A 55867-nucleotide genomic window follows, 5' to 3' on the forward strand; every position below is an offset into this window, starting at 1 on the left:
GCCGACATCCTTTGCAAGCGGTTCTCGGCATGCTGGCTCTTCTGTTTTCAATGATGCGGAAAATTCGATGAGCCAGCTGAAACCTGCTGACCTGCAAGACCCGAAAATCGATTCGTTGCTGGGTGATCTGGGCGAACTGATTCGTCAGGCACGGCACAACATCGCTGCCCTGAACTGCAATCCACGCGAGTTCATTCGCGACCCCGTCATTCTCGAGTTTCTCGGCCTGCCATCGCCTGGCAAGGTCAACGAAACCGGACTTGAGCAAGCGCTCATCGATCACCTGCAGAGCTTCCTGCTGGAACTGGGCAAGGGTTTCTCTTTTGTGGCTCGACAACAACGCATCAGCGCCGGTGGCTCGGATCTGTACATCGATCTGGTGTTTTACAACTACCTGCTCAAATGCTTCGTGATCATTGATCTCAAACGCGGCCAGCTCAGTGCGCGTGATGTCGGACAGATGGACATGTACGTGCGCATGTACGACGAACTCAAACGCAGTGAAGGCGACAAACCCACTGTCGGGATCATTCTGTGTTCACAGGACAACGAGGCCGTCGCGCGCTACTCAATACTCAAAGGCAGTGAGCAACTGTTTGCCAGCAGCTATAAAACGGTGCTGCCAAGTGTGGAAGAACTGCGAGCGGAGCTGCAAAGAGAGCAAGCATTGATCGAGGAACGCTTGCTCACCGAGTCCACTGAATAAACGCTGCGGATTGTCCGCTGGATGCGCTGAGACTATTGTGGGCAGCAACCCGCGAAGGTCAAGCGCCATGAGTTTTCAGGACACGCCTCCATTGCCAGCTGTGCAGCGCAAGCTGCGATTGGCTGCCGAGTTACAAAGTGAACCCTTCAAGGAAACAGCCGCCGACGGTTCTGTCCTTGGCGGTTTCACCTGGCGTCATGCCCTGCCCGACCTTCAGCGCCCGGTGGTGATCATCAACGCCGCCACGTCAGTGCGCTGTCGCCATTACTCGCGTTTCGCGGCCTATCTGTTCGCCAATGGTTTCGACGTAATCATCTTCGACTACCGTGGTATCGGCGAATCTAGACCCGACTCAATGAAAGGCCTTGAGGCCTCGTGGACAGATTGGGGCTCGCAGGATTTCGAAGCGATGCTCAAACGCGCACAACGGGAGTTTCCCGGTCAGCCGATCGATGTGGTCGGCCACAGTTTTGGTGGCTGCGCCGCTGGCCTCGGTGAGTCGGGTCAGGTTATCCGACGGCTGGTCACCGTCGGTGCGCAGTTCGCCTACTGGCGCGATTACGCGCCCGAACAGCGCTGGCGAATGTTCGGTAAATGGCATGTGTTGATGCCACTGCTGACGCTGGTCTGCGGTTACTTCCCGGGCAAACGTCTTGGCTGGCTGGAAGATACGCCGGCCGGTGTAGTGCGCGACTGGAGCACGCCTGCCGCCCATTATGAACGGCGTCCCAGTGGCCGCAGGATGTTGGCAAAAAATGCAAAATTGCCCTTCGCCAATGTCCGTGCGCAGACCTTGGCCATCAGCATCAGCGACGATCCCTACGGCACGATTCCAGCCATCGAACGCCTGCTCGACTACTTCAGCAACGCTGGAAAAACCCACCTGCGCATCGAGCCTCAGGACATCGGAGAACAACAAGTCGGACATTTCGCCTTTTTTCGCAGCGCATACCAAGCCACACTATGGCCCATCGCTCTGACCTGGCTGCAAACCGGCGCACTGGCCCCTGATACCCCCGGGCGGCTAGTCCCGCGCAGCTGAGCCCCTCTCAACGCACGACGGAACACATCATGGCCTCCGCCAACAAGCAGCAAAAACGCGCCACCCGGGCCAAAGCCAAGGCCAAGCAGAACCGCACCAAACGCGCCGAAGCGCCGGTCGAACTGGACCCGAACGACGACCGCATCGACTTCGAATCGGTGGACCTGACCGAACTGTTCAAGAAAATGATCGACGCCGAGAAGATCAGCCAACAGGCGCTGTGCAGTGCATTCCTCGAAGACCCGCTGCTGGAACTGGTCTACGAGCAGGAAGGCGAAGAAGGCGCGATGGATTTCATCCTCGCCGCACTGATCGAGTACCGCCAGTGGTCGCAGGAAACCGACGAGGCCGGCGCGCTGGCATGGATCGAATCCCCGGCCTTCCAGGCCGACTATGTGGCGGCGTCCGACGCGATCGCCGCGCAAACCCAACAGAAGAACTGAGTTCCCATGGCATCCCTGAACAAGCAACAGAAACGCGCCAAACGCGCCAAGGCCAAAGCCAAGCAAATCCGTATGGTCGGCCGCAAGCCGCTGGAACAGGACGAAGACCTCGACCACCTCGCCGAGCCAATCCCGGAATACACCCTGGCGATGTTCAGCAAAATGCGCGACGCCGAAGCCGTCAGCCGCAACGAAATGCTGCTGACCCTGCTGCGCGAACTGGCGTTCGTCATCGTTGACCATCCAGAGCTGCTGGACATGGAAAACGCCGACAACGAAGGCATGGCCGCCACCCACCTGGCCGCCGACATGTTGATCGACTACCGCATGTGGGCCGAAGGCGTAACGATCGAAGAGGCCCAGGCCTGGCTGAGCGAGCCACAGTTCATCACCGATTTCGGGGTGGCGCTGGATGCTTATGGCAAGTCGGTGGAAGCACAGGAAGACAAGAGCGAATAAACATCGCTCACAAACAAAAACGGCCGCTCGTCATCACTGACAGCGGCCGTTTTGCATTACGCGTTGCAGGTCAGTTCAACACCACCGCGCCACGTTTTTCCAGCTTGCGACGGCGTGCCACCAGCAAACCGGTTGCCACCACCATCAGACTCAGCAGGCCAGTCGCGAGGATCTCAACGCGGTGCGCTTCCTGGAACAACATGATGGTCAGGGCCGCGACGATGAAGATGATCACCGCGTAGGTCAGGCCCGGGAACAGCCACATGCTGAAGACGATTTTCTCGCCGCGTGCCATGCGCTGTTTGCGCATACGCAGTTGCGAGAAGGCGATCACCAGGTACACCAGCAGGGCGATCGCGCCGGAACTGGCCAGCAGGAATTCGAACACGGCGGCCGGGGCTACGTAGTTGGCGAAGGTGCAGAGGAACGCTGCGCCGGTGGACAGCATTACCGCCCAGTAAGGCGTGCCGCTTTTGTTCACCCGAGTCGCCATGGCCGGTGCATCGCCACGCTTGCCGAGGGAGAAGAGCATGCGCGACGAGGTGTACAGCGCCGAGTTCAGGCAGCTGGTCACGGCGACCAGAACCACGATGTCGACGATCATCTTGGCGTTAGGGATGCCCATGCGCTCAAGCACGGTCTGGTAGGAACCGAGGTTGGCCAGCGTTGGATCGTTCCAAGGCACCAAGGCCACAACGATGAAGATCGATACGAGGTAGAACAAGCCGATCCGCCAGATCACCGAGTTGGTGGCCTTGGAGATTTGCTTGCCCGGGTTCTTCGATTCCGCGGCCGCGATGGTCACGATTTCGGTACCCATGAAGGAGAACATGGTAGTCAGGATTGCACCCAGTACCGCGCCCATGCCGTTTGGCAGGAAACCGCCGCTGTCGAACAGGTGCGACACACCGCTGACCTGGCTGTTCGGCAGGTAGCCGAAGATCGCCGCCAGACCGAGGATGATGAAGCCGATGATCGCCAGCACTTTGATCAGGGCAAACCAGAATTCGAACTCGCCGTAATTCTTTACGCTGAACAGGTTGGTGACAGTCAACAACAGGGTGATGACCAGCGCGAACGCCCAGATGCCGACATCAGGGAACCATGCGTGCAGGATGGTTGCGGCGGCGTTGGCTTCCAGTGGAATCACCAGGACCCAGAACCACCAGTACAGCCAACCGATGGTGAAACCGGCCCAGTGCCCAATGGCCCGGTCGGCGTAAGTCGAGAACGAACCGGTGTCCGGCGAGGCAACAGCCATTTCGCCGAGCATGCGCATCACCAACACCACCAGGGTACCGGCGGCGGCATAAGCCAGCAGCACGGCAGGGCCGGCGGCAGCGATGGCGTGGCCGGAGCCAACGAACAGACCGGCGCCGATTACACCGGCGATCGACAACATGGTCACATGACGCGGTTTGAGCCCCTGTTCGAGGCCATTGGAGCTTGGGGTACTGCTCATCGAAACTACCTTTGCGAGGAAAGCGATTCAGTCCGTCCTGTCTGGCGTGTTCTTTCTCGTAAAAAGAAACCAACAGGGCGTTCCGGATTCTGCACGCAATAAATGCGCCAAAATGTTTCAAAGTCTTCTGGCTCGGGGCTTTGCGCGCGACCGGACAGTCATCGCAAGTCCTTGAGATTAATGGCGATTCGCCAGAGCGTTACCCTGCGACTCACTTTCAGGACGAATTCGCGCACCAGAAACACACTGAAAAAGTGTGGGATGCACAATAAAAGGGCGAATCAGGAACGTTCGGCCGGATAGCGCTTCCAACACCCCGCCAAAGCTGGCAACATCGCGCCTTTTTTTACGCGACACCCACGGGTTTGCACGATCAAACACCCGTTCGGTTGTTGATGGGGCGACAGTCTGCTGCGCCGATGCGACAACCTGCCACATGCCACCCGTTAACCGCTCGCAGCGCTGTTGGCTGCCATTGAAACGCTATGCTAGCTTGGCCGCCTCGCCAGGAAGGCCATCCAACAGCAGGAGCGCAACATATATGAGGAACGCACATGGCTGAGGCCACGCCCGCGCTTGAAATCCGCAACTTGCACAAACGCTACGGACAGCTTGAGGTGCTCAAAGGCATCTCGCTGACCGCCCGCGACGGCGATGTGATCTCGATCCTCGGTTCCTCCGGTTCCGGCAAGTCCACGTTCCTGCGTTGCATCAACCTGCTGGAAAACCCGCACCAGGGCCAGATTCTGGTGGCCGGTGAAGAACTCAAGCTCAAGGCCGCCAAAAATGGCGAACTGGTTGCCGCCGACGGCAAACAGATCAACCGCCTGCGCTCCGAGATTGGTTTTGTGTTTCAAAACTTTAATCTGTGGCCGCACATGAGCATCCTCGACAACATCATCGAGGCGCCGCGTCGCGTGCTCGGCCAGAGCAAAGCGGAGGCGATCGAAGTCGCCGAAGCGCTGCTGGCCAAGGTCGGCATCGCCGACAAGCGCCACGCCTATCCGGCGCAATTGTCCGGTGGTCAGCAACAGCGCGCAGCAATCGCCCGCACGCTGGCGATGCAACCGAAGGTTATCCTGTTCGACGAGCCCACCTCGGCGCTTGACCCGGAAATGGTTCAGGAAGTACTTAGTGTCATCCGCGCACTGGCCGAAGAAGGCCGTACCATGCTGCTTGTGACCCACGAAATGGGTTTCGCCCGTCAGGTCTCTAGCGAAGTGGTGTTCCTTCATCAGGGCCTTATAGAAGAGCAAGGATCGCCTCAGCAGGTGTTCGAAAACCCGCTTTCGGCGCGCTGCAAACAATTCATGTCCAGCAACCGCTAACGGAGCAACATGCATGCAGAATTTCAAGAAGGTCTTCCTGGCCGCAGCCGTCACCCTTGCGTTCAGCGCCGGTGCCATGGCTGAAACCCTGAAGATGGGCATCGAAGCGGCTTACCCGCCGTTCAACAACAAAGACGCCAGCGGCAATGTGGTCGGCTTCGACAAAGACATCGGCGACGCTCTGTGCGCGAAGATGAAAGTCGAGTGCACCGTGGTCACTTCCGACTGGGACGGCATCATTCCGGCCCTGAACGCGAAGAAGTTCGACTTCCTGATCTCCTCGCTGTCGATCACCGAAGAGCGCAAGGGCGCGGTGGACTTCACCAACCCGTACTACTCGAACAAGCTGCAGTTCATCGCACCGAAAAATGTCGACTTCAAAACCGACAAGGACTCGCTGAAAGGCAAGACCATCGGTACCCAGCGCGCGACCCTGGCCGGTACCTGGCTGGAAGACACCTACGCCGATGACATCAAGGTCAGCCTCTACGACACCCAGGAAAACGCTTACCTCGACCTGACGTCCGGTCGCGTCGACGCGATTCTCGCCGACAAGTACGCCAACTATGACTGGCTGAAAAGCGACGCGGGCAAGAACTACGAGTTCAAAGGCGACCCGGTCGTAGAAAGCGACAAGATTGGCATCGCGGTGCGTAAAGGCGATCCCCTGCGTGAGAAACTCAACGCCGCGCTGAAGGAAATCGTCGCCGACGGTACCTACAAGAAGATCAACGACAAGTACTTCCCGTTCAGCATCTACTGATCCTGACCTGTGGGACTGGCGCCGTGATTGAACGGCGCCGGCTCCCGACTTTGCCTGCCGCAATTTGAACAGAAACCCATGATTATCGACCTCTACGGATTCGGCCCGGCCCTCGCTGCCGGCGCGCTGATGACCGTCCAACTGGCCCTCACCGCCCTGTGTCTGGGACTGGTGCTCGGCCTGCTCGGTGCCTTGGCCAAGACTTCCCCGTACAAGCCGCTGCAATGGCTTGGCGGCACTTATTCGACCCTCGTGCGTGGCGTCCCGGAATTGCTCTGGGTGCTGTTGATCTACTTCGGTACGGTCAACCTGATGCGCGCCCTCGGTGAGTTTTTCGGCAACCCCGACCTGCAACTCAACGCCTTCGCCGCCGGTGTGATCGCTCTGGGCCTGTGCTTCGGCGCCTACGCCACGGAAGTGTTCCGTGGTGCGATCCTCGCCATTCCCAAAGGCCACCGTGAGGCCGGCCAGGCCCTGGGCCTGTCGAAATGGCGGATCTTCACCCGGTTGATCATGCCGCAGATGTGGCGTATCGCCCTGCCCGGTCTGGGCAATCTGTTCATGATCCTGATGAAAGACACCGCGCTGGTCTCGGTGATCGGTCTGGAAGAAATCATGCGTCACGCGCAAATCGGCGTGACCGTGTCGAAACAACCATTCACCTTCTATATGGTCGCCGCGATCATGTACCTGGGCCTGACCGTGCTGGCGATGACCGGCATGCACTTCCTGGAAAAACGCGCCGCTCGCGGCTTTGCGAGGAGCGCTTAATGAACTGGGAAGTCATCATCAAATGGCTGCCGAAACTGGCACAGGGCGCGACCCTGACCCTGGAACTGGTCGCCATCGCGGTAATCGCCGGTCTGCTGCTGGCGATTCCGCTGGGCATCGCCCGCTCTTCGAAGCTGTGGTACGTACGCTCGCTGCCTTACGCTTACATCTTCTTTTTCCGTGGCACGCCGTTGCTGGTTCAGCTGTTCCTGGTCTACTACGGCCTGGCGCAGTTCGACGCGGTGCGTGAAAGCGCGTTGTGGCCGTACCTGCGCGATCCGTTCTGGTGTGCCACGGTGACCATGACACTGCACACGGCGGCGTACATCGCCGAGATCCTGCGCGGGGCGATTCAGGCGATTCCGCCGGGTGAGATCGAAGCGGCGCGGGCCTTGGGCATGTCCAAGCCGAAAGCGATGTTCTACATCATCCTCCCGCGTGCCGCGCGCATCGGCCTGCCGGCGTACAGCAACGAAGTGATCCTGATGCTCAAGGCCAGTGCGCTGGCCAGCACCGTGACTCTGCTGGAACTGACCGGCATGGCGCGTACGATCATTGCCCGCACCTACTTGCCGGTGGAGATCTTCTTCGCGGCGGGCGTGTTCTATCTGCTGATGGCTTACGTGCTGGTACGCGGCTTCAAGCTGCTGGAGCGCTGGCTGCGCGTCGATGCCTGCCAAGGGCGTTGATTCTTCCTACGTGCTGACGGGCGAGGACTTACTCGCCCGCTTCACAGCGCTGGATGCTTTTTTGATTGAGCATCAGGCGCTGTGGAAACCTCGACCGTTCACTCATCTACATCTTCCTTGGGAAGAATCCTACCCGGAGCTGGCCTCTTGGCTGCGTGGGCGCTCACTGGAAGACGCGGAAAGCGCTCACAACCAACCTGCTGATCTTGCCGTTGCGCCGGAGCCGTTCGCTTCATTGGCGGCGATGTCGGCTGAGTTGAGCTCGATTGGCGAGTTGCCGGGACATGCGCTGGAGGCTGCGGGGCATCGATTGAATGTCGATGTGCCGGGGCGTAAGTGGCAGCAGATCGAGGCGTTTGCCAGTTGTTTGTCCTTTGCCTCGCAGCCTACGCATTGGCTGGATTGGTGTTCGGGCAAGGGGCATTTGGGGCGACGCTTGTTGGCCGCGGGGCAGCAACTGACTTGCGTTGAATACGACCCTCTGTTGGTCGCCAGCGGTCAGGCCTTGAGTCAGCGTCATCACTTGCACGCTTTGCATGTGGAACAGGATGTCCTGGCGGCGGACGCCTCTGCTGTATTGAGCGCGAATCACACGCCCGTCGCCCTTCACGCCTGCGGTGACCTGCATGTGCGATTGATGCAACTGGCCAGTGCTGTGGGTTGCCAGCAAATGGCAATTGCGCCTTGCTGCTACAACCGCATCAGTCGCAGCGAATATCAGCCATTGTCCTCGGCTGGATCGAGAACGTTCCTACAGCTCTCGCTGGAAGATCTGGCGCTGCCGATGAGCGAAACCGTCACCGCCGGTGCACGAATCCGACGCCAGCGTGACACCTCGATGGCCCGTCGTTTGGCCTTTGACCTACTGCAACGGCAAGTGCGCGGCGTCGACGAATACTTGCCAACACCCTCCCTGCCCAGCGCCTGGCTGGAAAAACCGTTCGCTGATTACTGTCGTGATCTGGCTGTGCTCAAAGAGTTATCCACAATCGGCTCGCCAGATTGGCCCGCACTCGAAGCGGCCGGTTGGCAGCGGTTGGCCGAAGTTCGCAATCTGGAATTACTTCGCGGATTGTTCCGACGGCCGCTCGAGCTTTGGCTGAATCTGGATCGAGCGCTTTTCCTTGAAGAACAGGGCTACACCGTCCGCCTAGGCACCTTCTGCGACACCCCGCTGACTCCGCGTAATTTGCTGCTACTGGCCGAACGCGTTTAAAACATCACAGCCTGTGGATAACTCTGTTGATGGTTTTCGCATGGATCCAATATCTGCGCCTGTTTCGAGGCCTTAACAGCATTGGTCATTTTTTGTTCACATGAATAAAAAACCTGTAAAACAGGGATTTGCGAACAAAATGAGAATGGGTTCACAAAACCCCGCCTGAGTCCGATTTCGTGCCTTTCAGTTGTGCATAAGCTGCCAATCAAAACGACATAACCGCCGAATAATGGGCCACCAAACGAATAATTGCGGCGCTCGAGAAAGCCGAAACTCAATGTGCGCTCTGCCAAACAGCCCTATCGTGCGTCAGGCGCAAAGCCTACGTTGCGCACTGCGCAGGGCTTAATTTGCCGCGATGCAAAAATAGTTCGAATTCAGGGGTTTACAGGATCTTCCCAATCGCTATAATCGTCGCCCACAACGCCGGTATAGCTCAGTTGGTAGAGCAACTGACTTGTAATCAGTAGGTCCCGGGTTCGACTCCTGGTGCCGGCACCATACAAAACGAAGCCCCTGCAGAAATGCAGGGGCTTTGTTGTTTCTGGGGTGTTTATATTCCTGGCAGTTTTACCCTCGGTGAAAATAGCTTCTCCCCTCGCACTTCGCGCGATTAGCCACACTTCCTCTTACACACTTCGAAAGCGCGGACTTTGAACCAACGGTTCACATTTCCATCTTTATGCTAAATTATGAAATAGCAATAATTATGGTGTACACATAAAAAGGTGTAATCGTATGAGCAGCATTTTTCAGCGCCCAGAACTGGCCGAGTCAATGGCTAATCAGCTTCTCAATCCAGGTGTGCTCGACGAAGGTCTGCGCTCAGGTCTATTTCTATCTGGCCTGCGTCGCACAGGTAAAACGACTTTCCTGAGAAATGACCTTATCCCGGCCTTGGAAGAAGCAGGTGCTTTGGTCATCTACGTCGACTTATGGAGTGACACTCTGGCCAACCCGGCAACGCTTGTGCACAACGCCATCCGGGAAACCCTGAAAGATCTGCAAACGCCGGGCTCCTCTGCCTTGGAAACATTCAAGCGAGTCAGCAATGTTGAAATCGGCGCCGCTGGATTCAAGTTCGGCTTCAAACTCGACAGCATTGGCAACGTCGACGGTCCAACACTGGCGCAAGCACTCACCGAAGTCGTAGATCAAGCCAAGACTGATCTGGTGTTGATCATTGACGAGGTGCAGCACGCCATTTCCTCAGACGACGGCAATCAGCTGCTCCTGGCACTCAAAGCCGCCCGCGATGCAATCAACCCTCGCCCGAAAACGCCGGGATACTTTCTATTTATCGGAACAGGTTCGCACAGAGCACAAGTCAGCGAACTGACCGCCAAACGCAACCACGCCTTTTCCGGAGCCACGTCAGCAGCCTATCCATTGCTGAAAGGCGATTACGTTGAATTCCTGCTCAACCGACTCGCAATGACAGTGAAGAAGGACAAGTTGCCGTCCCTCGAAGCCGCTGTCGAAGCGTTCAACACTTTGGGAAATCGCCCTGAAGAAATGTTGAAGGCCCTACGCCAACTCTTGCAGCAAGAGGGCGAGCCCGATGTTTTCCTACCCGTAATAGCCAGCACATTACGCTCGGCCGCGGCGAGCATCGAGCTGGAAAAAGTCGAGCAACTGGGTAGTCTGGCTCAAGCCGTTTTCAACAAGATCGCCTCTACAGAAGGCGATGCTCGCGGAATTTTCTCCACTGACGCAGCGGCTGAGTATTCAAAGTCAGTCGGGCGAGAGGTGCGGGTCGAAGAGATTCAACCGGTGGTAATTGCACTGGTTGCCGAGAACATCATCATGCGACGCGGGCATGGGATCTACGCGATTACAGATCAGTTTGTTCAAGAGATCTGGTTGGAAGAGCGGGCTTTGATTGAGGGGAGTTAGGCTGCAGGCTGATTTTGATTCAGTACGGCATTTCTGCCGTGCAGTTAACGCAATCATGTAAGTGAGCCAGTTCGGGGCGAACGTCACTCCTCCATCAAGATGACGAACTATCCACAGACATAGAAAAGATCGGGCAAAGCGCTGTCGTTGACAGCAACTCAGGTAGCCAGAACCTTTAAGGGTACGCCACACCGTGGTGGTTCTCCCAAAGTGCGATTAGCGTGCGGCGGATCGCACGGTCACAGCGATGTGATGGATGCCACTTTTACCAGTGTGCCCACTGCGTCAACTCATCCCCTTTCATAGCTGCCCTGCAGCCAACCTATCCGCTTGGCCATTCCCGTGCGCCAACCTGCGCCCGTCTCTTTCTCCCGGAAAGAGACGGGCGCTCCTACCACTGCTGCAGCCCACCTCGTACAAGGCTTTGCGGCATTTCCCCTCGCGACAATCGGCGTGACAAACACCGAAGTCACCAGCAACAGCGATGCAGATGATGGTGCCGCAGTCTACGGAATGGACTGCACCTGACTGACAGTCAGGCATGCCCCTGTCATCGCATCACAGCCTTCACCCGACTCAGGATCTCGCGGCATCGGTCTCGTCACCCAGTGCAGCCTCCACCCGCCCACTTCTTCAGAGGTGTTCAGGAGGCCAGATCATGAGATGCCCAAGATCCCGGTCGTGGAGAGCCGCCAGTCCCGCGTTTGTGGACAACCCTCACAGGTCGCAGGGGCCTTGATCCCTGATAACACTAAACATTCTTGGCGGGATGACGTGGGGAAAGTCTCAAAGGTTTGGCTTCGAGAGGAGTTTTATCATGGCACTGGTAGGTAGACGGGACGGGCGGAACTTTGGCTATGGACGACAACTGAGTTATGCCGGTCCGCAGGCGTTGCGCGATCTGTTTGGAGGCGGACATTACGGCACGGTCACGGCACACAGTGATCGGTGGCAGGCATTTGTGCGCTGGTGCCGATCGGATGAAGGGCCGGGGTTTAACGATGCGCGGCAAATTGATCGGCAGACCTTACTCGACTATGCGAGCCATCTGCGTGAACAAGTAGAACGGGGCAAGTTAACCATCGCGACTGCGCAAAACCGGTTGTCCAGCGTGAACCGCACCATGGCCGCGCTTCGCGGTGATCAGTATGTAAAGACTCCAAGTCCGAGCAAGGCGTTAGGTATGCAACGTACTAGCGTCCGCATCAGAGCCCCACAAGGCCAGGATCGTGAGCAGGTGAGTAATCGCCACCGCACTTTACGAACGCCAATTGCCGCGTGCGGCTGCCATCATAGCGCTGGCCCGAGCTACGGGCATGCGCTTACGCGAGGCCATTTTGGCTGATCTTCCGCGCCTGAAGCGAGAAGCCGATCAACTCGGCAAAATCAATGTTCAGGACGGTACCAAGGGAGGCCGATCAGGAGCGTCCGCGCCTCGCTGGATTGCGGTGGATGATGACATTAAGGAGGCGCTGAGGCTTGCCGAACGGGTCTCGCTCGACGGTAGCCGCAACCTACTCGCACAGAACGAAAGCTACCTCGACTTCCAACGGGGAGTCGTCCGTCCGGCACGGGACATTCTCCGTACGCACAACCTTAAAGGCTTCCACGAATTGCGGGCAGCCTATGCGTGCGAACGCTACGAGCAAATCACCAATCACCTTGCACCCATCAACGGTGGCAGGTGCTATCAGCTCGCCCCACACCTCGATCAAAAGGCTCGTGCACAAATCAGCTATGAGCTGGGGCACGGCCGCATCGACGTGGTAGCGGCTTATATCGGAAGGCGAACATGAGCAAAACATTCGATATGGATTTGTTGCTGGCGGGCGTCCTGACCGGCTCGCATGCCACACGCCAGCGCCATCTACGCCAAGCAAAGACCATTCAAACGGAGATCTCTAATCACTGGCACAAAGATAATCCATGGACTTGGCAGCGTAAGCATCTCGTATGGTTTCTAAGCTGTCACGTAAACCAGCGCGCCGAATCGACGCGCTATTGCTATTTACTGACCGTGCTTCTGATCACCTTTCGATTAGGAAAATCATGGCGATTCAAGCTCTAGGCGCAGGCAGGCAACCGACCAAAGCAGCCTTCCGGCTATTTGTCTATGCGAACGAGCCTGACTGATGTCCTGGACCAGAGTCACCGACTAAAGCGAAACCTACTGATTACAAGGCAGCTGCTTAAAACTTATAAATCAATGGGTTACCGGTTTTATTGTTACGTAGCGAGTCTCCAGAAACCTCATCCTTCCAGGTGTTTTTCACCCTTATTACGTGGCTATTTTGTGGGATGTCCTTGGTCCAGTTGTCTATTGGCCGGCATCAGATAGGTGCTCGATCTCTCACCATTCCCAGCGCAACTGATTTGGCGGGCGTCTGAGCAACGAAAAAGCCACGTCAGATTTTCTTAGTCCATATTGAAAACCAAAGGTCACTTGTATATATTTCAGTTAATCAGGAAATAAGTCCTGTATTTTTTCGGTACAAACGTTGTACCGGTTTGGGGGTTACCACATGGCTAGACCATTCCAAGCGCCCGATCCTCGGGATCGCTCCGTCAACGAACCAACACAGGTGATCAGCTCTGCTCAGGTATTGGGTTTGTACAACCAAGAAAACCCGACCACCAAAAAAGAGCGGGTAGTTGATTCTGTTAAAGATTGGTACGAGGACCGCGTCAAGTCCGTCGGCTGGAAAGATGCGCAGTTTCATGGCAACCAGTGTGTGCTTACTGCGAAAATCACATTGGGGTGAATGGCTCGTCGCATAATGGGACATTCGTTAAATGCCTCCCCACAGAAAAGCCCACATCGGTGGGCTTTTTTGCGCCTGCTGGAAACCAGATCTGGGGGTATTGGCGTACCAGCGTGGTACTTTCTGGCTTCATCGTGATTACGACGGAAGGACTTGAGTCATGGACAGAGACCAGCTGCAACATGTTGCAGCCGCCTTGGAAGAAGGCTATGGCGAATGCCCGCACGGGCGGACAGCCTTGATGAACTGGATCGAACAGGAAGTCTCAATGCTCAAAAGCCGGGGAGTGCCAGGCGGCGAAGCCGCCACCCAAGCTCTGGGCTTGGCCTACTGGGAGTGGTTGGGTGAGTCCTAAAACCCATCGTTCAAAGTACCGAGCGGATTCCAGGAGAATTGCAATTGACTGCAAAGGGCCTACAAGAAGAAACGCTGTGCGCCTTGCTTGAGGGCGGCGCGGTGCGCGAAGTGCTGGTCAGCCGGCATGACGACAAATGGAGCCTGGCGACTCGCTTGAGCGGTATGGGGTCGTAATGGCTGCCGGTTTGCCGAGTAGACCGGCATTTGCAACTTCATGTCGAGCGTTGACGCTGCTGTTCTACGGCTCTGATTACTTGGAGACCGACAACGTGCTGAGACCTTAAAAATCCCCAGTTCGATTCCACAGGACTCCATAACTAGCTGATTTATTTATAGTTACTAGTTTGGGCACGCTAAATTTTCCACCGAAATCCAAACACCCGGAAAACCTAGCCTCCCTGAAGCATACCGTTCGTCTGGTGCCGCACCATATCTCAAGGCCCCGCAATGCGGGGCTTTGTGGTTTCTGGGGTTTGGAAACTCGCGAAAAATCGAAGTCCCTTTTTGGCCGAAATGCCCAAAAAATGTCCACCCTTGAAAATCTTGGGCTGCTTGCATCACCCCATTTTTCAGTTTTTATGATTCAGTGACCTACCAAGACTAAGCCCCGACGCCTTCTCAACCGAATCAGCAGACCCACAAAAACGATCAGCAGCAACGCTCTCTGTTGAACGCCGCATCCCCTTCCTTGCAGCTTGAACAGCAGACAATGGATTCAGCGTCACCACCTCTGCCAAATGCCCACGACTGAAATGTGCGTACTTCATCGTCATGGTCGCGGACGCTTAACACGCCTTGACGGGGCTCTCGCGTCCCTCGGTTTCGATGACAGCTTGCTTCCTCTATGCTTCTCGACTTGCCTAAGGATTAGTTGAAACAGGGAAAGGTGTGACGGCATGAGAGCAGATAAATCTTGTCCTGTGGTTCTGCGAGCCCGTGAAACGCTAGAGATCTTGGCATTTGAGTATCCATTGGCAGGGCTACAACTGGTCAAGGGCAGTGTGGAACCAGGTGAGTCCACCGATTTGGCTGCCGTGCGAGAGCTGATAGAAGAAGCAGGGATTCAATCCGCGGTAGGGCGAAATCTGGGTGAATGGCGTGCCATTGAAACGGGACACACATGGGCATTTCATGAGTGTCATGTTGCCCAAGACCTTCCTGATACTTGGGTGCATTTTGCAGAAGACGATGGAGGTCATGAGTTCAGATTTTTTTGGCATCCACTAATGAGTGAGCCTTCTGAAAGATGGCATCAGGTTTTCAAGGATGCTTTGAGCTTTCTCAGGACTACTCTTGCTGAAGTCTGAGTGTGTATTCAGCTCTTCTTGAGTCATTCAGGCAGCGCCCACGGCGTGCATCTCTGGAATTTCTGCGCAGGACAACCAGACACTGTCCGGCTCTTCGTGAACTTCCAACGCATATTCGAACATCACGATTCCTCTCATGGGGTACAGCTGAGGAGAATTGGAGACAGACCACGTTTTTCAATTAATAGAGAGTTGCAACCTGAATTCTTTTTTACGATTTTGGTGCCGACGCCATACAAAACGAAGCCTCTGCAGAAATGCAGGGGCTTCGTTGTTTTCTGTAGCAGAAGTCTGCCCAAAGGTTTTAAGTGGTATCAAGCAGGATGCAGATCCCGCAAAGCTTCCGGATGCTGGCTGGCGACCCTAAGGAGAGTTTGAGCCGCACCCGTCGGCTGCCTGCGCCCCTGCTCCCAATCCTGCAAAGTCCGCAGACTCACACCGATCAGTTTGGCGAACGCACTTTGAGAAACGCCCACTTTGGCACGCGCTTCTGCTGCCGCAGAGAGCGGCACTTGAGTCACGCGTGCAGCCTTTCCAGCCTTCATCTGACGTACAGATTCCAGCAAGTCCTGCTGGAATTGCTCCAGTTCATCGACCATCGCTGATTTCCTCCTTCAGTTGCTTAAGGAAGGCTAAGGGCAAATCGTCAAACTTTGCCTTGGTGTAGGCAATGAGTAACCAGATCGAGCCTTCAGAAAGCGTGTTGTAATAAATGACACGTGTACCGCCTCGCTTACCCATGCCGTTGCGAGTCCACCGCACCTTGCGCAAACCTCCACTGCCAGGCACGACATCACCAGCCAGAGGATTTGCAGCAAGCCAATTTATGAATTCATGGCGCTCACCATCGACCCATATGGCGTCTGCATAGCGCTTGAACATTTCCGTTTCGATGATTGTATACATGAACCTGACTATACGGCTACGCCGTACAAACAAACCATAAACGTTTATAGGGACAGATCGACGAAATGCATGGCGCGAAGCCTTGTGAAATCTGTTGTAACGACAAGCCACTACTAGCCACCGTTGCTCATTCGCCCCTCGCAAAGCTACCGTTCAGTTCGTCGCTGTCAATTCAGCGACCGGGCCTGAGAACCCGCGTAAGATGCAGGCGCACCAGCGCCCCAAACCACGATTGCCGACGCTGTTTTAGTGTCCGCATCCACGTGTAATGGCGGCTGTGCGTGGGAGACCTTCGGGTCTGCCGGGTTCCTGTATCTCCGGTTTCTCAGCCTGCGCATAGCTGCCACCCTTTCGCCTGAGAACGAAAATGGCGGCTCTCATTTGATACAGGGAGTTCACAAATGAATGCCATTGATCCATCAGCAATTCACAGAGCTGCAGAAACGGTCACCTCACGACACTTCCTTACGGCAGGTGAAGCGAAATGACCGACTACCTCCATTTGAAAACCCCAGGCCTCACGCACTTTTCCTTCCAGGCCAATCAAGCGCTGTTCCGCACCAATCGTGGCGTTCCAGTGATCGCCGCTCTCTCGCACGCCTCACATTTGCTTCACATTTCCAAGCTACTGACCGCAGATTCCACAGTCTCGCGCGACCCTGACCTTCACGCTTATGCCTCGCAGTATTTGCAGGAGTTAAGCAAGGCGTTGATCGATGATGTCGTGAAAGTAATGGATGCGCCGCCGGACAAGCCGTTGATGTAAACGCCGGTTTAAGGCCCTCGTTGATGCGAGGGCTTTTGCGTTTCAGACCTGACTGATCTCAAGCACAAACGAAATCTTCTGCTGACTCGCACTCCACACATACCGCAAATGCTTGCCCTGCTTCGGAATGGATACCGCTGGAGGTCTAAACGCGGCGACACATTCGTGGCCCGGCAGGCGAACGCTGTTGTAGAGCAGTCCCCACGACTCGGTTTCGCGCAGTTGACGGGCGAATAGCTGAGACGGCCCATAAGCCTCCGGATCCGGATTGTGCAGCTCGGGGTGATCGTGGCGGATATCGTGCAACGGTTTAACTACCAGATTGACGTAAGTGCGCATGGTCAACTCAAGATCCGCTTCCTGAGTCGCCGCAAGAAATCGCTCCTGGTGATAACAAGTCTCAGCGATGGCCGCAGCCTGACTGCTCGCAGCGTAGTAAACGCCGAAGGTGCCGTCGCAGAAACGACTGCGTTTGCCGATGTGGGTAAACGCAGCCATCACCGGAGTCGAGCCGGGGCCAGAGAGTCGATCTTCGGGTCGCACTCGGGCGAGAATCCCGGCCTGTTCGATCAGCCGATCGTTGGTCAGCGCTTCCAGCGCGTAGGCAACTTCCAGGTCTTCGGGATCGAGCACGTCTTCGAACAACGCGATCGGCGGGAAGCTGCTGTTGACGATCCGGTAGGCTCGCGGCCATTGCACATCAACCAAATCGGGCACTTTCAACCGCGCACCCCGTCGAGGTAGCGACGCACATCGGCGATATCGACCACTCGACCCGCCAGCATGTAATCCAGCGCCGTTTGGCCATTGAATGGCGCTGCCGTGTTCGGACTACTGACCCACGTGTAGGCACGCTCACGGCTGTTGCTGAAGATGATGCTCAACGCCTTGTGAATGCCCATCAGATAGGAGATGCGCTCAAGAGTGTCGTTAGGCAGACGTATGTTCGGAAGGTGTTTGTATTTGTAGAACGTGGTGTTACCAACGCCGCCGAGTAATGTGCGTTGCTGCTCTGCGCTGCAGCCCCAACGCTCCATAAGGTTGAAGAAGAACTTCAGCGCAACGCGGCCGGCTTCGGGGGCGTCGAGTTGTTCGCGTGGGGTGAGGGCTGGGGATGAGGTAGTCATTGAGCCTCTCCAGATTTGTCTTGCTTTGATACTAGTACATATACGAATAAATCGATAAAAAAGCTCCGTAAGCGTATTACTGGTTACCACATTTCCCGTTGATTGGGATTCGGATATGACCGGATTTGAGCATTTCGTCGACCGAATCGAACCGCTGCCGAATAGTTCGTGCTTCCAACATGGCTTGGGCAGTCTTGTCCGTAGGAATTCGTGCAATGGACGGTTGCTCTTGAATTTCAATAACGTGATGAAGCCTGTTGCCAACTTGGCACTCCATATCGGCCGCTTCTTTTGATGCAATCACTTCGCTTACCTCACACAGATCTGTAGCCACATAGGCTTGATGCCTCCCCACTGCTACTTCATCTGCTTTGACGAGTCGCCGCTATCAACTCGGTCGCAAGTTCGCCTAGGACGCATCCACGTATTTCGCAGGCCAAAACCACTAACGTTGTCAGCCATTTCCCCGTGAAAAATCGCCCCCACGCACCAAAACCACGCATTTTTTTTGACCCCCATCACCCCCACGTCACCAAAAACCCCGATCCTGTGTCAGCCTCCAGCCATCGGCGGAGACATCGATTCGCTACTAAACCCGCGACAACTATGCTCAGGTACAGGAATATAGCCAGCATATGGCGCCTGACCGGCAGTCTCGTAAACAACAATACCCAGCCCACTTCAGAGGGCATTACCCATGGATAGCAGAACCTTACGCAACCTCATGCGCATCGTGCAGACCGGCTCGTTGTCGGCCGCAGCCGAGCATTCGTGCCTGACTGTGCAGGCGTTGGCCGCGCAGTTGAACAAGGTCGAAGAGCAGTTCGGTTTCCGCTTGTTTCGACGTTCCAACAAAGGGCTGACGCTGACGCCGCAAGGCACTGAGCTGACGCCCTATATGGACAAAGTGCTGATTGCCACGCGACAGATGGAAGAGAAAGTCGAGGCACTGAAGGTGCCCGGCCAGCGCACGTTGAAGGTGGCGTTGAACAACACTTTGGCGGCTGACTTCAACCGGCGAATGATCGGACGCCTGATCGAGGTGTTTCCCGATTATCAGATGGAATTCAGCTACGCCGAGTCGATGGAAAATCTCAGCAAGCTGAAGAACGAAGACTTCGACCTTGCGGTACTGATAGGCCCGCAGCGGCCGGGGTTGCCGAGCATCGTCCTGCCCGATGTACAGGTGCAGGTGGTTGGCGCGCATTGCGGGCAGGAGAACGATCCGCTGACGTTGCTGGGCAATAAGTTTCAGGTGCGTCCTGCGGAAGATTGTCCGTATTCCCACAGCTTTTTGCGTTTTCTCGACGCCGGGCTGGGCAATCACGAGAACGGCCAGCGCATGGTTTATTCGTGCAGTGAAACGTTGACGCTGTCGCTGATCACGCAGATGGACGCGGTCGGCATGGTTTCGCGTGAGGCCGCGCAGAAGAACGGCCTGACGATTTTCCCCGGTTTCGAGGATTTCCTCGAAGTGCGCCTGGCGGTGAACAATCCGGAGTTGTCGAGCCAGGCGTTGAACGATGTCGTCGATCTGCCGCTACATGAACGAGCCGAGCGCAATGTACGCAGCCGTCCCAACCGCCACACTGAGAAAGAGGTTTTTGCTGAAATACGCACATAACAACGTCGGAATCGCGGCATAGAATTCCGGGCGATCGAGCTGTATGTGCTGATCCTTGATCAACAAGGGTGTCAGGCTGATCGCAGCGACGATCGCCACCGGCAGGTATTCCAGCGCCCGCGCGATAAACGGCGGCCAGTGCTCGGTATTCACTTGCAGCGGCAGGGCGCGCGGCAGAAAGGTCACCGCCATCATCAGCGCGACTACCAGAATCAGGAACGTTTGGTCAGGCATACACCCACTCCGCAGCCCACAAACGTGGCGATGAATACGTTGAACGGCGAGCTGCCAACCAGACTCAACGCGCCCATGCACAGCACCGCAGCCCCGGCGGCGATGAGTTTGTTGCGCGTATTGCACAGCGACACCAGCACGTAGAGCATCATCGCCGTCAGTGCGTAGTCGAGCTGATATTTGATCAGGTGCGCGGCATATTGCGCGCAGACCGCGCCGAGCAAACCACCGAGCACCCAGGAAGTGTGGCAGAACAGGTTGAAGCCGATCAGGTAACGCACGTTGACCGGCGCACCCGTGCCGAGTTTAACGCTGTGGAAAGCGAAGGATTCGTCCGTCAGGCCACCGGCGTAAGCCCAACGTTCCATGCGACTCAAGCCGAGTGCGCGCAGGGCCTTGGCCATGTACACCGACATCAACATGTGGCGCGCGTTGATCAGGAACGTGGTCAGCACAATGGTCGTCAGCGATGCACCGCTGGAGATCAGCGCCAGTGCGGCGAATTGCGAAGCGCCGGCATACACGAACAAGCACATCGCTACCGGCAACCACATCGGTAACCCGGCGTTGACGGCCATCAGCCCGAACACGAATGACACCGTGAAATACCCAGCGACCACCGGGCTGGCTTCGGCAAACGTGCGCGACGGCTGATGGGCAGCCATCAGCGGCGCACTGCCGGACGTTTCATTCATAGATCCCTCTCAAATGTCCGTTCGCCATGAGGTTCGCAAAAACCCTGGGCAGCCCAAAAACGCTTGCCCGCGAGGTTAGCATCGTCGACGAACAGAAACATCCGCAACACACCGACGCGCTTCATGTCGGATGACGCGGCTTCAACCAGTCGTTGACCGACCCCTTGGCTGCGATAGCGCGGGCTGACGGCCAGATGATTGATCGTGCCGCGACTGCCGAGCATGCCACCGAGCACCGCGCCGACGATTTCGCCGGCGACGTCGAAGGCGAGATAGGCCGTGGTGGTTTTCTGGATCAGCACGCCGCGCAGGCACTTGGCGTCCTGCCATTCGCAGAAGGACACTTCGTCGAACTGACGGAAGAAACGCTCCATGCGTTGCGCATCCTTGGCCGTGGCGCGTCGCAGCACCACCGGCGTCGAACACTCGACGCCGTCGATTGGGGTGATCTGATTAGCGAACAATGTCGAAAGCGGTCCCGGGCCGCGAGAAGGAAATCGCCAGAATCTGCCGATACGCCATGGCATGGGTGTGGCTGTTGCGCGCCGGGGTCACGTAGTGGCGCATGTCGCGGTCGAGGAAGTAGGTAGTGTCGAGAATTTCCTCGTAAGTGGTCGACGCCAGTTGATGCTCGTGGATGTCGTACAAACGACTCTCCGCGCCCTCGACGTTGTTGCGTCCCCAGAAGTGCACACCGCTGAACGGATAGCCATCGCAGTGAATGCCTTCAGGGGTGATTTCCAGTTGTTTGCCGGGTTTGATCTCGATGCGGATCTGATGGATCTGGCATTGCCAGATTTCATCGTGCAGCTCTTCCGGGAGCACGCTTTTGTACACTTCGAAATCGGTGTCGATCAGGCTGCGCATCACCGGCGAAGTAATCACTTCATCGGAGAAGTCCTGGAAGTGCCGCACGAGGCCGCCAACATAAGCGTTGTTCTCTTTCGACTGCACGTACGCGCGATGCTCGAGTTGCTTGAGCTCGCGGGTTTTCGGGTTGTACTCAAAGTCGCTGTAACGACGGTAACGCATGCCGGCTTCGGCCTGACCGTAGTAACTGTCAGGCTCCATGTTTTCCCAACTTTTGGTCAGTCTGACGAAGTCGGCAAAATGACCGTAGAGATTGAAGTCACCACCCTGGACGTTGACATATTTGTCGCGCCGTAGCGATTCGCCCACTTCTCTGTTCAAAACGATCATTACCAAATTCTCCGCTGCGTTGAGCGGCCTAATCTATTAGGTGCAGAATTTGCGTCCATGAGAAAGAATTTCAGGCATTTAAAGCCCTGTTTGAAACGGCGTTTGCAGTCACCTGAAAACAACTTTTACATGACAAAAACACCGGTTTTTTCCGGTTTCCATCGAAAAACCGTCGAAAAAAAACCCCGAACCAGTCGGGGTTTTTCTCATGTTTCTTACACTTGATCAGGCATCAGAAGATGTTGATCGGGTAATCCACGAATACGCGCAGTTCGTTACCGCTGACGTTGTACTCGCTGGATTTCTGCGAAACACGCAGGATCGAGCTGCGCAGTTTCACGCTCAGGTCTTTGGCCGGGCCAGACTGCACGACGTATTTGAACTGGTTGAAGATCTCGCGCTCGGTGCCGCCTTCGCTGGTGGAAGTGGTGATGTTGTCGCCACGCACGTAAGCGAAGTTGTAGCTCAGGCCCGGTACGCCGAATGCGCTGAAGTCGAGGCCGTAGCCCAACTGCCAGCTGCGCTCGTCTTCAGCGTTGAAGTCCGACCAGTAGGAGTTGGCGAGGTAGATGGAGTTACCACCATCACCGACACGACCTTGATCTTTCTGGTAACCGCCGTAGGCGTAACCCAGGTTGCTGTCGCCGGTGGAGCGCTGGTGCGCCACGGTGAACGAGTGCGGGCCGGTAGCGAAGGTTGCGGCCAGGCTCCAGATCTTGTTGTCGTCGCCGGTAACACCGTTTTCGCGGACATAGGAGTTGTCCAGCTTGGTGCGGTAACCGTTGAAGTCCAGTGTCAGGGACTGGTCCTTGTTGAACGGCAACACGTAGTTGGCGTTCACGTATTGTTTCTTCAATACGTCTTCGACGTCGGAAGCGTACAACGCACCTTTGAAGTTTTCAGTGAACTGGTAGCTACCGCCCAACACGTTGATCGACTTCAGACCGCCGCTGTCACGGCCTTCGTCGCTCTTGCGCGATTCGGCGGTGAAACGACCGGCGTTCAGTTCCAGGCCTTTGATCTCCTTGGAAGTGATCAGGGTACCGGTGTAGCTTTCCGGCAGCAGACGCACATTGTCGTAGCTCAGCACCGGCAGGGCCGGCATCTGGTCGCCGTAGGTCAACACGGTGTTGGAGAAGCGGAACTTCACCGCGGCACCGCCCTTCGCTATGTCATGGTTAGCGCGACCGTCATTTTCCTGCTTGAAGAAATCGATACCACCGGCGCCGCTGCGGCCCTTGCCGCCGTCCAGACGCAGTGCGTACAGACCGAAAGCGTCGACACCGACACCCACGGTGCCCTGGGTGAAGCCGGACGAGAACGTACCGATGGCCGCTTGGCCCCACTCGGCCTTGTCTTTGTTGCCGTCTTTGTAATCACGATTGATGTAGGCATTGCGCAGCAGCACTTTGAGGCTGCTGTCTTCTACAAAACCCTTGGACTCGGCCTGGTCGTTAGCCATGGCCTGAGTAGCACTCAACATCCCCAGTGCGATCAGACTGATTCGCTTGTTCAACATTTTGTTTTCCTTATTACGGGTTGAAACGCGCTGTGTCGAACGGCGGAAACGGCGCTTTTGCACTCTTTTATTCACCCCGAAACAAAAAGGCCCGCCCACGATAATGTGATGGCGGGCCTGCTCCTTGTTTTGAGTCATGGCGGTTAGCCACAGGCGTTGGGCCGAATCGTAGCCGCGCCCCGAACAATGTGTCAATTTCAAGAATCGTCTTTAAATAGGCAAAAAACGTCTAAGAAACGTAAATTTTGCGCTGACTGCTTGCTGGGAAATGCACACAGCCAGTGAATCCAGTGCGTGTCACGCACAGCCGTCGATCGCACAAAGTGCAAGAACTTCGCCTGGCTCATCAAGGACGATTGCCTGTTTCAACCAGTCGGCAAATGCCTGCGGCTTGCCCAGCCAGGGACTGATGTCGACCAATTGGAATGTCCCGTTCTGCTCCAGAGCCAATGTCGGAAAACCCTTGCCGCCCAACTGAGCCAAAAACTGGCGACTGGCTTTGATGTGCCCCTCGCTATCAACGGACTCAAACGCAATGTGGAAATCTTCCTGCGCATAGCCCATCTGCATCGCCAATTCCAACAGCACGGCTGAATCGGCAATGCGTCGCCCTTCCACATAGTGCGCGGTCTGCAACCGCCCCAGCAGGCGCAAACCGCCTCGGTCTATGGCTTCGGCCGCCATGACCGCCGCAATCGGTGGCGTTGAATCGAAGACGGCTGAGTGATCGCGCAGTAAACCGTCGAAATACGCCTCGCCAAAAGGCTGGCCGGTGTACTCGGCAATGCGTCGGTCGTGGGGCATGACGTAATCGCGCAATTGCGGGGAAACACGCTGGCGATTGGCGCCACTCATCATTCCTCCGGCATGGGCAATCACTGGCAGCACCTGTTGCGCGGCTTCAACCAGCGGCTTGGCGCCATAACACCAGCCACACAGCGGGTCGTAGACGTAATGAAGAATCATGGGAAAACTCCGGGAAAAAATTGATGGCGGCAGATTAGTCCCCGCATTCATGCGGAAAAACGCTGGAATGGCTTTCAGTCTGTTTCATGAATCGGTCGAATTGGCCGACCGGTCAGATTGTGTCGACCGGGACACAAATTGAAACAATGATGCAAGGGAACTTATAAGGAATAATTAACGGAAGTAAATGCAAAGCATTACCATTCGCGCGTTCGAATTCCTCCATCCTTTCGGAAGCGCTGTTCAATGCCTGCCCCGTTCCGTCTCACGCCCGTCACCCTTGGGCTTTCTGCTTTTCTGTCCAGCGGTTTTGCCTACTCTGCGACCGAATTACCCGCCACCGCGATCAGCGCCGAAGCGCAAGCCGATGATCCTCGGGTAAAGCTCAGCAGCACCGCGACTCGGACCTCGACGCCCGTACGTTATGTGCCGCAGGCGATCGATTCGATCAAGACCTCGAACGTCGCCAGCTACGGCACCAATGACATCGGCGACGCGTTGAGCGGTATGCCTAACGTCAGCAGCAGCGCCGACACCCGTTTCGACAGCCTGCGCATCCGCGGCTTCGACGCGAGCAACGATTTCTATCTGGATGGCATCCGCGACGACAGCCAATACAAACGCGACTTGCACAATATTGAACGCGTTGAAGTGCTCAAAGGCCCGGCCGCCGTACTGTATGGCCGTGGCAGTCAGGGCGGGATCGTCAACCGCGTGAGCAAAATGCCCGAGTTCGGCCGGCGCTCGACCATCGAAGCTCAGGCTGGCAGCGAAGATTTGCGCAGTCTTTACGCCGACCTCAGCAGCGACCCGAGCGAAAACATCAGCCTGCGCCTGAACATGGGCAACATGGACGAAGACAGCTTCCGCGACGGTGTCAGCGGCAATCGCCAGCTATTCGCGCCGTCGATGAGCTGGCAACTGACGCCGGACCTGAACTGGCTGGTGCAGTACGAATACAGCCGCTACAACCGCACCCCGGATCGCGGCATCCCCGGCATCAACGGGCGCCCGGCCGATGTCGGGCGCGATACGACCTACGGCAACGATCACGATTTCATCGACGACAAGTCGCAATCGCTGCGCTCGAAACTCACTTATGAAATCAATGACAACTGGCAACTGCGCCAGACCCTCGGCGTGTTCAAGCTCGACAGTGATTTCGACAACACCTACCTCACCGGTTACACGCCGGCGACCAACAAGGTCACGCGCCAGCATTGGCAGCAGGATCTGACCACTCGCAACGTCTATAACAACGTTGAACTTGAGGGCGGATTCGATACCTTGGGCCTTGAGCATCGCCTGCTCACTGGCATCGAGATCGGCAGCCAGCGCCGCGACCCGACGCTGTACAACGCGGCCACTGGCAGAACCCCGGGCGCGCGCCCCGTACCGTCGCTCGACCTGCACAACCCGAACCGTGATCTGCGCCACACCGGCAGCATGCAGGTCTCCAGCAACAGCCACACCGAAGTCGAAAGCCGTGCGGTATATGTGCAAGATCAACTGCGCCTGAACGACCAATGGCAAGTGCTCGCCGGTCTGCGTTACGACACTTTCGATATCGAGTCGACCAACAAGCTGCGCAACATCTCCGAAGACCGCGACAGCCACAGCACCAGCCCGCGCGTCGGCCTGGTCTGGACGCCGCTACAAAATCATTCGTTCTACGCCTCGTGGTCGAAGACGTTTTCGCCGGTGGGCGGTGGCTTGATCGGCATCACTCCGGGTGCGGCCGGCAACACCAACGACCTCAGTCCCGAGCTGACCAAGCAGAAAGAAATCGGCGTGAAAAGCGACTGGCTCGATGACCGCTTGAGCACCACGCTGGCGATCTACGATCTGGAACTCTACAACCGCCGCACCACTGATCCAAACGATCCGACCCTGACGGTGATGTCCGGTCTGCAACGCTCGCGCGGGATCGAATTGACGGCCACCGGCAATCTCGTCGGCAACTGGTACATGCGCGGTGGCGTCGGTCTGCAGGATGCGAAGATCGAGAAGGACAACAACGGCCTGGAAGGCAAACGCATCAACAACGTCGCCAAGCACAACGGCAGCCTGTTCCTGACCTGGAAACCGGAGATGGGCTGGTATGGCGAAACCGGTCTGACCCTGGTTGGCCAACGCTATGCCGATAACGCCAACACCACCGTGTTGCCGGGTTATGGCCGCTGGGATGCACTGGTCGGTTACCGCTTCAAGGATTGGGATTTGCGCGGGGCGCTGAACAACATCACCGATCGCGAGTATTACGCATCGGCGACCAGCCAGTATCAGATTCAACCGGGTGCGCCACGTAGCGTCGTGATGACCGGCACCTACAGTTTCTGATTTCACACAAATCCCTGTGGGAGCGAGCTTGCTCGCGAATGCGGTGGGTCATTCAACGACGATGCTGACTGACCGGACGCTTTCGCGAGCAAGCTCGCTCCCACATTTAATGGGTATTCACAAAACAGTCGGGCATAAAAAAGCGCCGCCATCCCGGCAGCGCTTTGACCAATCCCTGTTGTTCTTCTTATCCTTCCATCACAGCCCACAACGCGTCCAGTTCGGCCTCGCTGAACAGGTCAGCGGGGTAACGCTCGATCATCATCCGGCGCGGATCAGGTTGCCTGATCTGACGCGTTCCATTGGACTTCAACCAGTGCGCGACAATCTGGAGCGATTCGCCGTTAACGGCCATGGGATGCAACGTCCGCTCGCTGACTACGTTCACTTCGGCGTTCATTTCAGCGCTCTCTCCCCGTTCATGAGCGGCTACGTTATCCAAGGTTTATGACAGAACTGTTGAAGTTCTCCCCCCTCCCTAGTGCACGGGTGATGAATACAAGAGCTATGCCAATGTTTCGCTGTTGTCGACAAGCGGATACAAAGAAGCCCGCAGTCCAACCGGGCTGCGGGCTTCTGTGCATGCATAGCGAGCTAATCATTGCTCGGCCGATTTGTTAATCAACTCAAGCTGTTACGACTCAACTCACTCTTTGTGCGGCGCGGGTTGCTGTTGGGTAAGGCAGTGGATATTACCGCCACCCAGTAACAGTTCACGGCCCGGCACCATCACCACTTCGTGCTGCGGGAACAGCTTCTGCAGAATCTCTTTTGCCGGGGCGTCCATCGGATCGTCGAAGCTCGGCGCGATGATGCCGCCGTTGACGATCAGGAAGTTCACGTAGGAACCAGCCAGGCGCACGGACGGATTGCGCTCCTGTGTGCCGTCCACCGGATCGACACCGGCGCACTCTTCTTCGGTCGCGTACAGCGGTCCCGGAATCGGCATTTTGTGCACCGTGAACGGGCGACCTTTGGCGTCGGTGCTGCTTTGCAGGACTTTCATCGCGGCCTGGCAGCGCGGGTAGTTCGGATCCTGCGGGTCGTCGGTCCACGCCAGCAGCACTTCGCCCGGACGCACGTAGCAGCAGAAGTTATCCACATGGCCGTCGGTTTCGTCGTTGAACAGACCGTCCGGCAGCCAGATGATTTTATCCACAGACAGATTGGCGCTGAGTACCGCTTCAATCTCTTCGCGGCCCAGATGTGGATTGCGGTTGCGGTTGAGCAGGCACTCTTCAGTGGTGATCAGCGTGCCTTCGCCGTCGACGTGAATCGAACCGCCTTCGAGCACAAAACCTTCAGTGCGATAACGCGGGCTGCGTTCGATTTCGAGGATCTTGCCGCCGACCTGCGAGTCGCGATTCCACGGCGAGTACAGGCCGCCGTCGAAGCCGCCCCAGGCGTTGAAGTCCCAGTTCACACCGCGCACTTCGCCGCTGTTGTTGATGACGAAGGTCGGGCCACTGTCGCGTACCCAGGCGTCATCGCTGGACATCTCGACCACGCGGATATTCGGCAAGTCGAGGCGTGCGCGGGCGTTTTCGTACTGGCCGGCGGACACGGCCACGGTTACCGGTTCAAAACGCGCGATAGCCTTGGCCACTGCCGCATGAGCGGCTTGCGCCGGTTTGCCGCCCAGACGCCAGTTGTCCGGGCGCTCGGGCCAGATCATCCAGGTTTGCGTCTGTGGCGCCCACTCGGCCGGCATGTGAAAGCCGTCGGCGCGCGGGGTACTTTTCAATGTGGTCATCGGGATCAGGACTCCAGGGAACCGTCGAGGGTTTTCAACGCGCCGTACAGGTTCGGACGGCGGTCACGGAATGAACCCCACGCGCTGCGAATGTGTTCGAGCTCGTCGAGGTTGAAAGTGTGCACAAGAATACCTTCTTCGGTTTTATTCAGCTCCTGCACTTTTTCGCCGAACTGGTTGGCGATGAACGACGAGCCATAGAACGTGATGTCGTAGCCGTCCTGTTCTTCGTTGCCGATGCGGTTGCTGGCAATCAGCGGCATCAAGTTCGCGCCGGCATGGCCCTGTTGTACGCGCTGCCAGTGGTCGCGCGAGGAGATGGTCTTGTCGTGCGGTTCGCTGCCGATAGCGGTTGGGTAAAACAGAATTTCCGCGCCTTGCAACGCCATGCTGCGTGCGGCTTCCGGGAACCACTGATCCCAGCAAATGCCCACGCCGATTTTTGCGTAGCGGGTGTTCCACACTTTGAAACCGGTGTCGCCCGGGTTGAAGTAATACTTCTCGTGGTAGCCCGGGCCATCCGGGATGTGGCTTTTACGATAAATCCCGAGGTTGCTGCCGTCAGCATCGATGATCGCGATGCTGTTGAAACGCGCGCGGCCGGCCAGTTCGTAGAAGCTGATCGGCAGTACCACTTGCAGCTCTTTGGCGATTTTCTGGAAATGTTTGATCGCGACGTTTTCTTCCACCGTCGTCGCCAGTTGCAGGTAATCCGGGTTTGGCTTCTGGCAGAAGTACGGCGCCTCGAACAGCTCCTGAATCAGGATGATCTGTGCGCCTTTGGCGGCGGCTTCACGCACCAGTCTTTCAGCGATTTCGAGGTTGGCTTGCAGATCCCAGGAACAGGCCATCTGAGTGGCGGCAACGGTAACGATACGGCTCATGAATCATCTCCGGGCAAGTGCTTTGACGGTCGACAATTCGACCGAAGGAAAAACGCGCGCACCGGACATGAGATCACCATGCCGGAGCAATGGCGACTTTATAGCCGATAAATATCGGCTTTAGAAGCTGATTAAATGCCTTTCGTCTAAATAAATTCAATAAAAGCCGATACAAATCGAATTAACAACTCAAGACAAAATGTGGGAGCGAGCTTGCTCGCGAATGCGGTGTATCAGTAACTGCCCAGGGTGACTGACACACCGCTTTCGCGAGCAAGCTCGCTCCCACAGGGGATTGGCTTCGTTTTACAGACCCTCGCTGAGGACTCGGTCGAGCATCTCGACGAAGAAATCCACACTCTGGCGCGACGTCACCATCGGCGGTTTGATCTTGAGAATGTTCAGATCATCACCGGTCGGCTGCATGAAAATCCCCAATTCACGCAAGCGATCGCACAGCAGCGCGGTCTCCTCGGTCGCCGGCTCCAGCGTCTCGCGATTACGAATCAGCTCAAGCCCCAGATAGAACCCGGAACCGTGCACCGCACCCACCAGCGGATGTTTATCGATCAACGCTTCAAGCCGCGCCTTGAAGTGGCCACCGACCAGTTGCGCGTTCTCCCAGAGTTTTTCTTCTTCCATGACATCGAGCACCGCCATGCCGATCTGGCAACTGACCGGACTGCCGCCCGCCGACGAGAAGAAATAGCCCTCGGCCTCCAGCGCCTCGGCAATTTCCCGTCGCGTGATGACCGCACCCAGCGGTTGACCGTTGCCCATGCCCTTGGCCATGCAAATGATGTCCGGCACCACGCCCTGCTCTTCAAAGCCCCAGAAGAAGTGCCCCATGCGCCCGTAACCGACCTGCACTTCGTCGGCGATGCACACACCGCCCTGCGCGCGCACCAGCGCGTATACCTGCTGGAGATATCCCGGCGGCAGCGAGATACCGCCGGCGTTGCCATACACCGGCTCGCAGATAAACCCGGCCAGTTGGCGCTTCTGTTCGGCAAGTTTTGCCAGGTGATGCTCAACGCTGCGCACGTAATCCGGCGCCGAGTCGAGACCGCGGAACTCCCCGCGATAAGTGTTTGGCGCAGGTACCGGATGCACCCAGTCCGGGCGGCTTTCCAACGCTTTCGGGTTGTCGGCGATTGAAGTCGATACCGCATCGGCACCGACCGTCCAGCCGTGATAGGCCTCAAGCACGCTGATCATGTCGCGCCCGCCGCTGTAGGCCCACGCCAGACGAATCGCCAGGTCATTGGCCTCGCTGCCGCTGTTGACCAGAAATACCCGATCCATGCCTTCCGGCGCCAATTTCAGCAAGCGTTCGGAAAACTCGGCGACCGCCGCATAGTTGAAGCGCGAATTGGTGTTCAGTAGCGACCATTGACGGGCGGCGACAGCGGCCATGCGCGGGTGACCATGACCGAGCACCGCCACGTTGTTGAGCATGTCCAGATAGGAACGGCCCTGCATATCGATCAGATGATTGCGCCAGCCACGTTCGATGCGCGGCGGATCGACGTAGTAGTGTTTCTGGGTTCGGGCGAAACTGGCATCGCGGCGCTCGAGCAGGGTTTTCGCGTCCAGCTCCGGCTCGGCATCGCAGGCCAGACCCAACAATGCGGCCGGCGAAGGACACAGCGCCTGCCATGCCGGTGCATGCGCCGGGGTGCAAAACAACGGTGCATCAAGCTGCGCGCCACGGCACAACTGCACCCGTAACGGGCCGCTCACCGCTCCGAACACCTGACCTTTGACCAGCGCCGCGCCGCTGTGCAGCGAAGGTGTCACGCCCCACAGCCGCACGCTGAGTTGCGGGCCATCCAGTTGCAGCACACTGTCAGCTGCCTGATGCACGACGCCAGCAAAAGGCGCCTCCACAGCGGTACTATCGGGCACGCGCAATTCCACGTGCAGCGGGAAGGTGTCCGGTTCAACGGCACTGTCGGGACGAGTGCGCGACAAACGGTACTGACCATAACGGCTCGCCGCCAAACCGTGGGCCGCCGCCGCTTCGTTCAACAGGTGTTGATCGATACCTGCCTGCTCCCAGTTGCCGGCCTCGAAATGCGGACTCAGGACACCGAGATCGATCAGGGCAAATTCACGCCCGACCAGACCGGGCAGCAAGGGCGCAAAACCTGCGCTGTCGATCGCCGGCAAGGCGTGGCCGACCGCCGTGAGGATCGCTGCTTCCATCAGCGCCAAGGGCACCGAAGTTGCCACCCGAAAAATTTCCCACTCATGGCTGAGGTTGTCACGGCTGTAAGTATTCGCAGGATCGATGCTGACCTGTTGTTCGCCACTGAGCACCAGCACCGCCGCGCGCGCGACAATCAATGGCCACAGCGCTTGCAGCTCTTCGTGTTGCAGCGGGTTGACCGCGTGGTAAGCCTGCACTGCCGGCAGAATGACAAACGGATCACCACCGGCGTGATGCAACAATGCCGCACAAGTCACCGACAGATCAGTGATGCGCCAGGTGCGCACCAGATCGCCAAAGTCGATCACCCCCTGCAACTGCCAGTGCCGCTGGGCATCGCGCGCCCAGACGGCGTTGTCATCGGTGATGTCCATGTGAATCGCCTGCACCGGCAGCTTGCCCTGCAACGGCTGCAAACGGTGCTCGGCCTGTTCGGCCGCATCGGCAATCACTGCGCGTTGCTGCTCATCCTTGATCACTGGCAGCAGATGGCTGATCAGTGCACTGGCGTGGCGGGCATCCCACTGCAACGTGCGCTCAAGGCCCGGATGGTCGAACCCGGCCAGCGCCAGATCCATCTCGCCGCAGAGCCGGCCAAACCCCGCCACCACGTCGCGCCCCAAGTGATCGAGATGCGTAAGCGGCTGACCCTCAATGTAATCCAGCAGCCGCACATGGACGGCTTCGCTGCCGACCGCCAGTGACAACAGATCTTCGCCGTTATTGGCCGCGATCACCCGCGGCACCGTCACCGCAGAGTGCTCGGCCAGATACTTGAGGCCCGCATGCTGGGCTTGCAGCTCCACCAAGGCGTAATCGCCTCGACAGATTTTCAGCACGAACCGCCCGCGTGGGCTGTCGACGCGAAAATTCAGATCCTGCTGGCTGCCAAGGGGCTGCAACGTGCCGCTGAGTCCGTAGTGTTCCGCCAGCCATTGCCGGGCCTGCTCGGCAGATACCTGCGGGCTGGGCAAACTGGCGCGATGAATCAACGTGGCGAGCGGCATGAAACGACCCCTGAAATTTTATTAGGTGTCTATATCGCCATTGCTACCCAGGATGCGCAACCCCCCGCTCACAGTTATTGGAGCGCTCGCATCCATCGACACTTTGCGCAAGAATGTCGGCCATTCACACCTGCCTATGGAAATCCTCATGAATGTAATCACCACCGACCTGCCCGGTGTCCTGATCATCGAACCGAAGGTGTTTGGTGACGAGCGCGGTTTTTTCTACGAGAGTTTCAACGCCAAGGCGTTCCAGGATGCCACCGGTCTGGACACGCAATTCGTTCAGGACAACCACTCGCGCTCGCAAAAAGGCGTGTTGCGTGGCCTGCATTACCAACTGCAAAACACCCAGGGCAAACTGGTCCGTGTGACCGTCGGTGAAGTGCTGGACGTGGCCGTGGACATTCGCCGCAGCTCGCCGCATTTCGGCAAATCCGTAGCGGTGCGTCTGTCGGCCGAAAATCATCGTCAACTGTGGGTGCCGGAAGGTTTCGCCCATGGTTTCGTGGTGCTGAGCGAGTTCGCCGAATTCCTCTACAAGACCACCGACTACTACGATCCATCGTCCGAGCGCAGCATTCGCTGGGATGACCCCGCTCTGGGCATCGACTGGCAGCTGGACGAAGCCCCGAAGCTGTCCGCCAAGGATCAAGCCGCAGCGCTGCTCAAGGACGCTGACGTCTTCGCTTGAGGCCGGGCATAATGCGCCTGTCCCTACAGGCGCATTTGGCTCATGAAACCAACCCTCCCCCGCAGACCTCGCTGGCGTAGCCTCGCCCTGTTGGCCCTGTGTCTGGCGCCGCTGCTGTGGCCGCTGGAGCATCTCGCCGAGCGCTATTACCGCAGCGAACTGGCCGGACAGAACCGCCAGACCCTCGACTTGTACGTCGCCAACCTGCTGGGCACCCTGCACCGCTATGAAGTGCTGCCGCAAATCCTTGGCGACCTGCCGGCGCTGCGTGCGGTACTCGGCGCACCGGACGACGGCGTCACCCAAGGCAATGCCAACCGCCTGCTGAAGAACATCGCCGCGCAGACCGGTGCCGAAGTCATGTACCTGATGGACACCAGCGGCCAGACGCTGGCGGCGTCGAACTGGGACAAGCACGACAGTTTTGTCGGCCGCAACTTCTCGTTCCGCCCGTACTTCAGCGAAGCCATGGCCGGACGTCTCGGGCGCTTCTTCGGCCTCGGCACCACGTCGGCCAAGCGCGGTTATTTCTTCGCCGCCGCCGTGCGTAACGGCGAAAAAATCATCGGCGTGCTGGTGATCAAGGTCGATCTCGACCACACCGAAAGTCTGTGGGGCAAAACCCCGGAACAACTGTTGGTCACCGACCACAACGGCGTGGTCATCCTTACCTCGCGACCGGAATGGCGCTTTCGCTCGACCCGTAACTTGAGCGAAGGCGAACGCTCAGCGATCACCGCCATACAGCCCTACCCGACCCGCGAGCCGCGTCCATTGAACCTCAGCCCCAGCGCGTGGCTGATCCAGACCCACGACATCGCCGAAACCGGCTGGAGTGTAAGTATCCTCGCGCCGCGCACGCTGATCGACCGTCCGGTGCGCACCGTGGTTGCGATCGGCGGCGCCACACTGCTGGTGGTGATGCTGTTGCTCGGTCTGATGATGCAGCGCCGCCGCCACTATCTCGAACGCATTGCGTTCGAAGCCAAGGCACGCCGTGAACTGGAAGGTCGCGTGGCGGAACGCACCAGCGACCTCGAAGGCCTCAACCGGCGCCTGAAGGAGGAAGTTCTGGAGCGTGAGCAAGCCCAGCAGGAACTGGTGCGCGCCCAGGACGATCTGGTCCAGGCCGGTAAGTTGTCGGCGCTGGGGACCATGTCAGCGAGCATCAGCCACGAACTCAATCAGCCGCTGGCGGCGATCCGCAGCTACGCGGAAAACGCCGAGGTGCTGCTCGACCATCAGCGCACCGACGACGCACGCGGCAACCTCAAACTGATCAGCGAACTGACCGGGCGCATGGCCTCGATCATTGCCCACCTGCGCGCCTTCGCCCGCCGCGACCGCCACGCGCCGGAAAGTGTTGCCCTGCAACCGGCGCTCGACGATGCCTTGGCGCTGCTAGCCAAACGGCGTCGCAGTATGGAAGTCGAGCTGATCCGCGATCTGCCGGCCGCCACGCTGTGGGTCGAGGCCGGGGAGACCCGCCTGCGCCAAGTACTCGGCAACCTGCTCGCCAACGCCCTCGACGCCCTCACCGAGAAAGGCCCGCCGCGCAAACTGTGGCTGAGTGCCGAATCCACCGCCGAGGGCGTCAATCTGTACATTCGCGACAACGGCCCGGGCTTTTGCATGGAAGCCCTCGGCCGCGCCAGCGAGCCCTTTTACACCACCAAGACCCGCACTCAGGGCCTCGGCCTGGGGCTGGCAATCTGTGAAACCCTGATGCGCGCCTTCGGCGGTGAACTGTCGTTTGCCAACCACAAGCAAGGTGGCGCCTTGATTACCCTGCGACTGCGCGCCGGTGCGCCCGGGGTCAGCCTGCAACCGTCCGAGGATCGAAGTGCATGACCATCGACAATCGCATTCAGGTGGTGTTGATCGACGACGATCCGCACCTGCGTCAGGCCCTCGGCCAGACCCTGGATCTGGCCGGTCTGAAAATTCTGCCACTGTCCGAAGCCAAGGGGCTGGCGGCGCAGCTTGAGCGTGACTGGCCCGGCGTGGTGGTCAGCGACATCCGCATGCCGGGCATGGACGGACTGGAATTGCTCAGCGAATTGCACGCGCAGGATCCGGAGTTACCCGTGCTGCTGATCACCGGCCACGGCGATGTGCCGCTGGCGGTGCAAGCGATGCGTGCCGGTGCTTATGACTTTCTTGAAAAGCCTTTCGCCAGCGACGCACTGCTCGACAGCGTACGTCGCGCCCTCGCCCTGCGCCGCTTGGTGTTGGACAACCGCAGCCTGCGCCTGGCCCTCAGCGACCGCAATGAATTGAGTGCGCGGCTGGTCGGCCATTCGACACCGATGCTGCGCCTGCGTGAACAGATCGGTGCGCTGGCAGCGACCAAGGCTGATGTGCTGATCCTCGGCGAAACCGGCGCTGGCAAAGAAGTCGTAGCCCGAGCGCTGCACGACCTATCGAGCCGCCGTAGCGGCCCGTTCGTGGCGATCAATGCCGGTGCACTGGCCGAATCCGTGGTGGAAAGCGAACTGTTCGGCCACGAACCCGGCGCGTTCACCGGTGCGCAAAAACGCCGGATCGGCAAATTCGAATTCGCCAATGGCGGCACGCTGTTCCTCGATGAAATCGAGAGCATGAGCATGGATGTACAGGTGAAACTGCTGCGCATGTTGCAGGAACGCGTCGTCGAACGCTTGGGCGGCAATCAACTGATCCCGCTGGACATCCGCGTGATCGCCGCGACCAAGGAAGACCTGCGTCAGGCTGCCGATCAGGGCCGCTTCCGCGCCGACTTGTACTACCGCCTCAACGTTGCGCCACTGCGCATTCCGCCGCTGCGCGAACGTGGCGAAGATGCGCTGGTGCTGTTCCAGCATTACGCCGATGAAGCCAGCGCCCGCCACGGTTTGCCACCCCACGAACTGCAACCGTCACAGCGCGCCTTGCTGCTGCGCCACACTTGGCCCGGCAACGTGCGCGAATTGCAGAACGCCGCCGAACGCTTTGCTCTTGGACTGGAACTGGCGCTGGATAACAGCGGCGCTGAAGGTGCCGGCGCCATCGTGGAAGTCACTGGCGGCGGGCTCAGCGAGCAGGTGGAAAATTTCGAAAGATCATTGATCGCTGCCGAACTGGCGCGCTCCCACAGTTCGGTGCGCAGCCTCGCTGAAGCCTTGGGCATTCCGCGCAAAACCCTGCATGACAAATTGCGCAAGCATGGCCTCAACTTCGGCGACAGCAGCCATGGGGACGAGAACGAATGAGTACAGACAGTCGCTATCTGGAATCAGTCCTGCATCACGACATCCCCCTGACACGGGACATGGGGCTGAAGGTCCTCGACTGGCATGAGCAGAAGTTGAGTCTGCACCTGCCGCTCGATCCCAACGTCAATCACAAAAGCACCATGTTTGGCGGCAGCCTTTACTGTGGCGCGGTGCTGGCCGGGTGGGGCTGGTTGCATTTGCGCTTGAAGGAAGAAGGAATCACCGACGGGCACATTGTGATTCAGGAAGGGCAGATCAGTTATCCGCTGCCGGTCACTGGAGATGCCGTGGCGATTTGCCCGGCGCCGGATTCAGCGGTGTGGAAGAAGTTTCTGGCGATGTATCGGCGTTATGGGCGGGCGCGGTTGACGTTGAATACGCGCATCGTCAACGCGGGCAGTGTTGAGGATGCGGTGACTTTTACCGGGCAGTACGTTTTGCACCGGTAAAGATCAAAAGCCCCTCACCCTAACCCTCTCCCCGAGGGAGAGGGGACTGACCGAGGTGTCTTGCGTTATACATCGACCTGTAAGATCGCAGCGATTATGGATTCAGCAAAGTTCGACCAGGTCGGGGTTGCTCTCAAATATCCTGCGGTCGGCTCCCTCTCCTGGGGGAGAGGGCTGGGGTGAGGGCGATGGCCGGTCAGCCCCCTTAACCCCGGGCCAACTCCAATAACCTCTCCCGCCACGCCGCCTTCGCCGGCAGCGCCAAAAAGAACTCATTGCGCAGCGATTCCCGCGCCGGATAACAGAACGCTTCTCCGCGCAGATCCAACACCTCACCGCCCGCACCTTCCAGCACGCCCTGCGCCGCCGCCGTGTCCCACTGCGAAGTCGGCGCCAGTCGCGGATAGCAATCCGCCGCGCCTTCCGCCACCAGGCAAAATTTCAGCGAGCTGCCAATATTCGCCAATTGCAACTCGCCCAGGCTCGCATTCAGCCCGGCCAGCAGACGCTCCTGTTCGGGACTCGAATGACGACGGCTGGCGACCACGGTAAACGCCTCGCCCGGCCCCGGCACATCACGCACCTGAATCGCAACCGGCGTGCCGTCCTCGTCGCAGCGCCAGGCACCAAGCCCGGCACCTCCGACGTAATAACGACCATTGGTCGGCATCGACACCACGCCAAACACCACGCGACCGTTTTCGATCAGCGCAATATTCACAGTGAACTCTTCGCTGCCGCTGATGAACTCCTTGGTGCCATCCAGCGGATCCACCAGCCACCAGCGCTGCCAGCCTGCGCGCACGCTCTGCGCGATGTTGGCGTCTTCTTCCGACAACACCGGAATGCTCGGATCCAGCGCCGTCAGCCCGGCGAGAATCAGGTGGTGCGCGGCCAGATCTGCCGCCGTCACCGGCGAATCATCGGATTTGGCCGTCACTTCAACGCCAGCGCGCCAGAACGGCAAAATCGCCTCGCCGGCCTGCAATGCCAGCTCAACCACGGGCGCCATCAGCGGGTGGGGAAATTTCATCGACATCTCACTCATGACACAAAGAACCCTCGTTGGGTCAGCAGATCGCGGGCCAAATAAAGTGCCGCCAGCGCGCGTCCTTCGGAAAATTGAGGATTGAGCGCCAGCGACGACAATTCGCGCAGGTTCACCTTATCGACGCGCATCGGTTCAGGCTCATCACCTTCCAGACGCTCTTCGTACAAATCGGTGGCCAGGACAACCTGAATCTTCTGGCTCATGTAACCGGGAGACAACGACAGCTCGGTCAGATGTTCAAGTTGCCGCGCACCAAAACCGGCCTCCTCCTTGAGCTCACGCTCTGCAGCCGCCAATACATCTTCGCCCGGTTCGATCAAACCTTTAGGCAAGGACAGTTCATATTCGTCAACACCGCCGCAATATTCTTCGACCAACACCGCGTGTTCGGAATCCAGCATCGCCACAATCATCACCGCGCCGTAGCCCGCACCTTTGCCAACCAGACGCTCATAAGTGCGTTCCACGCCGTTGGAAAAGCGCAGCTTGAGTTCTTCGACGCAAAACAGACGACTGGTGGCGACGATCTCGCGGGCAAGTACGGTGGGTTTCTGGCGCATGCAAAGCTCCTTGGCGTGAACGCGCTACTATAACGCGGCTTTCCCGATTGTTTATGTCGGATATCTTTCTACCGTTTCGAGACGTTGCCATGCCTTCATTACCGTGGTCCGACATCGATACCGTTCTGCTCGACATGGACGGCACGTTGCTGGATCTGCACTTCGACAATCACTTCTGGCTGGAACATCTGCCCCAGCGCTACGCCGAACTGCACGGGGTCAGCCGGGCCATGGCCGAGATGGAATTGCAGCCGCTGTTCGAACGCCATGCCGGCCAGTTGCAGTGGTATTGCCTGGATTTCTGGAGTGCCGAACTGAAGTTATCGGTGCGTGATTTGAAGCTCGAAACTGCGCACCTGATCGCCCTGCGCCCGGATGCCGATACCTTTCTGGCGGCGATCAAACGCGCCGGCAAACGGGTGATCATGATCACCAACGCGCACCGCGACTCACTGTCGCTGAAGCTGGAACGGATTGAGCTGGCGCCATATTTCGAGCGGCTGATCAGCTCGCATGATTACGGTTTCCCCAAAGAGAACCCGCAGTTCTGGGATGCCTTGCAGGCAGATATAGGTTTTGATCCGGCGCGCAGTCTGTTTATCGACGACACCTTGCCGATTCTGCGCAGTGCGCGGGAATTTGGTGTGGCGCATTTGCTGGCGGTGAAAGAGCCGGACAGCCGCAAGGGGCCGAAGGACACGGCGGAGTTTGCGGCGGTTGAGGATTACCGCAATCTGATCGCTGGTCTTTGATCTTTGTAGGAGCTGGCGAAGGCTGCGATCTTTTGATCTGGTTTTTAAAAATCAAAGTCAAAAGATCGCAGCCTGCGGCAGCCCCTACAGGGGTTTTGTGTTACTCAGGAATACGCAGTGTCTGCCCCGGATAGATTTTGTTCACATCCTTGAGCATCGGTTTGTTGGCATCGAAAATTTTCTGATACTTGTTGGCATCCCCGTACACACGCAGAGAAATCGCGCTGAGGGTGTCACCCGACTTGACCACGACAAATTGTGCGGCAGTGACAACCGGGCCACTCACCGTAATCTGATCATCAACGCTGCCAACCCCAGCAATATTGCCCACCGCCAGCAAAATCTTCTCTTTCTCTTCCTGACTCGCAACTTCACCGGTGACGGTCACTTTGTCGCCATCCACCGTCGCCTGCACATTCGGATTGCCCAGACCGACCTTGCTGATGTGTTCCTTCAACTGCTCACTGGCATTGGCGTTGCCCGGGGTCAGCAGATCGATCAGCTTCTCACCGGCTTCTTTCACAAAGCTCAAAAGACTCATAGCGCACACTCCTTGATTTGGGTTCCAGACGTCCAAGCCTAGACCACGACAGACAAACCCGGTTCCAAGCCGACCAATGACCCTGCCACCGCGCAAGCGGTAGAATCGCCAACCCCTGCCAGCGCCCGGAGCGAAGATGGACATCAAGCAGCTGAAATTCCTCATCGCCCTCGACGAAACCCGCCACTTCGGCCAGGCCGCCGCGCGTTGCCACATCACCCAGCCAACCCTGTCGATGCGCCTGCGCAGCCTCGAAGAAGAACTCGACCTGCCGCTGGTCAACCGTGGCCAGCGCTTCGAAGGCTTCACCGCACCGGGCGAGCGGGTGCTGGCGTGGGCACGTTCGGTGATGGCGGCTTATGACGGCTTGCACGCGGAGGCGGCGGCCTGTCGTGGCAACCTCATCGGTACGTTGCGCCTAGGGGTGGTTCCACTGTCGAGTTTCGATCCGCTGCCGTTGATGCAACGCCTGCACACTGCACACCCGAACCTGCGATTTGAAATGTCGGCGCTGAGTTCCGAGCAGATCCTCGAACATCTGGCGAACAACCGCATCGACCTCGGTGTGTCCTATCTTGATCGTCTGGACAACGAACGCTTCGAATCCCTGGCCTTCAGCGAAACCCGCATGGGCCTGCTCTACGACCAGCGCACCTTCACCTTCGGCGACGCACCCTTGAGCTGGCAATCGCTGATCGAACTGCCGCTGGGCATGCTCACCAGCGGCATGCATTTCCGTCAGTCCATCGACCACAACTTCCACAGCCGTGGTCTGACCCCGCAACCGTTGCTGCAAACCGACGCCGTCCATCAATTGTTACAAGCCGTGCACGGCGGTTTTTGCTGCGCGATCATGCCGCTGGACGGCGGGCTGGAAAAACTCACCGATCACCTGCGCCTGCAACCCATCGAAAACGCCCGGACCCTCGCCCCGCTTGGCTTGATCATGCGCCGTGGCGCCCCGCGTTCAGCGCTGGCCGAGGCCTGTTTCGCGCTGTATCAGAAATCGCCAACGGCTTCTTGATCGACGGCATCTATCGATAGATCGACACTAGCGATTAGACGCGACAACTTGCCGCGCCTAGTCTTAACGTTGATCAAACCGTCGGTGATGCCATGAACGCCAAGCGCCCAGCCTGCGCGGCGCCTGCACTTGAAACGCCCGCGCCTGCCGCCAGCCAGACCTACAGTTACAGCGATTTACCCCGCGAAGAATCGGCCAGCACTGCGCTGGCCGAGGAAGTCGCGTTGGCGATCGCCTATAACGGCATCAGTCAGGCAGTGATGCTGGTGACACCGACCGACCTGGAAGACTTCATCGTCGGCTTCAGCCTCGGCAGCGGCATCATCGAGGACGCAACCGACATTTATGACCTGCAACTGACCGGTGCCGGCTCCGCGCAATACGCGCAAGTGACCATTGCCAACCGTGCGTTCTGGAACCTCAAGCAGCAGCGCCGGCAAATGGCTGGCACCAGCGGTTGCGGATTGTGCGGCGTTGAAGCGGTCGAGCAAGCACTACCCGATCTGAAGGTGTTGCCCGGTGCGCCATTGCCGCCGATTGAGTGGCTCGATGGTCTGCGCCAGCGCATCGGTGCATTCCAGCCGTTGGGTCAGTTTTGCGGCGCGGTGCATGCGGCGGTGTTCATGAACGCCAGCGGTGAATTGCTGCTCGGTCGCGAAGACATTGGCCGGCACAACGCCCTCGACAAACTGATCGGCGGACTGATCCGGCAAAAGATATCCACAGAAGGCGGACTGGCAATTGTCACCAGCCGTTGCAGCCTCGAATTGATCCAGAAAGTCTTGCGCGCCGGCATCCAGACCCTGGTCAGCCTGTCCGCACCCACGGGCCTTGCCGTGCAATGGGCCCGTCGACACAACCTCAATCTCATCCACCTGCCGCAGAAAAGTGCGCCGCGGGTGTATAGCCCTGCGATGGAGAATCAAGCGTGAGCCAACATCATCAAGCCGACCAGAAACCTGTCCCGCGCTACAAGCCTTACAAAGGCGCCGCCGGCGGCTGGGGTGCCCTGATCAGTGTGGCCCAGGCCTGGTTGACCAGCGACAACGCGCTGAAAAACCTGCGCATGATGCTCAAGACCAACCAGAACGGTGGCTTCGACTGCCCGGGTTGCGCCTGGGGTGATTCGCCGGAAAGCGGCATGGTCAAGTTCTGCGAGAACGGCGCGAAAGCGGTGAACTGGGAAGCGACCAAGCGTCGTGTGGACGCCAAGTTCTTCGCTAAACACAGCGTCACTTCGCTGCTGGAGCAGAGTGATTACTGGCTCGAGTACCAGGGCCGCCTGACCGAGCCAATGGTCTACGACGCCGAAACCGATCGCTACAAGCCGATCAGCTGGGACGACGCCTACACGCTGATCGCCAAGCACCTGCAAAGTCTGCCGAGCCCGGATCTGGCCGAGTTCTACACCTCGGGTCGCGCCAGCAACGAGGCGGCGTACCTGTATCAGCTGTTCGTGCGCGCTTATGGCACCAACAACTTCCCTGACTGCTCGAACATGTGCCACGAGGCCAGCGGCGTCGCCTTGGCGCAGAGTGTCGGCGTCGGCAAAGGCACCGTGACCTTCGACGATTTCGAACACGCCGACGCGATTTTTGTCTGGGGCCAGAACCCCGGCACCAACCACCCGCGTATGCTCGAACCGCTGCGTGAAGCGGTGAAACGCGGCGCGCAAGTGGTGTGCATCAACCCGTTGAAAGAGCGTGGCCTGGAACGTTTCCAGCACCCGCAACACCCGATTGAAATGCTCACCAACGGTGACAAACCGACCAACACTGCGTATTTCCGCCCGGCACTCGGCGGCGACATGGCGTTGCTGCGCGGCATGGCCAAGTTCCTTCTGCAATGGGAGCGAGACGCACAGAAAGCTGGCACGCCGGCGGTGTTCGACCATGACTTCCTCAACGCCCACAGCGCCAACGTGCTGGAATATCTCGGTGTGGTCGATGACACGCCGTGGGAACAGATCGTCGAGCAATCCGGCCTGACCCTCGTAGAAATCGAGCAGGCTGCGCGCATGTACGCCAAGGGCAAGAACGTGATCATGTGCTGGGCGATGGGCATCACCCAGCATCGCCATTCGGTGCCGACCATTCAGGAAATCGCCAACCTGATGCTGCTGCGCGGCAACATCGGCAAACCGGGCGCAGGCCTGTGCCCGGTGCGCGGCCACAGTAACGTGCAGGGCGACCGCACGATGGGCATCAACGAGCGTCCGCCGGTGGCGTTCCTCGATTCGCTGGAACGACGCTTCCAGTTCAAGGTGCCGCGCCACAACGGCCACAACGTGGTTGAAGCGATCCACGCAATGGCTGAGGGTCGCGCCAAGGTCTTCATCGGTCTGGGCGGCAACTTCGCCCAAGCCACACCGGATAGCCCGCGTACCTTCGCCGCACTGAGCAATTGCGACCTGACCGTGCAGATCAGCACCAAGCTCAACCGCAGCCACCTGGCTCACGGTAAAGACGCACTGATCCTGCCGTGCCTCGGTCGGACCGACATCGACATCCAGACCGAAGGCCCGCAAGCGGTCACCGTGGAAGACTCGTTCAGCATGGTTCACGCTTCCAACGGTCAGTTGCAGCCGCTGTCGAACCAGATGCGTTCGGAGCCGTCGATCATCGCCGGCATCGCTGCCGCCACGCTGGGCAGCAAACCGGTGGACTGGAACTGGCTGGTGGCCGATTACGGGCGCATACGCGACCTGATCGCCGACACCATTCCCAACTTCAAGGAATTCAACGAGAAGATCAAAAACCCGGGCGGTTTCTACCTCGGCAACAGCGCTGGCGCGCGCAAGTGGAATACGCCGTCGGGCCGGGCCAACTTCCGCGCGAACATGCTGCCGAAAGATCTGGTGCACGAGCGCACCCGCGCCACCGGGCAACTGCCGGATTTGATCCTGCAATCGATGCGCTCCCACGATCAGTACAACACGACGATTTATGGTCTCGACGACCGTTATCGCGGGGTCAAGGGTCAGCGTGATGTGTTGTTCGCCAACGAGGCAGACATCATTCGTCTGGGCTTCCGTCCGGGGCAGAAGGCCGACATTGTTTCGATATGGGACGATGGTCGCGAGCGTCGCGTGAAGGGCTTCACGCTGCTGGCGTTTGATATTCCGGCGGGACAAGCGGCGGCGTATTACCCGGAAGTGAATCCGCTGGTGCCGCTGGAAAGCACCGGGGATGGCAGCCATACGCCGACGTCGAAGTTCATTGCGATTCGGCTGGAAGCGGCGAGTGAGACCGGGTTGATCATGGCCAAGTCTGCTTGATGCCGTGACTGACTGACCCCTTCGCGAGCAAGCTCGCTCCCACATTGGAATGCAGTTCAAATGTGGGAGCGAGCTTGCTCGCGAAGGCGTCGGTTCAGACAATACCTTTCTAAGCTCGAACGCTTTTCCAACGCCCACAAAAAAGGCCGCTTTTTCACAAAAGCGGCCTGTCCGAAGTAGCTAAAGACCGGCGAAAAACGGTTAAGTTCCGGTGAAAAAACAGCAACTTGCAAAATTGTATACAAGTCGTGTTATTCGTCGGATTTCGATTGTCACGCTTGTTACACAGCCTCAGGATCGGCGCCGTCATCCCTTTGAGGCTCATCTATGAAGTTCTCCTCGATTCTCTTGTTGTCCCTTGGCCTGGTCAGTGGTTTTGCTTCCGCAGGCGGCACCACCGAAGCAGGTGTGGGCGGCGCATTGGGCGGGGTTCTTGGCTCGGTCGTCGGTCAGTCCTTAGGCGGCAATACAGGTTCCACCATCGGCGCAGCCTTGGGCGGCGCGGGTGGTAGTGCGGTCGGCGCCGACAAACGCAGCCGTGGCGAAGCCGCCATCGGTGGTGCGCTGGGCGCAGCCGGCGGTAACGTAGTCGGCCGCAGCATGGGCGGCACCACCGGCAGCCTGATCGGCTCCGCAGCAGGTGGCGGTGCCGGTGGCGCGCTGGGCAACTACATGGGCAACAAGAGCGATGACGACGATCGTCGCTACGACCGTCGTCATGATGATCGTCGCTACTACCGCGACGACCACCGTGGTCGCGGCCATGCCTACGGCCACCGCAAGCATCACAAGTACTATCGCCATCGTTAAGGCGAATGCTTGAATAAAAATCGCAGCCCGAGGGCTGCGATTTTTTTTGCCTTTCTCAAACCACCAGACGCTCGAGCGCCTCGCGCAAGCGGGCAGGGATCGGCACCGGCTGATTGCTCGCCCGATCGACGAATACGTGAACGAAGCGCCCCGCCGCACACGCTTCACTTTCGCCGACCTTGAACACCGCCAGTTCATATTGCACCGAACTGTTGCCCAACTTGCCGACCCGCAGACCGATCTCGATCAAGTCCGGGAACGCAATCGATGCGAAATAATCGCACGCCGAACTGACCACAAAACCCACCACCTCACCGTCATGGATATCCAGACCACCGACCTGTATCAGGTAGGTGTTCACCGCCGTGTCGAAGAAGCTGTAGTAGGTGACGTTGTTGACGTGACCGTAGGCGTCGTTGTCGTGCCAGCGTGTGGTGATGGGCTGGAAGTGCGGGTAGTCGGCGCGTTGAGGGGTGGACATGGTTGGGCTGGTTCTCCTGTTTTTCAGTGAGGCCGCTTGCCCTCACCCTAGCCCTCTCCCAGAGGGAGAGGGGACTGACCGAGGTGTTTTCTCGGAATACACCGACCTGAACTGTCGAGTCGAACTTACATGTTGAAAGCCACGCAGATCGGCTCCCTTTCCCCCTCGCCCCCTTTGGGGGAGAGGGCTGGGGTGAGGGGGATCGATTCTGGCGGCGACATCACATTTGAGCAAACCCCTTCCCTTGCGCCGCCAACTCACCAATCAACCGCGCCGGTTTCCACTGATCGCCCTGCCGCGTCTCCAGCGCCAGCAAGCGCTGATGAATATCCGCCAGCCCTTGCTGATCCGCCCACGCCATCGGCCCGCCCTTTTCCGCCGGGAAGCCGTAGCCGTTCAGATACACCAGATCGATGTCGTGCGCCGACTCGGCAATGCCTTCCTGCAAAATCTTCGCGCCTTCATTGACCAACGCTAACAGGCAGCGCTCCAGAATCTCCTCAGGACCAATCTCGCGACGTTGAAAGCCCAGCCCCTCGCTGACCTGCAATACCAGCGCATCTACCTCAGGATCGTGCTCCGCCTGACGACTGCCCGGCTCGTAATGGTAATAACCGTTGCCGGACTTCTGGCCAAACCGGCCCAGCTCGCACAAGCGGTTATCCACCTGAACCTGCGGCGCATCCTGGCCCTTGCCGGCCAGCTCGCGTGCACGCCACTCCAGATCGATGCCGACGACGTCGTACATGCGAAACGGTCCCATGGCAAAACCAAAGCCTTGCAGCGCCGCGTCGACCTGTTGTGGATAAGTGCCTTCGAGCAACATCTTGCGCGCCTCCAGCACATACGGATGCAGCATGCGATTGCCAATAAAACCGTGGCAGTTGCCCGACACCACACTGACCTTGCCCATGCGCTTGCCTAGCGTCAGCGCCGCCTCCAGCGCGGCCGGCGAAGTCTGCGCACCACGAACAATTTCCAGCAGCTTCATGATGTGCGCCGGGCTGAAGAAATGCAGGCCGAGCACTTGCTCAGGACGTCTGGTCGCCGCAGCGATCGCATCGATATCCAGCGCCGAGGTATTGCTCGCCAACAATGCCTCAGGCTTGAGCAAGCCATCGAGTTCACGAAAGATCTTCTGCTTCAGCTCAAGATTTTCGTACACCGCCTCGATCACCAGATCGACATTGCGAATCGCCGCGTAATCAGCCGCCGCGCTGACCCGAGCGATACGTGCATCCGCCTCGGCCTGATCAATCCGCCCCTGGCGAACGTTGTGTGCATAAGTCTGGGCGACGGTGGCGAGTGCCTGTTCAAGCATCTGTGGATTGTTATCCACCCACTGCACGCTCACGCCGGCATTGGCCAGGCACATGACAATGCCACGGCCCATGGTGCCCGCGCCGATTACGGCGGCCTGCTGAATATCGAACGATGTCTGGCTCATGTTGTTCTCTTGTTGGCGATCCAAAGACTGGACTCACCATAGTCAGCCAACGACGGTTTTTGAAGTTTATTACCGTGATGATCGACATTCAGCGGATGGATGCAGGCGCCCTGACTCCCACAGGATTTATGTTTAATCGAGCAAATGATCGTCAGCCCAGTTCCGGACTTCGGCATAGGGATACTCTTCCAGTGCCGCAAACCCGGGAATCGCCCGAGCCTTGAGTTTGGTGAACAATGGCACGCTGATCCCGCACAGAAACCTTGTCAGCCGCTCCGCCGTCGGCAGGACCCCGGTGTGCTGCTCATGCTTGTGGATAAAATCGCCACACAACGCCGCAAAGTTTTTATCCACAAGCGCTGGCAACTCCGGTGGTGGCGGCAACCGCGCAACCTGGCCGTGACACACCGAACAATGCCCACATCGCTCGGGCGCATTGTGATCACCGAAATACTCCGCCAGGCGATAACCCAGGCAGCGTTCGGTGGCGAAGACTTCAAGCATCGCGTGAATTCGCGCCACTTCGGCCTGCTCATGCCGGGTGAAATATTCATGCAGCTCAGCGCTCAGGACATCGCTGTCAAAGTCGCTGTTCAGAAGGCTGTAGACCTCGGTCATCTGTTTGCTTTCCAGCTCGACCCAGCCCTTCTCCTGAAAATAATCCAGCGCCTTAACCACCCGATTGCGCTCGGCGGAATACTGCGAATACATCGCCTCGAAATTCACCGTGGCCCAGGTGCGCGCGCGCGCCGAAGTCTGAATGATTGCGGCGACGAAATCCCTGCGCTCACCGTCGAAACGCTCAAGCAGTGCTTCGGGCTCCAGCAGGTATTTGAAACGGTATTCGGCGTAGTAGGCGTAGCGCGGCGCAATCAAACCGCGCAGCTCCAGTTGCACCAGCAATGTCTTCAGCGGAAGTGAGCGAATATTGCTCTGGTCCGCCAATGGCCCGAGCAGAAACTCCCACTGTCCTTCCGGTACCGAGGCCTTCAGTTCGTCGAGCACATAGCGAATGCCATCGCGCTCCGGGGTATCACCGTAAACGAAGTTTTCCAGCACGTTGAGGCTGTCGCGATTGGCCAATACCAGGCAGTCCGACGGCTGCCCGTCACGCCCAGCGCGGCCGATTTCCTGACTGTAGTTTTCGATGGATTTGGGCAGGTCGAAGTGCACGACATTGCGGATGTCGCTCTTGTCGATGCCCATGCCGAAAGCGATCGTCGCAACGATGCAATTGGACTGCCCAGCCATAAAGCGCTTCTGGATCGCCTCGCGTTTGTCGTGGGCTAAACCGGCGTGATACGCCTCGGCCTGGATGCCGTTGCGCTCAAGGTGTTCGGCGATGTGTTCGGCGGTTTTCTGCAGGGTCACGTAGACGATGCTCGGCTGTCCGGCACGCTCGCTCATCCACTCCACCAGACGCCGACGCTTGTCCTGACCGCGCACAGGCTCCACCAGCAGATTGAGATTGGGCCGGTAGAAACCGGTAGTGACCACATCGTCAGCAGCAATCGCGAATTTGGCCTGCATGTCAGCGATGACTTTCGGCGTTGCCGTCGCCGTCAGCAGCAAGGTCTGCGGGATGTTGAACTGGCGCTGGTAGTCCGGCAGCTTGAGGTAGTCGGGGCGAAAGTTGTGGCCCCATTCCGAGATGCAATGCGCCTCGTCCACCACCAGCAGCGAGATCGGCACCTGCTGCAGAAAGTTGCGGAAGCGCTCGTTCTTCAAGCGCTCCACCGAGATCATCAGAATTTTCAGTTCACCCGAGCGGGCGCGGGCCATCACATCATTGGCGTCATCGCGGCTTTGCGCCGAATCGATGCTGCCAGCCGAGATACCGTGTCGCTGCAAAAAGGCCAACTGATCCTGCATCAGCGCCAACAACGGCGAGACCACCAACGTCAGGTGCGGCAGCATCAGCGCTGGCAATTGATAGCAAATCGACTTGCCGGAACCGGTGGGGAAAATCGCCGCCGCCGAGCGCCCGGCCAGCACCGCGCTGATCGCAGTCTCTTGTCCGGGTCGAAACTGTGGAAAACCAAAAACCTGTTCCAGGGTGTTGTGCATTCGCTGTCACTCCATTGACTGCTGCCATGCCAACAGCCTAGCGGGCGATCGCAGCGAGTCGAGAAAAGGTCGGGGCCAAATCGATTCGGAATGATACAGCGATTACTTGAACACCACGGTCCCTGTGGGAGCGAGCTTGCTCGCGAAGAGGCCGGTCAGACCAACACAAAACCAGAGGTTCAGGGCCGCAACACCGCCACCCGCAGTTGCTCATTCAGCATCTGCTCATGCACACCTTGGCTCTTGCTCGCCCACAGCGCATGGGCCGGGCTGATGTCGCCGGTGAATGCCGCCGCCAACTGACGCAGATCAGCGACGCTGCGCACACGCGGGCAGAACGGTTGCTCATCACAGTTCTGACTGGCGTTGCGATAGGTGCTCAACAACCCCTCCCAAAGGCCGTCACGTACATGGCGAATCGACTTCAACTGCACGTGGGGCACACCGAGTCGCTGCTCAAGCCCCTCTTCATCCAGCGCTTCACTGGCCAACAGTGCTTTGGCGAACATCAACACTTCACCGCGCGACGCCGTGTCCATGCTCGCCTGGCTGATGAGTGCCTCCGGCCAATCGGTGCGATCGAGGCGATCCAGCACCCACGCATTGCCAACGTCTGAGGCCATCGTTAAACGGCAAGTGCTCAGACCTAGCAGTAAAATCGCGGCCATTCGTAGCCAGTGCATACCTAATTCCCTTTAAGCGCGTGTCAGACGTCTGGAAACGCCCTACAGATTCTGGCGCGCACGATACAGCGGTTTACCGCGAATCGCCTGACAATCACGTAGGAATTATTACGCCTAAGGGTTTTGGCCTGAAAAAGCTGCGAAAACACGTAGGGCATTTCCTCAAAACACGGAAAAACCCCTACGAATACTGTCCATTGCGGCTGTCTTGTCCCACAGAGAAACGCCCTTCTATAGTGGCCGGCGCGGCTGCAAACACTCTGCCGGCCCGCCTCCAGCACCTTCGAACAGGACATGCCTCACCATGATCAACCGCTATCGCCCACTCAAGACCTGCTACAGCGAAAACCCGGTACTGCTTATCGACAGCCACTCCAGCCAGACTGACCTGATCAATGCCGCCGATCAGCGTTTACGCGCAGCCGGAGATTTGCTGGAAACGCTCTATTGCCTATGTTTCAAACAAGCTGACGTGAAAGATATCCCCAACATCGTTAACGCGCTTTATTTACTGGTACAGGATGGTTGTGACTTGCTTGAAGTTGCCAAACAGAAACCGCCGCAAACAACATACAACTAATCTGCATTACAAACGCGGAAACACCACCGGGCTTTATTTATACACACCACCAACACTAACTTGTTCGCTCTTACAACTAAACGAGAGCAACACCATGACAGTTCTGACTATATTTTTTTGCGGCACCGGCTCCAACAAGTTTGACACTACCCATGAAAACTTCTGGGACGGTGAATTGGTTTCCACACTGGCTTCCAACCATACCGGCCGCGAGTTCGCCGAATGGATCGTCGTCGACGGGCCCGGCAGCGGCAACCTGCAAGCCGACGACCTGTTCACCAAGACCAAGGAGTATGGCCTGACCGGCACGTTGTTCGGCAAAGGCTGGGAAGAAAACGTGCAACACGCCGTCAATGTTATCAAAGGCAAATGCGACTGGCAGCGCGTACAACTCACCGAGGCCGAATACAACCGCCTTAAAACCGCCGGCATTCCTATTGAAGACGTAAAGGTCGAAGGTTCGTGGTTCTGGCGTAAATACAACTATGGCGATCGTAGTGTGACCCAACAGAAGTTGCAGGAGCAGATCATCAAGACGTTTCGCAAGGATGGAGTTATTCCCACTCAAGTCAATCTGGTGGGCTGGAGTCGCGGTGGGATAAGTTGCCATATGCTGGCCAATGCGATGTTAAATGATCCTCAACTTAACAATATCCCGGTTAATATATTCGCCCTTGATCCAGTCCCGGGAATCGGCAACTTCCAGGATCAACGCGTCAAACTCGGCGCCAACGTCAAAGAATATGTCGCCTTCTATGCCCGCGATGAACGCTCCAAAGGGTTCAGCTGCGTCATTCCACAAACCGCCACCGGCACTAAAACCTGCGTCTACCCGATGGCCGGCCGCCACGCGACCATGGCCGGCAACGCCACTGCCGCCGGCGGCGTACCCACCAACAGCGGCGACCTGAAAACGCTGGTCGAGCCTGGCCGTATCGTCCGCCACCTCGCCGAAACCTGCCTCAAGCGCTGGGGCGTACAACTGAACAAAACCCTGAACCTGAGCGAAGCCGACCTCCTGCGCCTGACAGGCGCCATCGTCGCCGACGAAGCGCGCTACAAGCGGATGCACAGCATTTCCTACACCTACTTCACCGAACTGGATAAAGGTGAGCGCTATGTTTCGCTAGGCAGCAAAGGCGTGCCGTTCTCGGCGGTGAAGGGTTCGATCTACGCGCCGGCAACGGGGCTGACGACGAGTTCGTTGGATGTTTCGGCGTATCGGGTGATTGGTTGAAGGCCGTGGGCGCGTGAATGGACGAAAAAACCTACAGCAATGGCCTATCTGGTATTCGTCCCGTTCCTACAAGCTCAGACTCCCTTGCCGCCTATCGCGGCTTGGTAAGTCAAATCTATAGTCGTGACTGTCGCTGCCAAATCAGCGACTCGGGCTTGGTCACCCGATTGGATCGTGTATACGCACGCGCTGTATGCTGCCGGCACTCACTTGCCTGCGGTTTATGGTGACTGTGTTTGGGACACCTTCGGGTGTGCCGGGTATGTGCACGATCCTCACCGGTTGACCAACCCGAACACAGTCGCCTCCTGTCGCTTGGTCACGATGCGGTGGCTTCTTTCGAAGCAATTGAGGATTAAAAATGACAACTTGGAATCAATTCACCACCGATCGCTACCGAGCCCTCGAATCCAACCTCACCGACACCAAGCCCCTGATCATCGACACAACGGCCAATCCACAAGACATCCTCGAATGCGCCGTCCAGCGCCTGCGCGCCTCCGCCGATCTGCTACGCACCCTCTACTGCCTCAACTTCAAACAAGCCGACGTCGAAGACATCCCCCACATCACCCACGCCCTCTATCTGCTGACGCAGGATGGCTGTGACCTGCTGCAGGTCGCGCAGCAGCAGATGCTCAATTGGAAGGCTTCAGCCTAAAAACGATCTCAGGCAGGTGTGTTTCCGACAAGAATCGCCTGCCTCACCAACGAACATAATTTTGGACACTCGGTGTCTACTGCCAGGAGTTGAATTTTGCAAACTACTATTGATTGCGTACGATGGACGCCACTGTTCAGCCAAGAGTTTGCCTCCATGACCACTGAAACCATTGATCACAGCACTCTCAGTCGCCTGATTGAAAACGGCTCTGTAAGAAACACAAGTATCGTCGCCAAGCCTGGTGGCTGGGCGATTCAAATTCAGCATGGCAATGAAGAACAGACGCTAACAGCGCAACGGAGTGGCCAGGTGCGCCTGTTCAAACGGCTTGAAACACTGGTGACCTATTTGAGAGGACTGGGTATCAACCAGTTCGTTGTTGACGCTTCCAGCTATGACCCATCGCAAATGAAAACATACGCTCGTCCTGATCGCGCCGAAGCAATGAAACAAGCGCATGAGGCAGCCGCATATGACGAATGGTTCAAACGACAGGTACAGATCAGTATTGACGATCCAAGACCTAGTATTAGCGATGAAGAAACCCGCCGAATATTTGCCGCCAAGCGTGATGCCCTGCGTAAACGAGTACGCTAATGAAGTTGATTTGGCGTCCGGAGACGCATATTGACCGAGAGCGGATTATGGATCGTATTAGTCAGGACAACCCTGAAGCAGCGGCTGACCTCGATGAGATATTTGAATCAAAAGGGGAGCTCGCCCGACAGCGTCCAACGCTGTACAGAAAGGGCAGAGTTGAAGGAACACGGGAAATCGTCGCAACCCCCAGTTACGTCATCGTTTACACGATCAAAAACGAATGTGTGGAAGTATTGAGAGTGATGCATGCCAGGCAACAATGGCCGTGATCACGTCAGACAGTTGAGTGATGGGGCGCTCAGAAGGTTGAATGACTCAAGGGTAGACGTAACTCCTTGATCCCCCTGTCAACTGTAATTATTCCGTTGTTATCACCTCAAAAGTGAAGGAATTTTAGCTTTATGGCCAGGAGAACCTCGCCGCTACTTCCGAAGGTTGCACGACTCTTGAACGATCTTGGTGAGCGCCTGAAACTGGCCCGTCTTAGGCGCAGACTCACTGCAAAACTAGTCGCTGAAAGGGCTGGAATGTCAGTCATGACATTACGCTCACTGGAAGCAGGTAGTGCAGGCGTCACAATGGGAGCGTACTTGTCAGTGATGCACGTACTAGGTCTCGAGCAAGATCTGCATCTTCTGGGTTCCACGGATGAACTCGGTTACCGACTGCAGGACTCCAGGCTTCTTTCCTCTAAGACTTCACTCGGCAAAAAATCAGCGAGTGAACCGAGTCTCGATATTCCAAAGCAAAGAAAACTACCGACTTCACACACGAGCGTTATCGAAGCCGCATATGTGAGTCAAGATAAACTCAAGAACTTCCCTATGAATACTCACTCGCTGTCTGGATTGCTGACGCGAAAGCCCTCGCAGGGCACATAGCAAGAAAAACGCCCACAAAAAAGCCGCCCCTAAAGGGCGGCTTTTTCATTCACAACAAACCAATCTTACAACTTCGGCCCTGCAGCCTTGATCGCGTCGCTAACTTCAAACTTTTTGAAGTTCTCGATGAACAGACCGGCCAGTGCTTTCGCAGCCTCGTCGTACGCAGCCTTGTCAGACCAGGTGTTGCGTGGGTTAAGCAGGTTGGTTTCAACGCCCGGTACGGCCAGTGGCACGTCGAGGTTGATGGTGTCGAGGTGTTCAGTGGCTGCACCGATCAGTGCGCCGCTTTGGATCGCGGCGATCACTGCGCGGGTGGTCGGGATGTTGAAGCGTTTGCCGACGCCGTAGCCGCCGCCGGTCCAGCCGGTGTTGACCAGGTAGACCTTGGAGCCGAAGCCGCGGATGCGCTTGATCAGCAGTTCTGCGTATTCGCCGGCCGGACGCGGGAAGAACGGTGCGCCGAAGCAGGTGGAGAAGGTCGACTTGATGCCGCTGCCCGAACCCATTTCAGTCGAGCCCACCAAAGCGGTGTAGCCGGACAGGAAGTGGTAGGCCGCTTGTTCTTCATTGAGGATCGACACTGGCGGCAGTACGCCGGTCAGGTCGCAAGTCAGGAAGATCACCGCGTTTGGCTCGCCACCGAGGTTGTGCTCGGAACGCTTGGCAACGTGCTCCAGCGGGTACGCGGCGCGGCTGTTCTGGGTCAGGCTGACATCGGCGTAGTCGGCGTGCTTGGCGTCGTCAATGACGACGTTTTCCAGTACTGCGCCGTGCTTGATGGCTTTCCAGATAACCGGCTCGTTTTTCTCGGAGAGGTCGATGCACTTGGCATAGCAACCGCCTTCGATGTTGAACACCACGCCTTCGCCCCAGCCGTGTTCGTCGTCACCGATCAGGTAACGGCTTTCGTCAGCCGACAGGGTGGTTTTACCGGTGCCCGACAGACCGAAGAACAGGGTCACGTCGCCTTCTTCGCCGATGTTGGCAGCGCAGTGCATTGGCAGCACGTCAGCGGCCGGCAGCAGGAAGTTCTGCACGGAGAACATGGCTTTCTTCATCTCACCGGCGTAACGCATGCCGGCGATCAACACTTTCTTCTGTGCGAAGTTGAGGATCACGCAACCGTCGGAGTTGGTGCCGTCACGCTCAGGCACGCACTCGAAGTTGGCCACGTTGAGCACTTGCCACTCTTCACGACCGGCCGGGTTGTACTGGGCCGGGTTGATGAACAGGCAACGACCGAACAGATTCTGCCAGGCAGTCTGGGTGGTCATTTTCACGGCCAGGTAGTGATCTTCCGCCGCGCCTACATGCACGTGGGACACAAAGTGCTCTTGCGCGTTGTTGAATGCTTCTACACGAGCCCACAGCGCGTCGAACTTGTCGGCCGGGAACTTGCGGTTGATCGGGCCCCAGGCGATAGCGGCCTGGGTGGAAGGCTCTTCAACGATGAAACGGTCAACAGGCGAACGACCGGTGCGGTGACCAGTGCGAACAACCAGAGCGCCGGTATCGGCAAGCTCGCCCTCACCGCGGTTCAGGGCTTCTTTTACCAGATCATCAACACTCAGATCGGTGTACACGGCGTTATTGGCTTGCGTCATGAGGTTCCCCGTCGGCCAGTGGCCGAGTGTGCTCCAAACGTTTTGTAGTAGAAAGTCGTGCACTACTACCGCGAAAAAAGTGGGCCGGATTATGCCAGAAAAGCCCAAAAAGAGTAGGGTCCTCCCGTCGTAACGGCGAAATTCCGTCGTTACGCAGTGAATTTACCTGCGCTGAACCGTTTTAGTGCCGGGTATCTGACGGCGTGTCGACGCCTGCGCCAGCGAACAATTGAGCAATATCGGCGGCGTCGAACTCATAACGCTCGTTGCAGAACTGGCAATCGATCTCGACTTTGCCACCTTGTTCGGCCACCAGTGCCTGCGCATCTTCCAGACCCAGACTGACCAGCGCGTTGCCCGAACGCTCGCGTGAGCAAGTGCAACGGAAACGCAGGTTCTGCACATCAAACAGGCGCACCTGCTCTTCATGGTAGAGGCGATGCAACACGGTTTCGTTGTCCAGGCTCAACAACTCATCGGCGGTCAGCGTGCTCGCCAGTGCGGTGAGGTGCTGCCAGCTGGCGGCGCGCTCTTCTTCGTCTTTCAGGCGGTCGGCCGGCAGTTGCTGCAGCAGCATCCCGCGGGCACGACGGCCATCGGCGAACAGCTTGAAGCGCGTGCCGACCTGTTGCGACATGACGAAATAGTTGGTGAAGCATTCCGACAGGGTTTCGCCGTCGAGATCGACAATGCCCTGGTAGCGCTGACCGACAGTCGGGTCGACGGTCAGGGTCAGGTCACCGCCCGGCATCAGGTCGGCAAGGGTCGCATCCGGCGCGATCTGCTCGGCGT

56 protein-coding genes, 1 tRNA gene and 2 pseudogenes (1 of these 59 cut by a window edge) are annotated in these 55867 nt (G+C 57.9%); 35 read left to right on the top strand and 24 right to left on the bottom strand.

Annotation, left to right across the window (positions count from 1 at the left end; all coding sequences use genetic code 11):
- Positions 1-148: 148 nt before the first annotated feature.
- The 4 genes and pseudogenes from GTU76_RS12250 to GTU76_RS12265 form a co-directional block, all read left to right on the top strand.
- Positions 149-706: pseudogene (locus GTU76_RS12250) on the top strand (PDDEXK nuclease domain-containing protein); the annotation flags it as partial.
- 67 nt (positions 707-773) lie between these two features.
- On the top strand, positions 774-1748 hold the full coding sequence (locus GTU76_RS12255; RefSeq protein ID WP_180698709.1) for an alpha/beta hydrolase family protein: 975 nt from the start codon (positions 774-776) through the stop codon (positions 1746-1748).
- Positions 1749-1777: 29 nt separating this feature from the next.
- Positions 1778-2191, top strand: coding sequence for a hypothetical protein (locus GTU76_RS12260; RefSeq protein WP_016986326.1), 414 nt, complete (start codon positions 1778-1780; stop codon positions 2189-2191).
- 6 nt (positions 2192-2197) lie between these two features.
- Positions 2198-2650 carry a hypothetical protein gene (locus GTU76_RS12265; protein ID WP_180698710.1) on the top strand — a complete coding sequence of 151 codons (453 nt, stop codon included), beginning with the start codon at positions 2198-2200 and terminating at the stop codon, positions 2648-2650.
- A gap of 70 nt (positions 2651-2720) precedes the next feature.
- On the opposite strand, the gene gabP is transcribed toward GTU76_RS12265, so the two are convergent.
- Complete coding sequence (gene gabP, locus GTU76_RS12270) at positions 2721-4112, bottom strand: GABA permease (protein WP_180698711.1); 1392 nt, start codon at positions 4110-4112, stop codon at positions 2721-2723.
- Positions 4113-4666: 554 nt separating this feature from the next.
- On the opposite strand from gabP, the gene GTU76_RS12275 reads away from it, so the two are divergent.
- The 13 genes and pseudogenes from GTU76_RS12275 to GTU76_RS12330 all read left to right on the top strand — a co-directional run bounded on the left by GTU76_RS12275 (position 4667) and on the right by GTU76_RS12330 (position 15204).
- Positions 4667-5440: an ABC transporter ATP-binding protein gene (locus tag GTU76_RS12275; RefSeq protein WP_007909167.1), complete on the top strand. Its 774-nt coding sequence runs from the start codon at positions 4667-4669 to the stop codon at positions 5438-5440.
- 13 nt (positions 5441-5453) lie between these two features.
- A complete protein-coding gene (locus GTU76_RS12280) occupies positions 5454-6203 on the top strand; it encodes an ABC transporter substrate-binding protein (protein ID WP_007909166.1) in 750 nt (249 codons plus the stop codon).
- Positions 6204-6281: 78 nt separating this feature from the next.
- On the top strand, positions 6282-6974 hold the full coding sequence (locus GTU76_RS12285; protein WP_007909165.1) for an ABC transporter permease: 693 nt from the start codon (positions 6282-6284) through the stop codon (positions 6972-6974).
- Positions 6974-7663: an ABC transporter permease gene (locus tag GTU76_RS12290; RefSeq protein ID WP_007909164.1), complete on the top strand. Its 690-nt coding sequence runs from the start codon at positions 6974-6976 to the stop codon at positions 7661-7663. Before GTU76_RS12285 ends, GTU76_RS12290 begins: the two co-directional genes overlap by 1 nt.
- Positions 7644-8879 (top strand): methyltransferase, encoded by a 1236-nt coding sequence (locus GTU76_RS12295; protein ID WP_180698712.1) that lies wholly within the window; start codon positions 7644-7646, stop codon positions 8877-8879. Before GTU76_RS12290 ends, GTU76_RS12295 begins: the two co-directional genes overlap by 20 nt.
- Positions 8880-9307: 428 nt before the next feature.
- Positions 9308-9383: transfer RNA gene (locus tag GTU76_RS12300), tRNA-Thr, on the top strand.
- Positions 9384-9620: 237 nt separating this feature from the next.
- Positions 9621-10778: an AAA family ATPase gene (locus tag GTU76_RS12305; protein WP_016986322.1), complete on the top strand. Its 1158-nt coding sequence runs from the start codon at positions 9621-9623 to the stop codon at positions 10776-10778.
- An 817-nt stretch (positions 10779-11595) separates the two neighbouring features.
- Positions 11596-12574: pseudogene (locus tag GTU76_RS12310) on the top strand (integrase domain-containing protein).
- Positions 12571-12846 carry a hypothetical protein gene (locus GTU76_RS12315; protein WP_080587510.1) on the top strand — a complete coding sequence of 92 codons (276 nt, stop codon included), beginning with the start codon at positions 12571-12573 and terminating at the stop codon, positions 12844-12846. The pseudogene GTU76_RS12310 and the gene GTU76_RS12315 overlap by 4 nt, the downstream one beginning before the upstream one ends.
- A gap of 454 nt (positions 12847-13300) precedes the next feature.
- On the top strand, positions 13301-13540 hold the full coding sequence (locus GTU76_RS12320; RefSeq protein WP_157786328.1) for a hypothetical protein: 240 nt from the start codon (positions 13301-13303) through the stop codon (positions 13538-13540).
- Positions 13541-13700: 160 nt separating this feature from the next.
- Entirely contained in the window at positions 13701-13895 is a 195-nt protein-coding gene (locus GTU76_RS12325) for a hypothetical protein (protein ID WP_016986319.1), read from the top strand.
- A 44-nt stretch (positions 13896-13939) separates the two neighbouring features.
- Positions 13940-14071, top strand: a complete 132-nt coding sequence (locus tag GTU76_RS30270) for a hypothetical protein (protein WP_281368061.1) — start codon at positions 13940-13942, stop codon at positions 14069-14071.
- A gap of 722 nt (positions 14072-14793) precedes the next feature.
- Complete coding sequence (locus tag GTU76_RS12330) at positions 14794-15204, top strand: NUDIX hydrolase (protein ID WP_016986318.1); 411 nt, start codon at positions 14794-14796, stop codon at positions 15202-15204.
- 314 nt (positions 15205-15518) lie between these two features.
- Here the strand turns inward: GTU76_RS12330 and GTU76_RS12340 are convergent, their stop codons facing one another.
- Both GTU76_RS12340 and GTU76_RS12345 read right to left on the bottom strand, forming a co-directional pair.
- Positions 15519-15803, bottom strand: a complete 285-nt coding sequence (locus GTU76_RS12340; RefSeq protein WP_016986316.1) for a helix-turn-helix domain-containing protein — start codon at positions 15801-15803, stop codon at positions 15519-15521.
- Entirely contained in the window at positions 15793-16110 is a 318-nt protein-coding gene (locus GTU76_RS12345; RefSeq protein WP_026000690.1) for a hypothetical protein, read from the bottom strand. The genes GTU76_RS12340 and GTU76_RS12345 overlap by 11 nt, the downstream gene beginning before the upstream one ends.
- A gap of 484 nt (positions 16111-16594) precedes the next feature.
- Between GTU76_RS12345 and GTU76_RS12350 the strand changes: the two genes are divergently transcribed.
- Positions 16595-16876, top strand: coding sequence for a DUF3077 domain-containing protein (locus GTU76_RS12350; protein WP_007909136.1), 282 nt, complete (start codon positions 16595-16597; stop codon positions 16874-16876).
- A gap of 42 nt (positions 16877-16918) precedes the next feature.
- On the opposite strand, the gene GTU76_RS12355 is transcribed toward GTU76_RS12350, so the two are convergent.
- The gene (locus GTU76_RS12355) at positions 16919-17584 is read right to left on the bottom strand and encodes an RES family NAD+ phosphorylase (RefSeq protein ID WP_026000689.1); all 666 of its coding nucleotides are present in this window, start codon (positions 17582-17584) and stop codon (positions 16919-16921) included.
- Positions 17585-17595: 11 nt separating this feature from the next.
- On the bottom strand, positions 17596-18003 hold the full coding sequence (locus tag GTU76_RS12360; protein WP_016986313.1) for an MbcA/ParS/Xre antitoxin family protein: 408 nt from the start codon (positions 18001-18003) through the stop codon (positions 17596-17598).
- Between the two features lie 697 nt (positions 18004-18700).
- Between GTU76_RS12360 and GTU76_RS12365 the strand changes: the two genes are divergently transcribed.
- Positions 18701-19627, top strand: a complete 927-nt coding sequence (locus GTU76_RS12365) for a LysR family transcriptional regulator (protein WP_016986311.1) — start codon at positions 18701-18703, stop codon at positions 19625-19627.
- Here the strand turns inward: GTU76_RS12365 and GTU76_RS12370 are convergent.
- From GTU76_RS12370 to GTU76_RS12395, 6 genes are all read right to left on the bottom strand, one after another.
- Positions 19544-19861, bottom strand: a complete 318-nt coding sequence (locus tag GTU76_RS12370; protein WP_007909127.1) for an AzlD domain-containing protein — start codon at positions 19859-19861, stop codon at positions 19544-19546. The two genes, GTU76_RS12365 and GTU76_RS12370, sit on opposite strands and share 84 nt — an antisense overlap.
- On the bottom strand, positions 19840-20556 hold the full coding sequence (locus GTU76_RS12375; RefSeq protein ID WP_016986310.1) for an AzlC family ABC transporter permease: 717 nt from the start codon (positions 20554-20556) through the stop codon (positions 19840-19842). Before GTU76_RS12375 ends, GTU76_RS12370 begins: the two co-directional genes overlap by 22 nt.
- On the bottom strand, positions 20553-20930 hold the full coding sequence (locus tag GTU76_RS12380) for a GNAT family N-acetyltransferase (RefSeq protein WP_016986309.1): 378 nt from the start codon (positions 20928-20930) through the stop codon (positions 20553-20555). Before GTU76_RS12380 ends, GTU76_RS12375 begins: the two co-directional genes overlap by 4 nt.
- Before the next feature lie 79 nt (positions 20931-21009).
- Positions 21010-21756 (bottom strand): 2OG-Fe dioxygenase family protein, encoded by a 747-nt coding sequence (locus GTU76_RS12385; protein ID WP_016986308.1) that lies wholly within the window; start codon positions 21754-21756, stop codon positions 21010-21012.
- Positions 21757-21988: 232 nt separating this feature from the next.
- The gene (locus GTU76_RS12390; RefSeq protein ID WP_016986307.1) at positions 21989-23275 is read right to left on the bottom strand and encodes an OprD family porin; all 1287 of its coding nucleotides are present in this window, start codon (positions 23273-23275) and stop codon (positions 21989-21991) included.
- A gap of 297 nt (positions 23276-23572) precedes the next feature.
- Positions 23573-24241: a DsbA family protein gene (locus GTU76_RS12395; protein ID WP_180698713.1), complete on the bottom strand. Its 669-nt coding sequence runs from the start codon at positions 24239-24241 to the stop codon at positions 23573-23575.
- A gap of 246 nt (positions 24242-24487) precedes the next feature.
- On the opposite strand from GTU76_RS12395, the gene GTU76_RS12400 reads away from it, so the two are divergent.
- On the top strand, positions 24488-26581 hold the full coding sequence (locus tag GTU76_RS12400) for a TonB-dependent receptor (RefSeq protein ID WP_180698714.1): 2094 nt from the start codon (positions 24488-24490) through the stop codon (positions 26579-26581).
- Positions 26582-26768: 187 nt separating this feature from the next.
- Here the strand turns inward: GTU76_RS12400 and GTU76_RS12405 are convergent, their stop codons facing one another.
- The 4 genes from GTU76_RS12405 to GTU76_RS12420 all read right to left on the bottom strand — a co-directional run bounded on the left by GTU76_RS12405 (position 26769) and on the right by GTU76_RS12420 (position 32437).
- Positions 26769-26981: a hypothetical protein gene (locus GTU76_RS12405; protein ID WP_016986304.1), complete on the bottom strand. Its 213-nt coding sequence runs from the start codon at positions 26979-26981 to the stop codon at positions 26769-26771.
- Between the two features lie 246 nt (positions 26982-27227).
- Positions 27228-28334, bottom strand: a complete 1107-nt coding sequence (aguA, locus tag GTU76_RS12410; RefSeq protein WP_175552894.1) for an agmatine deiminase — start codon at positions 28332-28334, stop codon at positions 27228-27230.
- Between the two features lie 5 nt (positions 28335-28339).
- The gene (gene aguB, locus GTU76_RS12415; RefSeq protein WP_007909107.1) at positions 28340-29218 is read right to left on the bottom strand and encodes an N-carbamoylputrescine amidase; all 879 of its coding nucleotides are present in this window, start codon (positions 29216-29218) and stop codon (positions 28340-28342) included.
- A gap of 306 nt (positions 29219-29524) precedes the next feature.
- Positions 29525-32437, bottom strand: coding sequence for an aminotransferase (locus GTU76_RS12420; RefSeq protein WP_175552893.1), 2913 nt, complete (start codon positions 32435-32437; stop codon positions 29525-29527).
- Positions 32438-32585: 148 nt separating this feature from the next.
- On the opposite strand from GTU76_RS12420, the gene rfbC reads away from it, so the two are divergent.
- The 4 genes from rfbC to GTU76_RS12440 are packed head-to-tail and all read left to right on the top strand — an operon-like array spanning position 32586 to position 36813.
- Entirely contained in the window at positions 32586-33131 is a 546-nt protein-coding gene (rfbC, locus tag GTU76_RS12425; protein WP_016986300.1) for a dTDP-4-dehydrorhamnose 3,5-epimerase, read from the top strand.
- 42 nt (positions 33132-33173) lie between these two features.
- On the top strand, positions 33174-34982 hold the full coding sequence (locus GTU76_RS12430) for a sensor histidine kinase (protein ID WP_016986299.1): 1809 nt from the start codon (positions 33174-33176) through the stop codon (positions 34980-34982).
- The gene (locus GTU76_RS12435) at positions 34979-36361 is read left to right on the top strand and encodes a sigma-54-dependent transcriptional regulator (protein WP_180698715.1); all 1383 of its coding nucleotides are present in this window, start codon (positions 34979-34981) and stop codon (positions 36359-36361) included. Before GTU76_RS12430 ends, GTU76_RS12435 begins: the two co-directional genes overlap by 4 nt.
- Complete coding sequence (locus GTU76_RS12440) at positions 36358-36813, top strand: YiiD C-terminal domain-containing protein (RefSeq protein WP_180698716.1); 456 nt, start codon at positions 36358-36360, stop codon at positions 36811-36813. The genes GTU76_RS12435 and GTU76_RS12440 overlap by 4 nt, the downstream gene beginning before the upstream one ends.
- A gap of 205 nt (positions 36814-37018) precedes the next feature.
- Here the strand turns inward: GTU76_RS12440 and cysQ are convergent, their stop codons facing one another.
- Positions 37019-37846, bottom strand: a complete 828-nt coding sequence (gene cysQ, locus GTU76_RS12445; RefSeq protein WP_180698717.1) for a 3'(2'),5'-bisphosphate nucleotidase CysQ — start codon at positions 37844-37846, stop codon at positions 37019-37021.
- Between the two features lie 11 nt (positions 37847-37857).
- Positions 37858-38424, bottom strand: a complete 567-nt coding sequence (nudE, locus tag GTU76_RS12450) for an ADP compounds hydrolase NudE (RefSeq protein ID WP_180698718.1) — start codon at positions 38422-38424, stop codon at positions 37858-37860.
- A gap of 89 nt (positions 38425-38513) precedes the next feature.
- Between nudE and yrfG the strand changes: the two genes are divergently transcribed.
- Positions 38514-39176: a GMP/IMP nucleotidase gene (gene yrfG / locus GTU76_RS12455; protein WP_180698719.1), complete on the top strand. Its 663-nt coding sequence runs from the start codon at positions 38514-38516 to the stop codon at positions 39174-39176.
- Positions 39177-39276: 100 nt separating this feature from the next.
- On the opposite strand, the gene lysM is transcribed toward yrfG, so the two are convergent.
- Complete coding sequence (lysM, locus tag GTU76_RS12460; protein ID WP_016986405.1) at positions 39277-39717, bottom strand: peptidoglycan-binding protein LysM; 441 nt, start codon at positions 39715-39717, stop codon at positions 39277-39279.
- Positions 39718-39853: 136 nt separating this feature from the next.
- Between lysM and GTU76_RS12465 the strand changes: the two genes are divergently transcribed.
- The 4 genes from GTU76_RS12465 to GTU76_RS12480 all read left to right on the top strand — a co-directional run bounded on the left by GTU76_RS12465 (position 39854) and on the right by GTU76_RS12480 (position 44828).
- Positions 39854-40741: a LysR family transcriptional regulator gene (locus tag GTU76_RS12465; protein WP_180698720.1), complete on the top strand. Its 888-nt coding sequence runs from the start codon at positions 39854-39856 to the stop codon at positions 40739-40741.
- 92 nt (positions 40742-40833) lie between these two features.
- Positions 40834-41673, top strand: a complete 840-nt coding sequence (gene fdhD / locus GTU76_RS12470) for a formate dehydrogenase accessory sulfurtransferase FdhD (protein WP_016986403.1) — start codon at positions 40834-40836, stop codon at positions 41671-41673.
- On the top strand, positions 41670-44018 hold the full coding sequence (locus GTU76_RS12475) for an FdhF/YdeP family oxidoreductase (protein ID WP_016986402.1): 2349 nt from the start codon (positions 41670-41672) through the stop codon (positions 44016-44018). Before fdhD ends, GTU76_RS12475 begins: the two co-directional genes overlap by 4 nt.
- Positions 44019-44345: 327 nt before the next feature.
- A complete protein-coding gene (locus GTU76_RS12480; protein ID WP_016986401.1) occupies positions 44346-44828 on the top strand; it encodes a glycine zipper domain-containing protein in 483 nt (160 codons plus the stop codon).
- A 55-nt stretch (positions 44829-44883) separates the two neighbouring features.
- Here the strand turns inward: GTU76_RS12480 and GTU76_RS12485 are convergent, their stop codons facing one another.
- From GTU76_RS12485 to GTU76_RS12500, 4 genes are all read right to left on the bottom strand, one after another.
- Entirely contained in the window at positions 44884-45309 is a 426-nt protein-coding gene (locus tag GTU76_RS12485; RefSeq protein WP_016986400.1) for an acyl-CoA thioesterase, read from the bottom strand.
- A 220-nt stretch (positions 45310-45529) separates the two neighbouring features.
- The gene (locus tag GTU76_RS12490; protein WP_016986258.1) at positions 45530-46756 is read right to left on the bottom strand and encodes a 3-hydroxyacyl-CoA dehydrogenase; all 1227 of its coding nucleotides are present in this window, start codon (positions 46754-46756) and stop codon (positions 45530-45532) included.
- 132 nt (positions 46757-46888) lie between these two features.
- On the bottom strand, positions 46889-48823 hold the full coding sequence (locus GTU76_RS12495) for a RecQ family ATP-dependent DNA helicase (protein WP_016986259.1): 1935 nt from the start codon (positions 48821-48823) through the stop codon (positions 46889-46891).
- Between the two features lie 179 nt (positions 48824-49002).
- On the bottom strand, positions 49003-49506 hold the full coding sequence (locus GTU76_RS12500) for a hypothetical protein (protein WP_016986260.1): 504 nt from the start codon (positions 49504-49506) through the stop codon (positions 49003-49005).
- Between the two features lie 304 nt (positions 49507-49810).
- On the opposite strand from GTU76_RS12500, the gene GTU76_RS12505 reads away from it, so the two are divergent.
- From GTU76_RS12505 to GTU76_RS12530, 6 genes are all read left to right on the top strand, one after another.
- Positions 49811-50086: a hypothetical protein gene (locus tag GTU76_RS12505; RefSeq protein WP_007917948.1), complete on the top strand. Its 276-nt coding sequence runs from the start codon at positions 49811-49813 to the stop codon at positions 50084-50086.
- 94 nt (positions 50087-50180) lie between these two features.
- Positions 50181-51323, top strand: a complete 1143-nt coding sequence (locus tag GTU76_RS12510; protein ID WP_180698721.1) for a hypothetical protein — start codon at positions 50181-50183, stop codon at positions 51321-51323.
- Positions 51324-51684: 361 nt separating this feature from the next.
- Entirely contained in the window at positions 51685-51984 is a 300-nt protein-coding gene (locus GTU76_RS12515; protein WP_180698722.1) for a hypothetical protein, read from the top strand.
- 156 nt (positions 51985-52140) lie between these two features.
- Positions 52141-52584: an antitoxin PaaA2 family protein gene (locus tag GTU76_RS12520; RefSeq protein ID WP_180698723.1), complete on the top strand. Its 444-nt coding sequence runs from the start codon at positions 52141-52143 to the stop codon at positions 52582-52584.
- Complete coding sequence (locus GTU76_RS12525) at positions 52584-52856, top strand: type II toxin-antitoxin system RelE/ParE family toxin (RefSeq protein ID WP_095120817.1); 273 nt, start codon at positions 52584-52586, stop codon at positions 52854-52856. Before GTU76_RS12520 ends, GTU76_RS12525 begins: the two co-directional genes overlap by 1 nt.
- Positions 52857-52988: 132 nt before the next feature.
- Positions 52989-53468, top strand: a complete 480-nt coding sequence (locus GTU76_RS12530) for a helix-turn-helix domain-containing protein (RefSeq protein WP_180698724.1) — start codon at positions 52989-52991, stop codon at positions 53466-53468.
- A 65-nt stretch (positions 53469-53533) separates the two neighbouring features.
- On the opposite strand, the gene GTU76_RS12535 is transcribed toward GTU76_RS12530, so the two are convergent.
- A complete protein-coding gene (locus GTU76_RS12535) occupies positions 53534-55075 on the bottom strand; it encodes a phosphoenolpyruvate carboxykinase (RefSeq protein ID WP_180698725.1) in 1542 nt (513 codons plus the stop codon).
- A gap of 181 nt (positions 55076-55256) precedes the next feature.
- A protein-coding gene (gene hslO, locus GTU76_RS12540) for an Hsp33 family molecular chaperone HslO (RefSeq protein WP_180698726.1) crosses the window boundary here: on the bottom strand, positions 55257-55867 show its 3' portion. The gene runs 292 nt beyond the window's last position; the window shows 611 of its 903 coding nt (coding positions 293-903); the start codon falls outside the window, past its right edge — the gene reads right to left on this strand; it ends in the stop codon at positions 55257-55259.

The organism is Pseudomonas crudilactis (genome assembly GCF_013433315.1).
GTDB classification, from domain to species: Bacteria; Pseudomonadota; Gammaproteobacteria; order Pseudomonadales; family Pseudomonadaceae; genus Aquipseudomonas; species Aquipseudomonas crudilactis.

Bases quoted from the DNA above. Each gene is read 5' to 3' on its own strand.
- GTU76_RS12255 (WP_180698709.1), top strand. From the start codon at position 774: ATGAGTTTTCAGGACACGCCTCCATTGCCAGCTGTGCAGCGCAAGCTG.
- GTU76_RS12260 (WP_016986326.1), top strand. From the start codon at position 1,778: ATGGCCTCCGCCAACAAGCAGCAAAAACGCGCCACCCGGGCCAAAGCC.
- GTU76_RS12265 (WP_180698710.1), top strand. From the start codon at position 2,198: ATGGCATCCCTGAACAAGCAACAGAAACGCGCCAAACGCGCCAAGGCC.
- gabP (WP_180698711.1), bottom strand. From the start codon at position 4,112: ATGAGCAGTACCCCAAGCTCCAATGGCCTCGAACAGGGGCTCAAACCG.
- GTU76_RS12275 (WP_007909167.1), top strand. From the start codon at position 4,667: ATGGCTGAGGCCACGCCCGCGCTTGAAATCCGCAACTTGCACAAACGC.
- GTU76_RS12280 (WP_007909166.1), top strand. From the start codon at position 5,454: ATGCAGAATTTCAAGAAGGTCTTCCTGGCCGCAGCCGTCACCCTTGCG.
- GTU76_RS12285 (WP_007909165.1), top strand. From the start codon at position 6,282: ATGATTATCGACCTCTACGGATTCGGCCCGGCCCTCGCTGCCGGCGCG.
- GTU76_RS12290 (WP_007909164.1), top strand. From the start codon at position 6,974: ATGAACTGGGAAGTCATCATCAAATGGCTGCCGAAACTGGCACAGGGC.
- GTU76_RS12295 (WP_180698712.1), top strand. From the start codon at position 7,644: ATGCCTGCCAAGGGCGTTGATTCTTCCTACGTGCTGACGGGCGAGGAC.
- GTU76_RS12305 (WP_016986322.1), top strand. From the start codon at position 9,621: ATGAGCAGCATTTTTCAGCGCCCAGAACTGGCCGAGTCAATGGCTAAT.
- GTU76_RS12315 (WP_080587510.1), top strand. From the start codon at position 12,571: ATGAGCAAAACATTCGATATGGATTTGTTGCTGGCGGGCGTCCTGACC.
- GTU76_RS12320 (WP_157786328.1), top strand. From the start codon at position 13,301: ATGGCTAGACCATTCCAAGCGCCCGATCCTCGGGATCGCTCCGTCAAC.
- GTU76_RS12325 (WP_016986319.1), top strand. From the start codon at position 13,701: ATGGACAGAGACCAGCTGCAACATGTTGCAGCCGCCTTGGAAGAAGGC.
- GTU76_RS12330 (WP_016986318.1), top strand. From the start codon at position 14,794: ATGAGAGCAGATAAATCTTGTCCTGTGGTTCTGCGAGCCCGTGAAACG.
- GTU76_RS12340 (WP_016986316.1), bottom strand. From the start codon at position 15,803: ATGGTCGATGAACTGGAGCAATTCCAGCAGGACTTGCTGGAATCTGTA.
- GTU76_RS12345 (WP_026000690.1), bottom strand. From the start codon at position 16,110: ATGTATACAATCATCGAAACGGAAATGTTCAAGCGCTATGCAGACGCC.
- GTU76_RS12350 (WP_007909136.1), top strand. From the start codon at position 16,595: ATGACCGACTACCTCCATTTGAAAACCCCAGGCCTCACGCACTTTTCC.
- GTU76_RS12360 (WP_016986313.1), bottom strand. From the start codon at position 18,003: ATGACTACCTCATCCCCAGCCCTCACCCCACGCGAACAACTCGACGCC.
- GTU76_RS12365 (WP_016986311.1), top strand. From the start codon at position 18,701: ATGGATAGCAGAACCTTACGCAACCTCATGCGCATCGTGCAGACCGGC.
- GTU76_RS12370 (WP_007909127.1), bottom strand. From the start codon at position 19,861: ATGCCTGACCAAACGTTCCTGATTCTGGTAGTCGCGCTGATGATGGCG.
- GTU76_RS12375 (WP_016986310.1), bottom strand. From the start codon at position 20,556: ATGAATGAAACGTCCGGCAGTGCGCCGCTGATGGCTGCCCATCAGCCG.
- GTU76_RS12380 (WP_016986309.1), bottom strand. From the start codon at position 20,930: ATGGAGCGTTTCTTCCGTCAGTTCGACGAAGTGTCCTTCTGCGAATGG.
- GTU76_RS12385 (WP_016986308.1), bottom strand. From the start codon at position 21,756: ATGATCGTTTTGAACAGAGAAGTGGGCGAATCGCTACGGCGCGACAAA.
- GTU76_RS12390 (WP_016986307.1), bottom strand. From the start codon at position 23,275: ATGTTGAACAAGCGAATCAGTCTGATCGCACTGGGGATGTTGAGTGCT.
- GTU76_RS12395 (WP_180698713.1), bottom strand. From the start codon at position 24,241: ATGATTCTTCATTACGTCTACGACCCGCTGTGTGGCTGGTGTTATGGC.
- GTU76_RS12400 (WP_180698714.1), top strand. From the start codon at position 24,488: ATGCCTGCCCCGTTCCGTCTCACGCCCGTCACCCTTGGGCTTTCTGCT.
- GTU76_RS12405 (WP_016986304.1), bottom strand. From the start codon at position 26,981: ATGAACGCCGAAGTGAACGTAGTCAGCGAGCGGACGTTGCATCCCATG.
- aguA (WP_175552894.1), bottom strand. From the start codon at position 28,334: ATGACCACATTGAAAAGTACCCCGCGCGCCGACGGCTTTCACATGCCG.
- aguB (WP_007909107.1), bottom strand. From the start codon at position 29,218: ATGAGCCGTATCGTTACCGTTGCCGCCACTCAGATGGCCTGTTCCTGG.
- GTU76_RS12420 (WP_175552893.1), bottom strand. From the start codon at position 32,437: ATGCCGCTCGCCACGTTGATTCATCGCGCCAGTTTGCCCAGCCCGCAG.
- rfbC (WP_016986300.1), top strand. From the start codon at position 32,586: ATGAATGTAATCACCACCGACCTGCCCGGTGTCCTGATCATCGAACCG.
- GTU76_RS12430 (WP_016986299.1), top strand. From the start codon at position 33,174: ATGAAACCAACCCTCCCCCGCAGACCTCGCTGGCGTAGCCTCGCCCTG.
- GTU76_RS12435 (WP_180698715.1), top strand. From the start codon at position 34,979: ATGACCATCGACAATCGCATTCAGGTGGTGTTGATCGACGACGATCCG.
- GTU76_RS12440 (WP_180698716.1), top strand. From the start codon at position 36,358: ATGAGTACAGACAGTCGCTATCTGGAATCAGTCCTGCATCACGACATC.
- cysQ (WP_180698717.1), bottom strand. From the start codon at position 37,846: ATGAAATTTCCCCACCCGCTGATGGCGCCCGTGGTTGAGCTGGCATTG.
- nudE (WP_180698718.1), bottom strand. From the start codon at position 38,424: ATGCGCCAGAAACCCACCGTACTTGCCCGCGAGATCGTCGCCACCAGT.
- yrfG (WP_180698719.1), top strand. From the start codon at position 38,514: ATGCCTTCATTACCGTGGTCCGACATCGATACCGTTCTGCTCGACATG.
- lysM (WP_016986405.1), bottom strand. From the start codon at position 39,717: ATGAGTCTTTTGAGCTTTGTGAAAGAAGCCGGTGAGAAGCTGATCGAT.
- GTU76_RS12465 (WP_180698720.1), top strand. From the start codon at position 39,854: ATGGACATCAAGCAGCTGAAATTCCTCATCGCCCTCGACGAAACCCGC.
- fdhD (WP_016986403.1), top strand. From the start codon at position 40,834: ATGAACGCCAAGCGCCCAGCCTGCGCGGCGCCTGCACTTGAAACGCCC.
- GTU76_RS12480 (WP_016986401.1), top strand. From the start codon at position 44,346: ATGAAGTTCTCCTCGATTCTCTTGTTGTCCCTTGGCCTGGTCAGTGGT.
- GTU76_RS12485 (WP_016986400.1), bottom strand. From the start codon at position 45,309: ATGTCCACCCCTCAACGCGCCGACTACCCGCACTTCCAGCCCATCACC.
- GTU76_RS12490 (WP_016986258.1), bottom strand. From the start codon at position 46,756: ATGAGCCAGACATCGTTCGATATTCAGCAGGCCGCCGTAATCGGCGCG.
- GTU76_RS12495 (WP_016986259.1), bottom strand. From the start codon at position 48,823: ATGCACAACACCCTGGAACAGGTTTTTGGTTTTCCACAGTTTCGACCC.
- GTU76_RS12500 (WP_016986260.1), bottom strand. From the start codon at position 49,506: ATGCACTGGCTACGAATGGCCGCGATTTTACTGCTAGGTCTGAGCACT.
- GTU76_RS12505 (WP_007917948.1), top strand. From the start codon at position 49,811: ATGATCAACCGCTATCGCCCACTCAAGACCTGCTACAGCGAAAACCCG.
- GTU76_RS12510 (WP_180698721.1), top strand. From the start codon at position 50,181: ATGACAGTTCTGACTATATTTTTTTGCGGCACCGGCTCCAACAAGTTT.
- GTU76_RS12515 (WP_180698722.1), top strand. From the start codon at position 51,685: ATGACAACTTGGAATCAATTCACCACCGATCGCTACCGAGCCCTCGAA.
- GTU76_RS12520 (WP_180698723.1), top strand. From the start codon at position 52,141: ATGACCACTGAAACCATTGATCACAGCACTCTCAGTCGCCTGATTGAA.
- GTU76_RS12525 (WP_095120817.1), top strand. From the start codon at position 52,584: ATGAAGTTGATTTGGCGTCCGGAGACGCATATTGACCGAGAGCGGATT.
- GTU76_RS12530 (WP_180698724.1), top strand. From the start codon at position 52,989: ATGGCCAGGAGAACCTCGCCGCTACTTCCGAAGGTTGCACGACTCTTG.
- GTU76_RS12535 (WP_180698725.1), bottom strand. From the start codon at position 55,075: ATGACGCAAGCCAATAACGCCGTGTACACCGATCTGAGTGTTGATGAT.